Source organism: Photobacterium sp. SP02 (assembly GCF_038519165.1).
Taxonomy (GTDB): Bacteria; Pseudomonadota; Gammaproteobacteria; order Enterobacterales; family Vibrionaceae; genus Photobacterium; species Photobacterium halotolerans.
In genome coordinates, this window is the sequence record NZ_JASJOJ010000027.1 from 1 (window position 1) to 57671 (window position 57671).

Below are 57671 nucleotides of genomic sequence, written 5' to 3' on the forward strand. Positions count from 1 at the left end.
TTTGGTTGTCATATTCACCTCGATAAGTCATTTTACTCACTTAACGCGGTGTCCAAAAGTATTGGATCAGATCAGTTAGCCTATTATTACTATTATGTTTAACGCTAAGTAGCAGCTATGCAGTCCAGTTAGTAGAAGACCCAATCGCAGCTAAACACACCGCCACAAAATCGGAGAGTTCGTATATGTGGATAACCATTGGAGAGCATCGTTTCAAAGCCAGCTTAATCAACGCACCGGCAGCGCGTGAATTTTCCGACATGTTGCCATTTACCCTCATCATGGGCGACCTTAATAATAATGAAAAGCACGCTCTACTGCCTAAATCAATATCGACTGATGAACACTATCCAAAACGTATTCATAATGGCGATCTCATGTTGTGGGGTAATCAAACTATAGTTGTCTTCTACAAGGATTTTGACACCCCATATCCATACACTCGTATTGGCTACATCGAGGATCCTAGTCAGTTACAACAAGTACTTGAACAAAATAATGTAAGCGTAATATTTTCTAAAAACTAAAGATCGTAAGAAGAAAGTCGTTAACCCGAGTAATTTAAACTTTAGGCAAGCTACAACGGAAATCGGTAGCAGGGCGAGAGCACGAGTTAATAAATTGTAAAATCACTACTTAAATGTCATGTGAGGAGCTATAAAAAGAGTGATTTTTAGCCATCTACCACAGGTTCTAAACATGTGAGTTGTTCAATAGTTGTTCGGATGTTTCGAGAGAATTTATTAGTGAGCAAAAAGCGAGCATACGTGCTCTCACCCTGAAATCGGTAGTGTTCAAAGTTTTGTGTCTTTTCCTACACTTCCTAAAAAAGGGAGAGACACATCATGACTGATAAATACGACATTGATATCCAGGTACTTGCCAAAGCGTTGCAGTCCGGACAAAAACTCAATGGCAAGGATGGGCTGCTCACACCGCTGATTCAATCTGCCCCTGATATTCTCCTCCTCTACTCCTATTAGATTAGAAAAACAAACTGAACTACTGTGAATAAGAAGAGTATCAACGTACTATTCGCGCCGCAGCGCCGCATATTTTGCACGCTACCGCCCTCACGATTCGAAGTCACGATCAGAAAGCATGATTCATGCATATCTGTTCAACTAGCTATACACCGAGCGCTGTCTCACAGAAAGTCGTCGCATTAGGTAACTTAGGAGAAAAATCGTGGCCTCGACGCATGAGAAGATGTGACTCAAATCGATTTCGGGACATTACTAATGTTTCAAACTTAACCATTCCCTCATCCCGAGGGAAAAATTCAGGACGAATTTTCAGGTTGTCGGCGCCGGGAGCGCCTACAACCGACCCGGACAACACCAAAGAATCAAAAGGCATTTCTGGGCACTCTTTGGGCCAGCAAAGAGTGTCTGGCGCGCATTATCAAATGGTGAGATTGCCGCTGAACCCAAGCGCGACATACCCGCACAATCTTTAGAAATGCACTCGCTGTCTGGATTTCCGCCTGCGCGGAAATGACGGCTTTTTGCATTCACGGCATCATAAGGAATCACTCCCCCAGGGAAAAATTCAGGACGAATTTTTAGGTTGTCGGCGCCGGGAGCGCCTACAACCGCCCCGGACAACACCAACGAACAAACAGGCATTTCTGGGCACTCTTTGGGCCAGCAAAGAGTGTCTGGCGCGCATCCGTAAATGCTGAGATTGCCACCGAACCCAAGCGCGACATACCAGACAGACTCTAAATAGAATACAGCTTCAGGGTTTGCCCGCTTCGCTGGGCAAATAAAAAATGCCCGGACAGGCACTGCACTGTCCGGGCAAAACGGGCGGTCAGCCAGTCCACCTCCCCAAAGTAAAGCGCTAGTTCGCGTACCTCAACCGCGCATCAGCCCAATCCGCATGGTCATAGCCATCGCCATCACCCGCAGTCCCCACAACAAGTTTCAGCTCAGTAACGTTAGACGGAATCGGCAGATTCACGGTCACCGGCCCCTGACTGCCGGTCAGCGTCACGCTCTGATAGGCCAGACTGCCGTTCAGCCAGACTTCAAACACCACGCTGCCGTTATTGCCCACTTCATCATCCACACCAATCACCGCCTGGAACTGGTCATACTCACCGGCCACCAGGGTATAGGTGACGCTGGAATCCGCATGCACCCCAAGTCCCTTGCTGTAGACCGCCCCACCAATGGTGATCGGGTTGCCGTCGTTGGCCAGTTCTTCGCCGTTGCTGGTGTCTTTTTCCAGTGGCCCCCAGCCGTTGATTACCGTGCCGGTTTCAGTCATGTCGCTGAGATAGCTGTACTGACTCTGGCCGGAAGACTGCAGCAGTTTGGCATCGCCCCAGCTGGCGTGGTCACTGCCGACACCGTTACCGGCACCGGTCACCACCAGTTTGAGCTCATAGTTATCCGGGCTCAGATTAATGGAGACATACTGGGCGGTGTCTGAACCGGTCAGCGTGCCGCTCTGATAACTCAGCACACCGTCGACCCAGACTTCAAACACCACGCTGCCGCTGTCACCGACTTCATCATCGACCCCGACGAAGGCGCGGAACTGGGTATAGTCGCCATTGCTGATGTCATACACCACTTCAGATTCGGCATGCACGCCCAGACCTTTCTGATACTGGGTGCCGCCAATCGAGATAGTGCCGCCGTCATCCGAAGCCGCCTCACCGTTGCTGGCGTCTTTTTCAAACGGCCCCCAGCCATTGCTGGATGACACTTCTGCCAGATCGCTCAGGTACACCACTGTGGCTTCTGCCGGTGGCTCAGGGACCACAATTTCCGGCCCTTCGTATTCAATCTGCTCCAGGTAAGCAACCAGGGCTGCCCGTTCGCTGGCACTGCTGACGCTGTGCTGAGAGCCGGTTTGCAACACATCATTGAGCGTTGCGGCCTGTCCGTTATGGAAATACGGCGGTGTTGACCAGACGCCAATCAGAGTGGGCGTATCAAAACCGACGCCGCCCAGCGAAGTACCGATTCCCTGACCGGATGAGGCCTGAATGGTGCCGACATCATGGCGTTGATTATCGGTATAGAAATCGCCGCTGTGGCAGCTGTCGCAGCCTTTTTGGGTGAACAGCGTCTTCCCGGTTGATGCGGCTGCGGTCAGGCTGCCGTTCTGATTGCGGTACGGACTGCGTGGATACTGATTCAGACTGCTGACGTAAAACGCCAGATTATCGAGATCGGCACTGTAGCCTGCTTTGTTCGCGCCCAGTGGATCCGAGGTCAGCGCAAAGATGGCATCATCAAGAAAACCTACGCCCTGAAACGCCAGACGAATATCGTTTTCAAAATCATGGATTTCATCGAAGTTGGCTGTCCAGTGAACCCGGCCATTCCCCATGCCGACACGGCCGAGCAGAGAAATGGTATTTCGCAGCCCTTCACCGCGATCGGTAAAGTCCCAGACACGGTTATCACTGTCACCGTCGGTATGGCAACCGGCACACGAGATATAGCCATCACGGGTCATCCGTGCATCGCTGGCGTTGTAGAAAATCTGTTTACCGGCCAGCACGCGCGGATGCATGGTTTCATTCGATACCAGCGAAATATCCGCCAGTTTGGCAATGGCCTCGCCCTGATTTACAAACGGCGTTAAATCATGAACCGAAATGGTGCGCGACAGGAAGTTATGCACGAACAACAAGTTGCCGGCTTTCACCAAACCACGTGGCGCTTTACCTGAGTCGGCAATTTCACTGGCCCGCTCACGGGTATAGGCATCACGTACCTCGACGCTGTTTTGCCCTTCCAGCGCAATGTAGACATAATCGCCCAGCTCGCTGAACACCAGCGCTTTAGGTTGTGCCCTGTCGTCCATGTCCATTTGCAGGCTGGGGACTTCGGCCAGTGTGTTGAGATTGATCTGCGAAGTAATGGCACGCAGGGTGGTTTCAAAGGTCAGCGCCTGGTTTGGATCCCCCTCATTGTATTCACCGCGATCCACATTGGCTTTGATCGCCGGGATCCATGCCGACTGACCGTCCGGCGAGATAGTAACCGCATTGAGATAATTCGGGATCCCGCGGCTTCTGTCTTCGCCATCCACAGTGGTGGTGTCTTTCTGCAGATTGACCACAGAGTCCACTGACATCGAACCGATATGCACAGCCACAACTTCAGCGTGCGACTGAGGTGAGATAAACCGTGTCACCAGTGCGGTGGCCGAATCGCTGTCAACAGCGATCCCTCTGGCGCTCTGGCCCACACTGACTGTGCCGGTAATCGTTCGGTTCGACGGGTTGATTTTGACCACTTCGCCGGTTGCCTGCAAAGTGACCAGCGCCGCACTGCCGTCCGGCGTAAACACCACACCATGCGGCTGGCTGGCGCGCGGCAGATCTATGGTATGCAGTACGCTGCCGGTGGCAGACAAGACTTTGATGTTGTCGCTGTCCTGATTCGCGACCCAGAGGTTGCCGTCAGGGGCAATCGCCAGGGTGCGGGGTTTCTCGCCGACCTGGGTTTCCCACACTTTGCCGAACGGCGAGACCTGGCTGATCGCCGAGACGGTGCCGTTATCCTCATTGACCGCGTACACCCGGTTGGCATCTTTCACTAGGGTACTGGCGGTCGTCGGCGTGTTCAGCGTCAGCGGGTTGTACACAGTATGCTGCTGCGTTTTACTCGTGGTCAGTGAGCCCGATTCACGCACCGTCACAATGGCATTCCAGTGATTTGGCGAGCTGTAGGTGTGACTGACCGAGCCATTGCCGGAAAATGCGGTTGGCGGCGTGCCGTCACCAAAGTCCCAGGAATACTCCAGGTTGCCGCCCAGCAAAGGAGAAGCCGAGGCTGAGAAGGAAATGGGCGTACCCAGCGTCACCTGAGCCGCGCTGCCAAGTGTAATATCGTGACCAACGGCAGACCCGGTGGAGAAACGGTAGCTGGTCGCTGGCAGCGGGTTACCGGCAAAGTCTTCAATACCATCTACTTCAACCACATAAATGCTGTCGGCATCTAACTGGCTATCCGGTGTGAAGTTAGCAAACCCTAAATTCACACTGTAAGTCCCGCTGACCGGGGTACTGCTGCCCAGTTGGGTGACCGTAAAGGTATTGCTGTTGACCGACTCCATCAGCAGGCTGTCGGAAAAGACAATCCCGACCCGTGACGAACGGGGTTGCAGTGTTGAATCGATTGCCGGACTGCTGTGAACAATCGCCGGAGGCGTGTTGTCGGGCCCGGCCTGATGGGCAATTAAACCGCTGCCGGTGCCGTGGTCATTGCCGACCCAGACCATATTGCCGAACGGAAACACCTGGCCATGGTCGGTATCGCCGCCTGCGGCATTGAGCGAGCCGCTGCCTGATAGCTGTATGTTGCTGATATTGGTGATATCCAAGACCGAGATATCGTCCTGGTTCCCGAGAAACAGCTTATTATCCTGCACGTTACAGTACAGATTCTGGAACCCGGACAACTGATCGTGCACCAGTGTCATGGGCGTTGTTGTTGTATCGTAAATTCTCAGCTTGTCCGCGGTAGAGCGGGCGCCGAAGAAGGCATATTTACCGTCCCAGCACGAGGCATAATATTTCTCCGGCAGGGAGCTGAGGGTTTTCTCCAGTGTCGGGGTTTCCGGATCATCCAGGTTCAGAATAGAAAAACCCGCAGTGGTTTCCATGCTCGACAGGAACATCTTGTTGCCCACCACAAAGACCGGACCAACGTTGAAACCGCCCAGCTGCGAGGTAGGAATGGTTTTCACTATCGAAGGATTATTAACGTTGCTGGTATCCACTATGGTTAACCCGGCATTACCACGGGCCACATACAAATAAGGTGCCTGCCAGAACAGCTGCCAGGACACGTTATTGTAGTCACCAAAATTGACGCCCGAAATGGGCAGCTTAGAGACCTGAATCGGATTATTGACATCAGACCAATCCCAGATTTCAATCCCTTTCCCGGTCTGGATGGCAATCAGATTGTCTTCACTCAGACCAAAAGAATGCGGCTCGCGAAACTCCGCGGTACGCAGGCCGTTGCCGGTACGGTACTGATTACTGGTATCGGGTTCATAGACCATCTTGACCAAAGACAGGTTGGTCGGGTCTGAGGCATCCAGCGCAATCCAGCCACCGGGGCCGCCGCCGCTGTCCGGGGCGAAAATACCGACCATATACCCGTTGAGCATGGTCATGACATTCACGCCATAGTGTTTACTGCCGGGGTAATCCGGCGGCAGAAATCCGGTGGTGTCATCCACCAGCGGGTATGACACATGAGTGTAAGCTTCGCCTGAACTGTAGTTAAGGTTTCCCAGCCCGGGTCCCTGTGCCGCCGTGACTGACGCACTGAGTCCGAGCGAGGCGAGCAGTCCCAGCACAGGTCGTATGCCGGGGTAGCGGTTAAATCGCTTCCGTATTGCAGCCATGAATGATCTCCATGAATTATTGTATCACTAGCGCAGAATTGAACTGCATGGGGACTGTTCAGAGACCGCCCCTCAACCTCGGTTAGTGAGTAGGGTTGATTGATCGTGATTACTGCAAAACTTCGCCAACTGAGCCGCGGCTGAAAGCCGCTTATTATTGAGGCGGCTTCCTGCATTGGGAAGCCGCTCTTTTGAGGTGTTATTTCATGGTCGGCATGACAAAGTCAGCCTGTTGCTGCTGGTTTTTCGGCCAGCGGGTGGTGATGGTTTTCATGCGGGTGAAGAAACGCACTCCATCGCTGCCGTGCATGTGCAGCGGCCCGAACAGGGAACGCTTCCAGCCACCAAAAGAATGGAACGCCATGGGCACAGGAATCGGCACGTTCACCCCGACCATCCCCACTTCCACTTTGTCGCTGAACCGGCGTGCCGCTTCACCGTCGGCAGTGAAAATGGCAGTACCGTTACCGAATTCATGCGCATTGATCAACGTCAGGGCTTCCTCCAGCGACTGGGCGCGCAGCATTGACAGGACAGGCCCGAAGATTTCTTCGCGGTAAATGGTCATCTCAGGGGTGACGTGATCAAACAAGGTGCCGCCAACGTAATAACCGTTTTCAAAGCCGGGGACCTGATAATCACGGCCATCCACCAGTAAAGTGGCGCCTTCAGCTTCACCTTGGTCGATATAACTGCTGACGCGTTTCATGTGATCGTCGGTGATCAGCGGCCCCATTTCGTTCTCAACCGACTGGCCATAGCCCGGCCCGACCCGCAACTCACGAATCCGGGCCGTGAGTTTCTCTGCCAGCTTATCGGCCACTTCGTCACCTATGGCGACCGCGACGGAAATTGCCATGCAGCGTTCTCCGGCCGCGCCAAAGGCGGCGCCCATCAGGGCATTGACCGTCTGATCCAAATCCGCATCCGGCATCACCACCAGATGGTTTTTCGCACCGCCCAGTGCCTGCACCCGCTTGCCGTGTGCCGAGCCCTGTGAATAGATGTATTCCGCAATCGGTGTCGAGCCGACAAAACTGACCGCTTTGACTCTGGGATCACTCAGCAGCACATCCACCGACTCCTTATCGCCCTGCACGACATTAAACACCCCTGGCGGCAGTCCGGCCTGAGTCAGTAATTCCGCCAGTCTCAGCGCCGCGGACGGGTTTTTCTCTGACGGTTTCAGCACGAAGGTATTGCCGGTGGCCAGGGCAATCGGGAACATCCACATGGGCACCATGACCGGGAAATTAAACGGGGTGATCCCCGCACACACGCCCAAAGGCATCAGCATTGAATGCGAGTCCACATCTGTGCCCACATTGCGGCTGTGTTCGCCTTTTTGCAGATGGGGAATGCCGCAGGCAAATTCGACCACTTCCAGCCCGCGGGTTAATTCGCCTAACGCATCACTGTGTACTTTTCCGTGCTCGCGGCTGATCAGTGTTGCCAGCTCGTCCATGTTCTGTTCCAGCAAGGCTTTGAAGCGAAACAGAATGCGCGAGCGATTGAGCGGTGTCATTTGCGCCCAGGCCGGCCATGCCGCTTCCGCGCTGGCGATCGCCTGCTCGGTATCCGCCACGCTGGACAGGCCAACCTGATCGATCACTTTGCCGGTGGCCGGATCCGTGACCGGCAGATTGCGATCTGAGGTTACTGGCACTAACTCACTGTTGATGTAATTTCCAATCATCATTAACTCCATACCTTTTTATACAGTTCAATCACTTCATTCTTGCTCGGAATGCGCGGATTATTATTCGGTGAACCCGATGCCAGCGCCTGCTCCGCCATGATGTCCAGCAGCTCATGATACTGGTGCCGGTCAATCCCGAAATCCGACATCGCCGGCACCTGCAGATCGACGTTAAGCTGGGTCAGCTCAGACATCAGACGCTGCACGGCTTCTTCATCACTAACGATGTCATCAGCCAGCCCCATCGCGCGGGCGCAGTCGGCATAACGCGCCAGACTGGCCGGAATGGAAAACTCGGTAATCGCGGGCAATAACATGGCATTGCTCATGCCATGCGGAACATGGAAATGGGCGCCAATCGGACGGCTCATGCCGTGCACCAATGCGACAGACGCGTTGGAGAAGGCGATACCGGCCAGTGTGGCTCCCAGCATCAGTTTCTCTTTCGCCTCATGATTGCCAGGGGTATTCACCGCTTCGCGAAGATTCGGGGCTATCAAACGCATGGCTGACAGCGCCTGCTGATCGGAAAACACCCCGGCTTTGGCGCTGACATAAGCTTCAATGGCGTGTGTCAGGGCATCAATCCCGGTATCGGCAGCGATACGGGCCGGCACCGACAGGGTCAGCTCATAGTCGATGATCGCCGCCTGGGGGATCAGTCCCGGCCCCATGCACAGCATTTTCTCGTCTGTGTCCTGATCGGTGATGATGGTCACCCGGGTAACTTCCGATCCCGTGCCTGCTGTGGTCGGAATCGCAATCACGGGCAAGATGGCTTCTGTCACCACATGGGGCACTTTGTAGTCACGCATCTGACCGCCGTGCTGTGCCAGCAGACCAATGGCTTTTGCGCTGTCGATGGCGCTGCCGCCGCCCAGCGCAATCAGGCAGTCAAACTGACCTGTCACCACCTGATCAACCGCCGGCAGGATAGAGGCCTCAGTCGGCTCCGGCTCGGTATCCAGAAAGACACCGCACTCCAACCCTACCGCCGCCAGTGCGATTTCCACCCGGCGGACATAACCCAGCTCAGACATCACTCGGTCGCTGATAATCAATGGCTGACGGCAAGAGAGCAATGTCAGCATGTCTGCCACTTTATCCAGCGCGCCAGCCCCTATTTCCATCAGGCCGGGCATTACAATTCGTTGTGTCATCCCTTTCATCCTTTCCACCTTGTAGTCATCTACATAATATAGAGCACATACTGGTAAAAATGAGACAAAAAATATCAAAATAAATCAATTTTGAGAGGCTGAGCAAAGTCGTTAAACATCAGGATCGGCAAAGCCGTTCCGGTAGCACAGCCACCGAAACAGCGAAGTTAACCCATTGATATTCAATAAATTACCTGAGAGTCATGACATCAGCCCTTTCAAGGCGTTCGACACCGCCAGGTAACGCTGGTAGCGCTGATGAAGAATGGCTTGCTGCTGAGGCCTGGGCGTAAGAGGCGTATTGAGCTTGGCCATCGCGGCTACCGCCTGCTGCAGAGCCGGAAAACAGCCTGCACCGGTTGCGGCAGCCATCGCCGCCCCTCTGGCACCGGCTTCGGTGCAGTCGGAGGTCTGAATCGCAACATCCAGCACATCCGCAAACAGCTGGCTCCAGACCGGACTTTTGGCGGCCCCGCCGCTGAGAACCGCAGTGTCGATATGCTGACCCGCCAGCCTGAGCTGGCCGACATGTTCTAAGTGACCAAAGACAATGCCTTCATAGACGGCATAGAGTAAGTCCGATTTTTTATGCCATCCGGCCAGCCCGAAAAAATTCCCCTGCACCGGCTGATTGTCACAGCCGCCGTAGAGATAAGGGTGAAACAGCGGCAGATCGTCACTGATCACGGTGTCAGCCACCATGGCATTGAGTTGCTGAAAAAGATCGACATTGTGGGTTTTGGCTTGCTGTTTTTCTTGTTTGAAAAATTCACAGATGAACCATTCAAGGTTCGAGGCCGAGGTCGCACTCGACTCCACCGCCAGATAACGCTGGCCGGGAAAATGGCAGGCCATAAAGACATCCCTGCCCGGTAAGGTGTCCGTCACCACCTGATTAATGCTCCAGGAACCGGCAATCACAGAGGCGGCCTGGCTTTGCCAGACCCCTGAGCCGATAGCGCAGGCCACGATATCAAAACAGCCACTGACCACAGGCGTGCCTTCGCTCAGTCCGGTTAACGCCGCCGCTTCCCTGCTCACCCGGCCCATAACATCCTGACATTCCCTGATGTCGGGAATCGCCTGCTGCATCTCTGGGATAGCTAATGCAGTAAGCAAAGCGGCCGACGCCTCTCCTGCTGAAAAATCGTATAAACCCGACGCACTGAGATCCCCGTACTCGGTCGATATCTCGCCGGTCAGACAAAAATTCAGATAATCCTTACAGAACAGGACGCTGCCGATGCTCTGGTATGTCTCCGGGTGATACTGCCTGAGCCAGCAAAGCAGGGTGGCCGATTGTGCCGGCCAGACGCCCTGACGGTTCAGCTCCTGAATCAACTCATAGTCGGGCTGATTTTTTATCGTCTGCACCAGATCACTGGCGCGGCAATCGAGCGATTTGATCGCCAGCAGGGGCATAGTGTCGTGGTCCAGCAGGTACAGCCCGTTACCATGACCGCTGCACCCGACGGCCACCACCTGCCCGGACTGCACGGCCCACTCTTCCAGCAGGCGGCGTATCAGGGTTGCGCACTGCGTCCAGAGCGCTGCCATATCGCACTGAGCAAAACCCGGTGCAGGAAAATGCGTCGCCACTTTATCGCCCAGCGCACCGATTTCGCGGCCCTGTAAATCAAAGAGCGCCACTTTTATTCCCGTGTTTCCGCAGTCTATACCCAGTACGTATGGTGTCATTGCTTGCTTCCTTTTCTTGCTGACAGTGAATAATTACTGCTGATAAATGGCCAGTGCATCCGACACGCTGGCGTTGTTGTGGATCATCGCCATGAATGCCTGCACGATGCGGCTCGGGTTAGGGTGCTGGTAAATATTCCGGCCATACACCATGCCCAATGCGCCCTGATCCAGCAGTTGACGCGCCTTGCTGAAGACCACTTCGACATCTTCTTTGCCGCCGCCGCGGACCAGCACAGGACAACGCGCCGCTTCGACCACACGGTGGAACTCTGACGCATCAGCCGTTGGATCGGCTTTGATGATGTCTGCGCCCATTTCGCGGGCCAGACGCACCAGAGTCACTATCTTTTCCGCATCACCGTCGACCGCATAGGCTTTACCCGAACTGGCCGGCTGCATCACCAGCGGTTCAATCATCAGCGGCATGCCGTATTTGTCGCAGTCGTTTTTCACTTTGCTGATATTGACCACACACTGACGGAACAGATCCGGCTCATCGGGCAGCATAAACAGGTTGACCACTACGCAAGCCGCGTCCATCTGCAGCGCCTGCAGTACCGGCTCCTGATCATTTTGCATCACAGCCCACATATGACGGTGGCGAATGGTGTTATACGGATTGCCCATATCCAGCCGCATCACCAGAGCCGGTTTGTCTTTGCCGTCAACGTTTTGCAGCAGGTCGCTCTGACCATAGTTCATCTGAATCGCGTCGGGCCTGGCTTCCACCAGCTGGCTGACCACAGAGTCCATGTTTTCCAGACCATCGAGAAAAGACGGCTCGTTACACACACCGTGATCCAGTGCCACGTCCAGACAACGGCCGTTGTTAAACAGCCGGTTCATCCTTACTTTCTTACTGATATACATAGTTTCCTCCTGAAAAAGATGTGGTCCAGATTTGCTCAACCTGTTCAGTGCTGACGGCCAGACCATGATGTAGCTGTAACTGACGACAACTTTCTGCCAGATCCTGTTTTGTTTGCTGTTCATTCCAGCCCAGCGTCGCGGCCACCAGCTCGGTGACTTCAGCCAGTACCTGATTGTTTATCTGTCCTGCAATTGCCACCGAAGTGCGGCGCTGCAGCAGATCCAGCGTACGGCACACCGCCTCGTGTTCAATCAGGTACATCAGCTCGCGCCTTGTGTACGCCGGCAGGCTGGTCAGCACCGTATCCTCACCGGCGGCCAGGTATGCCATCACCGCCAGGCACTGAGTGCCGTAACGTTGCAGCAGCACCTCTGCTCTGGCTTCGCTCAGGCCGTATTGGGCATGGGCTGCTTTAGTAAAGGCTTTGCGTTCGATATCTGTCACAGGGAAATCCCTGCCGCCGCCGATGGGCCGGTCGGTTGTAGAAACCCGGCGGGGGAGCGCCATGTCCGATAAAATCTGATCGGCCACTTCTTCCCCGAAGGCGCGGAATGTCGTCCATTTGCCGCCGATCAGAGAATACAGACGCACCTGACCGTCTTCCGTCCTGTCCACCCGCAGTGCATGACTGCGCGGAATTTGCCCTGTGGTCGAGGTTTTCACCGACGGCAACGGGCGTACGCCGCTGAACTGATACACTATGTCTTCCCGCTCAATCACCAGTGCCGGAAACACGGCTTTCAGTGAGTCGAGCATGTAGTCAATTTCGTCATCGGTACAGGTCACGGCATCCAGATCTGCCACCGGAATATCTGTCGAGCCGATCAGTACGTTGCCGTAGTAGGGAAACAGAATGCACACCCGCCCTTCCGGGTTCTCGTAAAACACCATGTGCCCGTCCAGCTCGGCCAGTAACTCAGGGTGGCGGACAATAATGTGCGAGCCTTTGGTGCCCTGCAGATAACCCGACGCCAGTCCCAGCCGATCATTGGTCTGATCGACCCAGGCCCCGGTGGCATTGACCAGTTTGTCTGCGCTGATCGTGCTGGTTTCCCCTGTTAAGGTGTCACGCAGGGTAAAACGCTGACCGTCACGGCCCAGCAACTCGGTATAGTTACAGGCCAGACTGTCGCTTTGCTCGCCCGTGTCGCTCAGCACCTCCATTGCCAGACGCTCAGGGGCACTGATCCAGGCATCGTAGTAATCGGCGCTGCAGGCCACAGCGGGATCGAACTGTGGCCAGCGCACTGCCGTTTCAGACTGCGAGAAGAAACGGTGTTTGGCCAGGCGCTGATCACGCCGGGTGAAAAAGTCGTAGAACCACAGCCCCAGTTTAATCACCAGTGCCCCGCGGCGACTGGGTTTGTCCATCAGTCCGGTGAAGTTAAACAGCGCATAAAACAGCCCGGACCAGCGAGAAAAGATCGGAATCGTGGTAACCAGCGGCTGCACATAATGCGGCGCATTGACCAGCAGGCGGTTCCGCTCTGCCAGCGATTCCCTGACCAGGGCAAACTCGCCGTTTTCCAGATACCGCAGGCCACCGTGAATCATCCGTGACAGCGCGGCGCTGGCTTTACTGCAGAAATCCTCTTTCTCCACCAGCAAGACTTTCGCCCCCTGCAAAGACAACTCCCGGTACACACTGATCCCGTTGATACCGCCACCGACTATCAGCACATCGAAATGCGCATCCTGGGGTAATCGTTCCCGCCTTTGTTTTCCATCGCCTGCCATACTGCTCCCCTTATCGATTCTTATTGTGGGTGGGAATCACATCAGTCCGTCTGTAACTGGCTGAGCGACTGGGTCACCAGCGTGCTGATGGTATCCACATCCGTCGCTGCCAGATTCACCTCTCCGGCCCGCGCATTCTCAGCCGCCTGGGTTGGATTGCGGGCGCCGCACAAGGCATAGGTAATGCCCGGCTGCGACAAGGTCCAGGCAATCACCAGCTGGGCGACCGAGATGCCGTAGTCTTTAGCCAGCGGCGTGACCGACTGGCAGAACTGCTGCACTATCTGGCGGTTGGGCTGGGAAAACAAAGGATTCGACAACCGCTGATCATCGCCGTCAAACGTACGGTCGGCGGAGATTTTTCCGCTCAGCAGCCCCAGTGCCAGCGAGGAATAACTCAGGCAGGACACCCCGGTGGCGCGGGTATGCGGCAACAGGCTCTGCTCAAGCTCACGCTCAATCATGTTGTACTTTTCCTGCACCGCATCGACAGTGCCGAAGCGCTGATACTGCTTCAGATCGTCCAGGCTGATATTGCTGACGCCAATCGCACGGATCTTGCCCTGCTGTTTCAGATCCATCAGGGTGTTCATGGTTTCTTCAATCGGTGTGGTCGGGTCCTGCCAGTGGGTGATGTAGAGATCGATATAATCTGTCCCCAGACGACGCAGACTTTGCTCCAGTTCATACTGAATGGCATCGCGGCCAAGATATCGGTGCACCGGCTTGCCTTCCTCATCGAAGAAATGGTTGCCTTGCTGGGTGTGCCAGACCAGGCCACATTTGGTGGCCAGCACCACTTTATCGCGCTGGCCCTTGATGGCTTTGCCCACCAGCTCTTCCGAGCGGCCCAGTCCGTATGCCGGGGCGGTGTCAATCAGCGAAACGCCGCAAGTGATCGATTCCTGAATCGCGGCAACGGCATCCTTTTCATTGGTGCCGCCCCACATCCAGCCACCCATGGCCCAGGTGCCCAGGCCAATCACGGAGGCATCAATACCTGAAAAACCTAACTGTCTTTTGTTCATGGTCATCCCTCTCAAGTTAACAATTCTTCTGTGTTTCAATATGCATCGAGCACACCCTGTGCGGTCGATTCATCAGTGATCAAGGTGTTGAGAAAACCGCCGCGCAGCGCAGCAGCAATCGGCATCACTTTTTCAGCCCCGGCTGCAACGCCGATACTGACCGGGATCTGGCGCATTTCCGCCAGCGACAGGCCGACCAGCTTGTCGTTCAGCGCCGGAATGCAGGCCGAGCCGGACTGGTCATACAGATGCGCAAAAACTTCCCCTTTGCACTGGCTCTCTGCCACCAGGGCTTTTTCGCCGTTGATCCAGTGACGCAGGTCGAAGTAGCTTTCATCGCCTTTCGCCACCGCGCCGATACCCGCCAGCGCGATGTCGGCATGCCGGGCCATCTCCAGCACTTCCTTGGTGGCCCGCATGTTGATCAGCATGTCACGGTCCGACTGCGTATCTGCAAACAAGGGCGCATGAAGCTGCATCGAGCGGCCCCCCAGCTTTTCCGCCAGTGCCGAGGCCAGATAGTTCACATCGGTAAAATGCGTGCCCTGCACCCCGCCGGTGGCCGGCACCACAGTCACGTTCATGCCTTTCACCGGCTTCATCACGTCGACGATGGTGGCCAGTGCCTTGCCGCCACTGATGCAGATGACATCATTCTTACGCAGGGTGTCCTGTAAAAATTCCGCCGCCACTTCCGCAATCTGCGTAAACCCAACGACAGGATCATCGGCATAGGACGGACAAAGTACCGCTTTAGGCAGACCCGTACGTGCCATCAGCTGCTTTTCCAGCTCCATGACCCCCATGTGCGGAATGTTGAGGATAATTTCGACCAGCCCCTCTTCCCGCGCCTGGCGGATAATGCGGTTCACCTTGGCCGGCGACAGATCCAGGCTTTTCGAGATCTCCGCCTGGCTGCGATTCTCCTTGTAATGCGAGAACAGCACCTTGCTCACCAGGCGGGAGACATCCAGGCTTTTCGTTGTGGTTTGCATAGGTTCAGCCCTCTCAGGATTTGGCTTTCGACTTCTGGTGCAAATGGTGGTCCGCCGCCACAGCCGCCAGCAGGATCAGCCCTTTAATGAACTCCTGCCAGTACACAGACACATCGAGCAGAATCAGTGAGCTGGACACCACACTCAGCAGCGCTATCCCCAGAATCGCCCCGAAGATGGTGCCTTCGCCGCCTTTGAGGCTCGCGCCGCCGATCACCGCTGCAGCAATAATGTTCAGCTCCAGCCCGACCCCGAAGTTGGGCGTTGCCGCACCGAATTTCGACATATAGATGATCCCGGCCAGACCGCAGAGCGCGGAGGACAAGACGGTGACGTACAGCTTCACCTTGTTGGTGTTGTCGCCCGAGTACTGCGCGGCTTTCTCGTTACTGCCGGTGTAGAAAATCTTGCGGAAAGCTTTGGCATTTCGCAGCAGGAAGTCGCTGATAATGATCACCACAAAGAAAATGATGATAGAGAACGGCACCCCGAACAGGGTTCCCTGACCGACAAACTTAAATTCAGGCGGCAGAGTGAACAGCGAAATGGGCGTGCCCTGAGTGATGATCATGCTGGCCCCCCGCGCCAGTCCCATAAAGGCCAGGGTGACAATGAAATGGTGCAAGCCCAGCCGCGTGACGCACAGCCCCATCAGCCAGCCGATGAAACCGCTGAAACCGATAGAGGCCAGGCTGGCCAGCCAGGGGTTCATGCCCAGCATGAAGAGCTTGGCGGCAAACACCATGGCCAGACACATCACTGCGCCGACCGACAGGTCAATCCCGCCGACAATCAACAGCATGGTCATGCCGACCACCACAATGCCTTCGGTGGAAAACGACAGCAGCATGGCTTTCATATTGGCCCAGGTCAGAAAATACGGTGAGGCAAAGCTCATGCCGATAAACATCGCCACTATGATGAGGATCAGCGTGAATTCCCGCATCTGACTGACGCGCACCAGCGCATCACGGAAGGAACGTTTTTTACCGGTAACCGAAGTGCCGGGTGTAGATACATGTTCAATAGTCATTATTATGTTCTCCTGCATTACGCCTGTACGGCTGCCTGCGTCAGTTCCGCGGAACCGGACGCAAGGTGCATGATGTTCTGCTCAGTAATATGATCCCCGGTCAGCAGCCCCATCTGACGCGACTCGCGCATCACCATGACTCTGTCACTCAGGCCGATGACTTCCGGTAATTCTGAAGAGATGACAATGATGCCGACACCTGTGTTTGCCAGATCGCGGATCAGTTTGTGAATTTCAGATTTTGCCCCCACGTCGATGCCCCGGGTCGGCTCATCGAGAATGATGAGCTTAGGGTTCACCGACAGGATTTTGGCCAGAGCGACTTTCTGCTGGTTGCCCCCGCTGAGCGACGACACCTTATGATGCAGGCTGCCGCTTTTCAGGTTCAGTCTGTCGGTCAGGGTCTGGGTTTGATCAAATTCCTTGTCTTTGCTAATCAGACCGTGCTCAGACACCAGTTCCAGCTTGAGCGCAGAGACATTAACGGCAATGGATAAATCCAGAAACAGACCTTCTTCTTTACGGTCTTCCGAGAGATAGACAATGCCTTTGTCTATCGCATCGCGATAACAGTTAATGGTGATCGGCTGGCCGTTGAATCTCAGCTGGCCGCGCTGTTTGGTGTGCAGGCCGCACAGGCCCTTGACCATTTCTGAACGCCCGGCGCCAATCAGACCGGCGACGCCAAAGATTTCACCCTGATACACCTTAAAATCAATGTCGTTAAATCTCTGCCCGTCTGACAGGCCTTCAACGTCGAGGATCACCGGATTATTCTCGACCTGACCCTGGCATTTCGGCGGATACAGGTTGGCAATTTCACGCCCGACCAGGCTCTGAACAATCGCCTGTGGTGTGGTGTCCTCTATCCGTTTGGTATGGATGTAATGGCCGTCACGGAATACGCTGACCCGGTCGCACTGCTCAAAAATCTCCGCCATGCGGTGACTGATGTAAATGATGCTGATCCCCCGTGCTTTCAGTGTCTGCATAATGGCAAAGAGGATGTCGGTTTCCTGATCGGTCAGCGCCGCTGTCGGCTCATCCAGGATCAGAATTTTGCAGTCCAGCACCAGGGCTTTGGCAATTTCCACCAGTTGCTGATTAGAGATAGTCAGATCAGACACTTTCTGTCGCGGGTCGATATCGGCCAGCTGACTGACGACCTCATAGGCTTCGCGATATAAGGTTTTGTAATCCACCAGCCAGCCATCCGAGCTGTTGATTTTCGCCATCATGATGTTTTCAGCCACTGACACATCAGAGCAGAGTGCGATTTCCTGATGGACAAATCCGATGCCCAGCTTCTGTGCTTCTAACGGACTGCTGACCACCACTTTTTCGCCATTAATAAACATTTCCCCGCTGTCCGGCTGGTGTATGCCGTCGATGATTTTCATCAGCGTAGACTTGCCGGCACCGTTTTCACCGGCAATGGCATGCACTTCACCGGGCAGTAAATCGAAGCGGATATTATTCAGCGCGGTTGTCGAACCAAAGGTTTTGGTCACATTTCGGATCTCAAGCACTGGCGTTGTGTTGGACGTTTCCACCGTCTCTCCTCCATGAGTATGCTGAGGGAAGAGGCCCGGATACCGGGCCTCAGCAGGGTAGGACTTACTCGTTGATACCTTTAGTGCCGCGTTTCGACAGGTACTTATCCCAGTAGAAATCATCAGCATTGGCTTTGGTGACAATGGAGAAACCGTTATCGACGAACGGCACGCTCATTGGGTTATACCCGGCACGGTCATGGTCGTTCATCGGATCAATCAGGCCAGGGTGCGCCGCCATATACAGCAGCATCATGCCCATATAGCCCTGCATGCCCTGGTTCGGGTTCACCGCACCGAAGATCTCACCTTGCTTGATCATGTCGAGGATCTTGGCGTTCACGTCGGCATTGAACACGCGGATTTTGCCGCCCAGTTCTTTGGCTGCCTGCGCTGCGCCCATGGCAGAGGTTGCTTCAGGCATAAAGACAGCGCCCAGATTCGGGTGCGCCTGCGCCATGGTCATCAGAGAGTTATAGGCTTTGGTGGCATCGGTATTACTGGCCGCGCGGGACACCAGCTTCATGTCAGGCCACTTCGACTTCATGCGCGCAATAAAGGCGCTCACGCGTCTGTCGTGGTTGTCCTGGCCCGGGTTCTCCAGCACCGCGTACTCACCTTTACCGCCCATGTCTTCCGCCACGGCATCGGCGGCGAACTTACCTTCCTGATAGTTATCCGAGGTAATAAAGGACACCCGCTTACTGTTAGGTGAATCCGCTGCAAAGGTCACCACAGGAATCCCCATTTCTGCCGCCCGGTTAATCGGTTCAATAAAGGGATCCGGGTTCATGGGGTGCAGCAAGATACCGGCCGGTTTCTTCGCCAGAATCTGCTCAAATGACGCAAGCTGTTTATTCACATCGTATTCCGGCGTGCCGGTATAGACAGTTTTACAACCCATTGAGCGTGCGGCTTCCTTCATCATTTCATAGACAGGGAACCAGTACTCCACACCGGATACCATCACGTTCATGTAATAGGTTTCACCCGGCTTACACTTAAACGGCGTTGCCGCTTTGGTTTCAGCCATGGCTGGTGAGGTAGCGGACAGAATGGACAGTGCCACAGTGGCGGTAGCCATCTGAAGCGTTTTCTTCATGACACGTAACTTGCTCATCCCACTCTCCTTTGTTTGGGGGATTACGAACTTTCAACCTACTGCCACCAGCTTGTGATACCGCGACCAAGCTTCAGATTGAGAAATAAACCAGTGAATGAAATATTTTTGCTCTCAGTGAAAGATGTTTACGAGATGTTAAAGATATTTCATTTGAGTTAAATTTATGCACAAACTTCGACCGCGTCAAATCAAATTGATATCGAAAGTCTCATTTTGATATAAAAATATCGATTTATGTCCAGTTCTTCTACGGCAAAAGAGATTCGGGATAACGAGCATTGAATCGCTAACACCCTGATAACCTGTCACTTTATTAACAAGGATCACAATAAAATCAGTCCAATCTGTGCTGATTCAGGGCAAAAAAGTGAGAGTAGTAAAGCGTGAAGCGCCTCACTGTTTATTTTCATTCCGCCGGGTGTTCAGACCAAAGTCATGTCACAAAACACTACCATCGCCTCAGCGAACTGATTACACTGACAATCGTTTTTGTTAACACATATGTCAGGATGTATATGTTGGATTTCACCCTACTAAGCGCATTTATCCCTACTTTTTTCTTTGTTTCGATTACGCCTGGTATGTGTATGACACTCGCCATGACACTGGGGATGAGCATTGGTGTTAAACGCGCACTCTGGATGATGATGGGTGAACTGCTCGGGGTGGCGCTGGTTGCCATTGCGGCTGTGATGGGCGTTGCCACCGTCATGCTGAACTATCCTCAGCTTTTCAGTGCCCTTAAATGGGTGGGCGGTGCTTACCTGTTCTGGCTGGGCATCAATATGTGGCGTAACCGGGGTAAAATGTCGCTGAACCTGGAAACCCCCACAGTGACACAGCGCGGACAGCTCATTTCTCAGGGATTCATCACGGCCATCGCCAACCCTAAAGGGTGGGCCTTTATGATCTCCCTGCTGCCCCCCTTCATTAACATTGACTTGCCGATGGCACCTCAAATGGCAGGTTTGCTGACTATCATTCTGATGACAGAGTTTGTTGCCTTACTGGTTTACGCCAACGGCGGCAAGAGCCTGCGGCTGTTTCTGACCAAAGGGGACAACCTGCGTTATCTCAACCGCATTGCCGGCACCTTGATGATGGGTGTGGGTGTCTGGCTGGCGCTGGGCTGAACCGGATAACCAACGGAAATAGTCAAGAGCATGCCGGCATTTGTTCGGCATTTTTTATACCTGCGCCTCGTCAATAATTCGTCTCACGCCGCTAACCCTCTGAATCCCAGCGTCAAAAATCAGTCCGTTTGGCGCCATTATTATGCCCACCCGCTGATTTTTGCGAGAAATATCACTTTCCACTGAGCAACGATGTGCATTACACTCTGCTTGCTGTCAAAAAAACACACGAAGAAAGGAAAAAAAATGTGTTGTGATTCCCCCAATTTAATGCGGGTTAAACGCGCCATCTGGCAACGATTAACCTGTAAAGCCATCTACCTGTGTAAAAGCTGCAACAAAAAAACGAAAGTCTAGCGTTGCATCAGTCAGATTCTGGCCTTCTCGTTTCCCCCCTCCTTTTGAGCTTTACAATTCATTTTAATGGGAGCCAAGCTCCCGTTAACGCCTGACGAACGCCTGTCCGCTTCTCTCTAACCCTGCTTACACACTCAAGACTTTATGTGTAATTCCTTGTTTCAAAAGTCTAAAAAGCAAAAAACCGCTACGCTAAGTCAATGCTACGTCACGCGTGCGTCAGCTTTATGTCACCAATAAAACCGATGTGATATCTGTCACACTGTTAAGCCAGGGTACGGCTTACACTGCCCGGCATCCGTCACTGTTGAACGATCTGAGAGAAAGATGTGTTGCGATAATCCAATGCTATACCGAGTGAAACGAACGCTATGGGAAAAGTTTACCTGCCGGGCAATCTACCGCTGCAAGACATGCAATACGAAAATGAAAGTGTGAGAAAAAGGACAGCTGACTTCACCTGCGACTTGTCGCGCTGAACATCATCAACCGCAGCAGCAGATGCTATGTTTGAAACATGGTGGTAAAACACTGCTGAGGCCAATATGCGCTTCCTGCTTGCTTGCTTACTGGCGCTGACATTAACAAGTTGTTCGTTAACAGACGAATTTAGCCCCAATACGGTCAATGGCGTGCCCAATGTCAGTGTCACCGAATCAAAAAATGCACGTCAGCACTTAGCCTCCGCGACCAGGTTGTTTACCGTGGTGAGGGAACTACCTTCGCTGGACTGCTGCGATGAATTACCCGTGCTTTTTACTCTATCCAGCGATGATGTGATCTTAGAACTCTCCTCCGGACGCAGTTTCGTCAAACTGATAAAACTCACCCCTCAGCTCAGACGGCAGGATCTGACCCTGACGAGTCTGGTCAGCCAGACCGTCTTTGCTCCCCAAGTGCAGTTTTATACCGAAGATTTCCTGCTGATTGACAGCCTGACAGCATACCGCTACCGCCCATTCTCTTATCAGGAACCGGACAGACTCGAAATCACCCTGCCGCTCAGTCAGTACAATACCCCGGTTCACTATGTACTGGTTTACACCAGCCAGAGCGAAATGGACACCTACACCCCCTTGCTGGACATTGAATCCAAATATGATCGCAACCTGGGCCTGGATATCATGCCCCGCCCCTGGTTCATTGCCCCACACGCACCCACCGGGACGCTGATTTTGAACCGTGCCAAATAATCGGCCTCAGATGACATCCATTATTATTGATCGTAACGCCAGCGCGGCGGAAATGCCTGGTTCATCACCAGTGAATCGCCTTTCAGTTCAAACTGAAGTTTCGCTTCGTTTGTAGAGATGTTTTCGACGATCAGACAAGCCTGAAAGACAGACCAGTTAAAATCCACGGTCACAGTGACCTTTGCCCCCTCGAGAGCAATGTCTTTTATCGTCATTGAATCCGGCACAATCGTCATGTGCGGATCGTCTGTCCAGGCCAGTTCATAAAACAGCGGCTGGAACTCACTTTCCGCTGCCTTTACCGCCGCGTTTATCTGCGCATCACGATCCGGCAACTCAGTATTGAGTACCAGTACCAGAGACAGAGCTTGCTCACTCATGATGTATCCTCGTTTCTTCACTGACAGATAGCATACCAGATACAAGATACCTGATACCTGCAAACAGCGAACGAGCACTCATTCTATATGGGCAGTGACGAGCGCCAGAGACTGGTGCCCGCCGGCAATCTAATCCCCCGGCATGCGCTTCTCCACAAACAGCGACTACACTCATGTCATCGGTTTTGTCGATTTGCAGGTACTTCTATGGATAGCAAAGAAAAAGAGGCGGGGATATTACAGGCACTGGCTGTGCGTCTGGAATCCCAGCGTTTACCCAGAGCATTAGCTATGAAAAAGCGGGTAGATAATGGCGAAACCCTGAATGAACTGGATATTCAATTTCTGAAAGATGTGTTCGACGATGCTCAGCGCATCATGCCTATTGTTGAGCGCCACCCCGAATGGCAAAGCCTGGTCGCGAACCTTATCGGCCTGTACCAGGAAATCACCAGTAAAGCGCTTGAAAATGAAGAGCATCAGAAAGGCAAGGCTTAGCCTTTGATGAACAATCGCACCGCCGTTCTCTGTATCTAACCGCGTAGAACAAACCGCAAAGAAAAAGCCCTCACCGAAGTGAGGGCTTACTGATTCCATCAGCCAATCATGCGTTCACAGCTTTGGTCATGCTCGTTGAGCAATACCGTTTGCGCACGTTTAAAGAAGTTAAAATCGGTCGCGGTCGCGCTGGTGTAAGCGCCCATCATGCGGCCGATGATCAAATCACCGTTGTCCAGTTTCGGCAGCATGATATTTTCAGCGATCACATCAATGCTGTCGCAGGTCGGGCCGGCCAGTACACTCGGCGCGTACTCACCATCCTGCTTCAGCGTCACCAGCGGATACTGGGCATCGTCAAACATCAAACCACTGAACGAGCCGTAAATGCCGTCATCCAGGTAATACCACATCTGACCGTCACGCTCAGCCTGCCCCATCACGGACGCCACACTGGTAACCGACTGCGCCACAATAAAACGGCCCGGCTCCGCCAGCACCTGAACCGTTTCAGGCAGTTCATTCAGCGCCTCGTTAATCGGCACACAGAACTGGTCAATCGGCATCACCTGCTGCGAGTAAGAAACCGGAAAACCACCGCCAATGTCCAGCGTGCTCAGCGCCGGTAAACCACGTTCCACCACCTGCTCCATCACTTGCTTACAAGTGCGGATCGCATCGACGTATTTCTGCGGATGCATGGTTTGTGATCCCACATGGAACGACAGGCCTTTGATGCGGATATTCCAGGCTTGAGCCGTTTCAATAATCGTCAGCGCCTGCTCCGGTGAACAACCGAACTTCTTCGACAAATCGGCAAAGGCTTCAGCGTTGCGGAAACTCAGACGAACCAGCAGTTCTACCTCGTTGTGATAGGCTTTGAACTTCGCCAGCTCATTGAGGTTATCCACCACAAACACAGTGCAGCCGTACGCCAGCGCGTCGCGAATGTCAGCATCACGTTTAATCGGGTGGGTGTGAATAGTGCGCTCGGCAGGGACACCTTCCTGCGCCACCAGATCCACTTCACCACTGGTCGCCAGATCAAAACTGGCCCCTTCTTCGAGCAAGGTTCTCACCACAGCCGGGTGCGGCAGCGGCTTGAGCGCGAAGTGAAGGGTCACATTCGGCAGTGCATTGTTGAGTGCACGATACTGCTGGCGGATCACATCACAATCCAGCAGTAATAACGGCGCACCGAACTGGGCCACGGAAGATTCAATTAACTGAACCTCGTCAGCCGCCAGTGTCTGAGCAGAAAAAGAATGAAAATCGAGTACAGAATGAGCGTGAGCCATCGCAGGCCTCCAACAATCGATAGCACTTTTCATCCGCGATGATGAAAAGTGGAGCGTCAAAAAAAGCGCACAAGCGCAGTCAAAGTCACTCTTGGATAGTTGCTCTATCGCCTTGCCACAATATCAGCTGTGATGTACTCGGATTGGCTATCATCAAGAAGCGGCGCGATAGTAAAGTCATCATGTTTTCCGCGCAATAAAAAATTGGGCACACAACACAAAAAATTTTTGTGGTGACGATAGCATTTTATTATGGTGGATTTAGGTGATGTGTCTTGGTTTGTCGAGCCTAGATTCAGCGCCCCATTCAGTATTTTCTGATGCGTGCCAGGTACGCTTTTCAGGCCAAAAGCGTACCTGGAAATGCCTTGGATTCTCTGGTGTTTTCCGGGCCGGTTGTAGGCGCTCCCGGCGCCGACAACCTGAAAATTCATCCATGAATTTTTCCCTGGTGTGGAGATTGCTTGGGCTGATGTAAATGGTAACGCAGGGATATGTAGTGGTATGTCGCGCGTATCCTCTGAGTACACCTCAGCATTTTCTTGTGCGCGCCAGGTACTCTTTTTAGGCAAAAAGAGTACCCAGAAATGCCTTTTGGTTCTCTGGTGTTGTCCGGGCCGGTTGTAGGCGCTCCCGGCGCCGACAACCTGAAAATTCATCCATGAATTTTCCCCTGGTGTGGGGGATTACTTGGGCTGTAGTAAACGCGGTACTTCTCGCTCTGCTATCAAATGTGATAACAATCACGAGTTGAACAGTGACGACGAAGTACTCTTAACACCACAGGATGAGTGGAAGGGTACACCCGCCACAATGGCCTGAATGTGGACTAAATTTAGCTTTGCGCTAGTCTTCGGGTATGTTTGCAAAGGCAGGAAATAACCATGAAAGTGGAAACCATCAGCTATCTCAAAAAGCACGCAGCGAATCTACCGCTTGATGAACCTATGACGATCACACAGAATGGGAAACCAGCCTATGTGATTGAGTCCTATGAAGAGCGGAAGAAACGCGATGAAGCGGTCGCCTTAATGAAACTGTTGTCCTTCTCGGTTGATGACGCGAACAATGACCGTGTGATGTCCAGTTCAGACTTCAAACAAAGACTGGCTAAGCGTCGCGCCAATTCAGAGAAAAGTGATAATAATCGATCCAGTACAGATTAATTATACCGACACTTTCGCGAACACCTTTGAAGATGTCATCGACTACTTAGCACCGCATACCAGTGAGTCGCAAGTATTGAGAAGGCTTTAATCAACTATTGCCTGTTGCATAAATAACATAAGAGAGCATGATTGGGTGTCTCAGGAACAACTCAGTAGATTATTTACCCTCATTTTTGTGCTTATCAGCTTTACCGGTTGTGCACAATCTTCTGTCGATAGCACTGAGGCCGCTAAAAGATGGGATGCTCAATATGAGCATTGCACTGATATCGCTCGTGCGAATACGACCGATTTTCCTGACAATGCATGGTTTGATTCACTCACCGTGGAAAGCAAAAAATCAGTCATTGGTTATTTGTATAATTACAACCAAAGAATTTGCACCGCTGAACAAACCGAACAGCTTCGCTCTGCAATTGAATATGATAACAATAGCGAGTTGAACAGTGACTACGAAGAAATTTTAACCCCGCTGGATGTGACATTTGCCGACCGACTACAAGGGATCGAAAAGTCTGAAATCTTAAAAATTCAGGCCCAGTATTCGAAACCCTTCAGCATCAGGCATGTGCTTACTCAGCTAGATCTTTATCCAAAGCGTTAAGCTTAACTCTCCACTTTCCCCCTGTGCTCTCATCTGATAACACAGGGGGAAATTTGCATATCGCGGTATGTCACGCTTCAAACTCAGCGCCTCACTCAGCATATTCTTATGCGTGCCAGGTACTCTTTTTAGGCAAAAAGCGTACCCAGAAATGCCTTTTTTTCTCTGGTGTTGTCCGGGCCGGTTGTAGGCGCTCCCGGCGCCGAAAACCTAAAAATTCATCCATGAATTTTTCCCTGGGGAGTGCAATGTTTTGGTTTGAAACTCGTTTTTGCCCCAAAGTTTGTTAGAGCCGCAACTCTACAGCGCTCAAACCACTTCGTTTTCCCATAATTCTGTTAATGCGCGCACATCTATGTGGTTGCACTGTGTGTACAGTTCTGCATGCAGCTATGCTGGGTAGGTGAGGGGCACGTAACTTTGCGAACGTGAGTGCGGTAGCGTGCCTGAATGGGTTGCTGAGCTAAATAGCACGCTGATGCCCCTTTTCAATTTAGAATCGTTATTCATAACGTTTCTAAGCCTCCCCATTTGACCCAATTTTCCTAATGTTGCAATATGAATTTTGTTGATTAAATGTGCAAGAGAATTATGTCTACTGTTTCATTTGATAAGGGCGGTAGAAGTAAGTAATTGGTTCATGACTAGGCTATAAAAATGAGTACAGTAAAACTGCTGTCAACGTTCGTAAAAAGAACGGATGGCGCTAAAATTCCTGTCGAGATCGATATTGATTCTTCAGACAAAAAAGAGCACGAAGACTATCTGGCATTGCTAACAAGTATTAATAGCCTTTTAGATTTTGACAATCTAATTGTCCTTGCTGGTTCTGGGACATCGTTAACCTTTAAAGGTATAGCACCAAGCATGGGACGATTGTGGGATAAGTGTAAAGAGCAGAACCCTACTTTGTTTGAGGCCGTTCTTGAAACAGTTAGGTACGACAAAAATCAGCCTAATAGAGATGAGGAAAAAAAAGAGCCATGGAATGATATTGAACTACTATTATCCTTGTGCGATCAATACATCGCCTTGTTTCCTGATGAAGGCAGAACTGGTCAGCTTAAGTCGTTCTTGGAGCAGTCCAAAAAAACCATTTTAGATGAAACAAATTTTACAGATTCAATCGACACTAATGATTGGGCTTCACACAATAAATTTATCAGAACGCTAGGACGAAGAAGTCCCAAGCAGCAACGATTAAAGTTATTTACAACTAACTACGATCTTGCCTTTGAACACTCCGCAGCAAATACTGGCTTTGTCGTTGTAGACGGTTTTGAGTTCTCATCACCCAGTTACTTCAATCCTGCTTGGTATCGTTATGATATTGTTGACAGAGGTGGAGATAACACTAGCTCTAGTTCTTTCATTTCCAATGTTGTTCATCTCTACAAGATGCATGGCTCCGTGAATTGGACACGCGAACGGGGGCGAGTAAAAAAAGTTGACTATAAGGCTACTATTGATGAGCCTGTTTTCATTTATCCAAGTAGTTCGAAATATCAAACGTCGTATGACTCTCCGTACTTGGATATGATGTCATCGTTTTTGAATTGCCTTCAGAAACCTAAAACAGCATTAATCTGTTTAGGGTTTGGTTTCAATGATAAACACATAAACAATGCTGTTACCATGGCTCTCAGAACAAATGCTGAATTCAATGTCCTTGTTGCAACAAAAAATCCTTTTGATGAAAAAGGGTCTTTTAATAGAGAAGTTAGAGATTTGTTGACTTCTGCAATCACTCAAGGTGACCGAAGAATTTCAATTATTGACGCCACCTTCGAGCAATTTAGTAACTTACTACTTGAGCGAAGAAAGGAAACACCAGAAGAAAGGTTGTTCAAAACTTTCGAATCATTGGCTCAAAATATCTCGAATGGTAAAGGTGAAAGTTATGAATTCTAGTGATTGGTTTTCACCTTACGATCCTAGTCGGAGAATTGGTAGTGTTATCCATGTATCGCCATCCGAGGTTAAGGCCAATCTTTCTGATGCGGGTACAGGGGAAGCTAAATGGCATTTAGGTGACCGTGTTCCATCTGGGGAAGTAAACGAATTCATATTTATCGATTGCGGACAAACAGCTATTTTAGGTCGTTTAGTTCAAGTATGGTTAGATGGTGCTGAGAGACTTTCTGTTGATGCCATCTCAATGGGAAATAATTTAAATAACCCTATTGGAGTTATTCAGCTATTAACAAGTATCAATCCATCTACAGGTGAACTATTCCGAGGAATAAAAAATCACCCTAGGCTGGGTAGTCAAATCTACTCCGCCCACCCACAATTAATAGCCTTGTTAGTCTCAGGTGATTCTGACGATCATGAGGTCAAACTCGATATTGCAGAGCTACCTTACGATTTATCGGCAAGCATTTCAGTCACTCCTGATAAACTTTTTGCTAGGCATTGTGCTGTCCTTGGCGCCACTGGCGGTGGGAAAAGTTATTCTATTTCGAGATTGATACAGGAAGTCCAGCGACATGGGGGGAAAGCTCTAATATTAGATCCTACAGGTGAGTATGCTGATTTAGATTGTGAGACCTATTATGTAGGGAATCATGAGAATTCTAATCCTGATAACACGGTTACATTTCCTCATTGGAGACTGCCTGAGTCAGACATATTTGCTTTTTTGCGCCCGTCAGCGCAAACCCAAATGCCTAAGTTAAGTGCTGCAATTTTGAGTCAAAAAATTGTTGCCAAGTACTTTAAAGACCCTCAAGGCCTTTTCATCAATGAGCAATATTCGTTAGTTAAATCGGGACAACCAAAAGAGCCTTATAACAAAGCTCACGAAATGATTGATAAAAAAGGCAGTCAGTACTGGTGTTTTAAACATATTGGTGATCAGATTGTTCATGAGTGTGTTTGGCCTTCCAGTAAGGAAGGTTACGGTAAAGAACAAGTTATAAATGAATCTGTTTGGGGTGGAGCATCTGATGGTGATCTTGGTTACTGTATGAGCCTTATATCGAGGATAAAAGCTTATTCTGAAAACAAGCATTTGAAATGGATGATTGATGCGAAAGGCTATAAGGAGATTCCGACTTTACTTAGTGAATTTTCTTCAAATAAAACGATTAATCGCCTTCTTAGAATTGATTTATCAGCCGTATCATATGAATCAAACAGTCGGGAAATTTTAGTTAATGCTATCGGTAGAAAGCTAATGGATTTGGCGAGAAGCGGAAGTATTAATCATAGTGATCCTGTGTTGGTTTTTATTGATGAAGCACATCAATTTTTAAATAAAACAGTTGGGGATGAAACCACTTCTATTAAACTAGATTCATTTGGGAATATTGCTAAAGAAGGTCGTAAGTATGGTCTAAATGTGGTTATCGCTACCCAGCGACCACGTGATATACCTGAAGATGTATTAAGTCAAATAGGCTCTTTGGTAGTCCATAGATTGACTAACTTTCATGACCAAGAAGTGGTAAAAAGAGCTGTCGGTGCAATGGATCAACGTTCAGCGTCTTTTCTCCCAACACTTAGTCAAGGTGAGGCATTGCTACTTGGAATCGATTTTCCATTTCCAATGACTGTTAAAATGAAGAAACCACAGATAAAACCAACATCGAAAAGTGCAGAATACTCGATCGCGTGGCAACGAAAGCCAGAGGTAGTAACAAAGAGTCCAATTGCTGAGTACCTTAATATACCAGACGATTTAATTGTTGATTTCGAGAGCCTAGACATCGAGTATCACGGGGATGAAGGTTCTACTGGAGACATGACTTATAGCTATTATTTCGAAGTCCCAACTGATATTAGTGAAAAGCTAAAAGAAACAATGGGTTGGTCAATAGGTGAATTTGTTCGTGATATACCAGAACACGTATTAGACGACCAGAGTCCCGACTAACTCGGCAGAAATGATTTTTTGTTTATACTAGTTCAAACCAGATCTGACAGTTTTACTTACTTTTACTTATCATATTCTAGTGGACTGGGGTATGTGCTCTAGCTCATTTCTGTCCATAGACGTGCCAGCCGAATCATCGCTAGCACGTTTATGCCCCATTATGTATTTCGAACAGGTGTCATGCACATATAAGAGTCCGACTGTACTCAAATTTTAGCAATGATACGAAGTGGCTATTCAATTGGAAATCGCCAAACATCGATCGTAACAGCAAAGCCCGTCAGTAGAGGAACCAGTTAGTGGCATAAACCACTAAAATCACTAGGGCGACCAGAAAGACGAGTATCATTGCCATCTTCTTCATGTAGCTTGACCTATCAAATACAACGCCTTGTTCTTCCCTCGTCCTTGCTTCTTCATCAAAATGCCACTTAATAGCAAAGTAGCCTCCAATACCTAATACAATAAGCTTAAAAGCTCCAGCAAAGTACGGAAAGAAGTTACCCCAGCTCCCGCTCATTATCTATCCTCATCAAATTAAATATCGAATTTACGGTAGCATAGCCAAAGGTTCATGTTTATTCTTTTTTATCGTTATACATGGACATTTCATTGTTTATGCAGACCGCCTGAAGAGCTTTTCGGTTGGTATTCAAAAATGCGTCAATCCAGCTCGGGATCGTACATAGGGAGAAAAGCGCAGTCAAATATGTACCTGAAGGTAAGGAATCTCCTTCTAGCTGAACTTCTACTGGTGGTTTAGTTATTTGTTGTTTGCTTAATCAGCAAAAACACTGGCACATTTCTGCCTAAAACGAGTTTCGCCCCAAAGTCACCCCCTCCCCCAGTGGAAAATTCAGGACGAATTTTCAGGTTGTCGGCGCCGGGAGCGCCTGCAACCGCCCCGGACAACACTAACGAACAAGTCGGTTTTTCTGGGCACTCTTTGGGCCAGCAAAGCGTGTCTGGGGCGCATCACATAAGACTAAAGAAACCACAAAACTCAAGCGCGACATACCTTCATGCCCCACTCACAACACCAGCTACAATACCCCAAAAATAAAAAGAAACCCCCTCCCCTAGGGGAAAATTCAGGACGAATTTTCAGGTTGTTGGCGCCGGGAGCGCCTGCAACCGACCCGGACAACTCCAACGAACAAGTCGGCATTTCTGGGCACTCTTTGGGCCAGCAAAGCGTGTCTGGCGCGCATCACACAAAGCTAAAGAAAGCACCGAACTCAAACGCGACATACTCGCTGAACATATGAGATTTAATACATATATAAAGTCGCCTTTCAACATACCTTGAACGTCCGTTGAGCGTGGGTGGATACTCAGGCCGGACTACAAACTTTTGGGTTTTGAGTTGAGGCTAGATACTTTGCTTCAGGTAGAGCCCCATTCTGATTAAGAGTTCAATCGTGTTGTTCTCACAGATGTACGCCATGAACATTTTTTTATTACTGACGCTCAGCAGTTCGAAGGCACGCTTGAGGTGCGTCTGCACGGAGCTGTCTTTGATGTTCAATGTCGCCGCCACTTCTTTGACCGACAAACTCAGTGTCGATAATGCGAGGCACTCGACCTGACGTTGGGTTAAGAAAGGGGAGAGCACTTGTGGGATGACCGCATACAGTTCCTCTGAAGCGCTTCTTAGCTTGAGAGGTTCAGTACGAGTGGTATAACGACCCATCAGTTGGCTGAGTATGCTTTGGGTATTCACGACCGAAGCGTAATGGCTGACTTTATTATTAACAAATGTCAGTTGTGAGCTGCCTTGGTAGACCAGATCTTTCCCCGTCGCCGACACACCTAAGAACTCCCCCAAATGCTTTCCTTTCGCCGTCCACTCAATCACAATGTCGTTCTTACGGGTGATCACGCGGCTTTCTTTGTACTTTAATGTAGGAAAGGCGCGCTGCCATACTCTGAGCGTCTCGCAAAAGGAGTCAGAACCTACCGACAATTGAAGAGGACTTTCTATCACGGTGTGGGAGGTCATCACTTCCGTCACGGCCTCCGTCATCTTGTCATTCCAAACGCGATTCATGAGGTTACGTGCGGTCTGAACACACGGTTGACGATGAGTAAAAATGCGAACCTTCCTTTGTTGTACTCGTGGGATGACGGCTATCGAAGACGCTGTGCTAGCACGGTGAACTTGGCGGCAGGCACGCTACCAATCAACAAACCTAAAGCGATCAGGGCGCAGCTTACCACTTTTTGTGAAGAAATGACCTCATGAAACAGAGCGCTTGAACCCAACAGTGCAAAAAGGGGCACGAGCAACGTAAACGGGGCCACATGCGACAAATGGTAAGACACCACCAACTTGTTCCAGATCCAGTAGCCAAACAACGTGGTGGCATATGCCTGGTACACAATGGAAAACACACCGGGTAGGGTTATATTGTCCACCAAAGCCGTAAAGCCCTGGGTCCCAACCTGAAGGTAGGACAGGAGACACAGCGGGATCGGCGCAAAGAGCATCGACCACACACTGAACGAGAACACGTGTTGGGTGTTGGATTGCTTTAACAGCACCCCTGATATAGACCAACACAGTGCCGCCACCAAAATCAACCCCACTCCGGTCAGCGTGACAGAACCGTCGGACACCGTCAGGCTCAAGGCCAAACCACACAATGCGATCAATGCCCCGAGCGATCGAAGCGGGCTCACCGACTCTTTGAGTAACAGCCAGCCCAGTCCCAAACCGAACACTACGTTCGTTTGAATAAGCAAAGCCGCCATGCCGGGGGATAAACCCGCCCCGATCGCCCAGGTGGACAGTCCCCAAACCCCGACCGAAAACGTCAGGCCATAGGCTGCCAGGTATCCCCAATGTACGTCGGGTTTCTTAACAAAAAAGACCGCTGGAATGGCCGCCAGGGTAAACCTCAATGCGGTCAGCAGCATCGGATCCAGTGTGTCCAACCCCAGTTTGACGACTGAAAAATTCAGTCCCCAGATCGCCATGATGAACACGCACAGGGTGTAGTCTTTCAAGCCCATGCGTTACCCCTCGTTAACATTGTGTTTGGCGCCGCTTGGTGCCAGATCGCGAACTGTTTCGCAAAATAGGTGACGATGAGATCCGCCCCCGCCCGTTTAAAGCCGATCAGAGTTTCCAACACTGCTTCCTGTTCGTTTAAGGTGCCCATTTGCGCTGCGCATTTGATGGCCGCATACTCCCCGCTGACTTGATAGGCCGCCAATGGAAGCTGAGTTTGACGGCGCAATTGGGCCAAAATATCCAGGTAAGGGGTACCGGGTTTGACCATCAAAATGTCCGCGCCCTCTTGTTCATCCAACAAGGCTTCACTGAGCGCTTGTCTGGCATTGGCGTAGTCGAGCTGATACGTGCGTCTGTCGCCCTTGAGTTCGCACTCAACAGCCTGTCGAAATGGCCCATAAAACGCCGACGCAAATTTCGCGCTGTGTGCCAGTATCGCGACATGCTCAAATCCCGCTTCATCCAAGCCCTGGCGGATCGCCCTTACCTGGCCGTCCATCATGGAAGAGGGGGCGAGCATGTCCGCCCCGGCTTGCGCGGCATTGACACACTGCTTCACCAAATGAGCCACCGTCTGATCATTGTCAACGTCCTGATCGGCCAAGACACCGCAATGACCGTGCGTGGTGTACTCACAAAAGCAGATATCGGGGATCACCATCATGTGCGGACATGCCGACTTAATCGTGCTGATCATACGACTCAGCAGACCATCTCTGCGCCAGGTGTCACTCCCGATGTCGTCTTTGTGATGACTGATACCAAAGGGCATCACATAGCGGATCCCAAGCGCATCCAGTGCATGGATTTCATCGGCGAGTTGGGTTTCAGGGATCCGGGTTAATCCCGGCAGCCCGTTGATCGACACAGGCTCGGTGATAGTTTCTTCGATAAATATCGGATAAATCAGATCGCTTAATTGAACATCATGCTCACGAACGAGCGCTCTGATCATGGGGGTAGTCCGCAAACGGCGTAAGCGTTTGGTGATCCCCGGTTGGGTTAGGTGGTTGGATTGGAATTCCATGGGTGTTGCTCCCGAGAGTGGGCTGTTTAAAAGAGTGATGAGGGCCCTCGATCGAGACTATCGACTCAGAGCCTCTCTGGTGTGATAGCGCGTGTTACACGCGCTCAATGATCATTGCCATGCCTTGGCCTACTCCGATACACAAACTGCACAGCGCATAGCGTCCCCGTTGCTGGGTGAGTTGATTCATTGCCGTACCAATCACCCTCGCGCCACTCATGCCCAGTGGGTGGCCCAGCGCAATCGCGCCGCCATTGGGGTTGAGGCGCGGATCATCGCCGTCAATCCCCAGGTGGTTGACCACCGAGAGGACCTGTGAAGCGAAGGCTTCATTGATTTCAATCACGTCCATCTGATCCAGCGACAACTGAGCGAGTTCAAGGACCTTTTTGATCGCCGGCGCTGGGCCAAATCCCATAATGCTGGGCTCAACGCCAGCACACGCCGTGGCCACAATGCGCGCTTTAGGCACCAGTTGGTGATCGGTCAGTGACCGCTCCGACGCGACCAAGAGTGCCGCCGAACCATCGTTAATGCCCGATGCATTTCCCGCTGTTACGGAGCCCTGTGGGTGCACCACGGGTTTGAGTTTGGCCAAGGTCTCGAGACTGGAGAGTCTGGGGTGCTCATCGGTCTCGATAACCAACGTGCTCTGACGCTTGCGCGCGACTTCGACCGGGACAATTTCATGACGGAAGAACCCCCGTTCTTGAGCCGCGGCGTATTTGGTCTGACTCCACAAGGCAAACGCGTCCTGCTCATCTCGGCTAATGCCGAATTTGACCACCAGGTTTTCCGCGGTCTCTGGCATCGAGCAGGTGCCGTACATCTCATCCAACTTGGCATTCACAAAACGCCAGCCCATGGTGGTGTCATAGAATTCGGCGTTGCGGGCAAACGGCAAGTCGGTTTTCCCAAGCACGTACGGTGCGCGTGACATCGACTCCACCCCGCCGGCAATGATCAGGTGCGCTTCGCCCGATTTGATAGCCCGCGCGGCGTTAGACACTGCTTCCATCCCAGACGCACACAGTCGGTTGACAGTGGACCCCGGCACTTGGGTGTCCAATCCGGCCAGCAGCAAACTCATTCGGGCGATGTTGCGGTTGTCTTCACCCGCTTGGTTGGCACACCCCAAAATCACATCGTCGACGCGACGCCAGTCGACTGTTGGGTGACGTTCTGTGAGTGCCTTTAACGTGATGGCGGCCAGATCGTCCGTGCGGATCGACGACAATGCGCCGGCGTAGCGGCCAATCGGGGTTCTGACGAAATCACACAGGTACGCGTTAGACATTAGCCACCTCCTCGTGAGACGCCGCGAAGCTGGCGGTGATCAATCCTCTGGCCAGTTCGATTTCCGATCGAGCAATGCGGTGCTCTCGCTCTGCAAAGATTTCAAGGTGGACATTCGCCCCTAGCTGCTCAAAATAGTCGGCCGTTTGAGTGACACGTTCCGCGGAGACCCAAGTATCGGTATAACTGCCCGAGAGCAACATCGTCATGCCATCAAACACGGGCTTTTGAGCCGGTGCGATTGGGCACTGAAGACCAAACAATCCGCCCGTGAATAGAATGGCGCCTCCCATCGGCTGTTGAGATTGCCTGATGAACTCGGCCGCCATGCACGCACCCTGCGAAAAGCCCATGATCCAGATGCGCTCGCGGCTCACGCCTTGTGAGAGCAAGTTTTCAAGGACGTGATCGATCACCTCGAGTCCTTGGTTTAACTGTGGCTGGTTATCGTCAAGAGCGCGGGTGAACCCACGGGGATACCAGGTGGCGCCGGGTGCACTCGGCAGGCAATAGGTCACCTCAGCCAAGTCCAATTTTTTGATCAGTTTCGTCATATCGTCTGTGGTTTGGCGGCGTCCATGCAAAAGGATCACCACAGGGTTGCCGGCGCTCAATTCAGCGCCTTTCGTAACCACGGTGTACGGGCTAATGTCGGATTGGGATTTGAGGGTTAACACGTTATCCATTCCTTTTATTGAGGGCGATTACACAACTATCGCAGCGCTGGTGTCGTGCTTGGCAGGTTGTGTGCTTAGGCCTAAGAGTGTTCTGGCCTCATTGATAGTGGCCACGTCTCGGCCCAATTCATGAGACAGTCTGACGATGCGATCCACCAACTGGGCATTGCTGGTGGCGAGCTCACCTTTTCGGTAATAAATGTTGTCTTCGAGCCCCGTGCGTACATGGCCGCCCAGTAAAATCGAGTAGGTGTTCAGCGGCAACTGCGACTGCCCAATCCCGATAGCCGACCAGATGCTGTTGTCAGGCAGGCTATCCACCAGATGCAGCAAGTCTTTACAGGTCGGTCGGACCCCTCCATGAATGCCCATCGCAAACGCAAACACCAACTTCTCGCCTATATATCCTTGTTGCTGAAGAGTGATGGCCTCTTGGATGACCCCGGAATGGTAAATTTCTATCTCAGGGAGCACCTGATACTCTTTCAGCGCCAGTGCGAGTTTTCTTGCCAGAGCGGGACTGTTGATGAAGGGTTTATCGCCATGATTCACCGACCCACAGTTAAAGGAAGCGATGTCTGGCCCGTATTGAAGATGATTCCAGGCTTCCTCTTCTGGCATGCTGTGTGGCAGGTTGAGTCCCGAGGTACTCAGGTTGAGGATAATGTCGGAACGTTCACGGATACGTTCAATGATCTCGCGCCAAACATCTTTGTCGTAGCTTGGCTTACCCATTTCATCACGGGCGTGGATATGCGCGACACTGGCGCCTGCCTGACTGCACTGAACGACGGCATCGGCAATTTCTTTTGGCGTGTGTGGGACGGCGGGGTTTTTACTTCTTGGGGTGATCCCGCCATTAACGGCGGCAGTGATGATTAAATTGTCCATCTGTTTTAATTCTTCATTTTATGTAACCACCTTCATAATAAATGTATAAAACTGAAGTAATGTCCCCAAAAAATGGTGACCAAATAAAATTTGTTGCATAAAACCACATGGGGGGCCTTGTGATGCATGGAGTGATTAGAACACAGTCTATATACCTATACACTCAGTAATGCGACATGCCTTGCCTGTGGCTATTCGTGAATTGCTCATTTCGCAAAGTTGCTGGCAAACTTTTGTCTAATAATCAGTCATGAATTAGGGTCACCCCCTCCCCCAGGGGAAAATTCAGGACGAATTTTCAGGTTGTCGGCGCCGGGAGCGCCTGCAACCGCCCCGGACAACACCAGCGAACAAGTCAGCCTTTCTGGGCACTCTTTGGGCTAGCAAAACGTGTCTGGCGAGCATCACACAAAGCTAAAGAAAGCACCGAACTCAAGCGCGACATACTCGCTGAACATATGAGATTTAACACATACATAAAGCCACCTTTCAGCATACCTTGAACGTCCGTTGAGCGTGGGTGGATACTCAGGCCGGATTCCCCGAATTAGACATGAGCGCCCTCAAGGCGCCGGGGGATAACGGAATCAACCCCACTTTCAGCCCAAATGGCTTGAAGACTTTATTCAGAATGTCCGTGGTATAGCTGCCACGATCATTTTCTATTTCGGAGAGTGTTTTTCTCGACACATCAACCAAGCTTGCATACGCCTCCTGTTTTAGGCCTAACACACTGACACGGAGCGCTTTGAGTGCCTGCCCCTGTGTCAGCTCACCCGCCAGAAGCTGTTGTGTGATTTGACTGATCCTCTTTTGCCGCGCCTGCGCGCTGAGTGATGGCCCGTTTCTTGAGGCTCTTTTCGCAGTGGCCGGTTGTTTCGCTGTGCTCCTTTTTATCTCATCCAACGTTTTCCCGCTGGTCTCAGATTGCGTTGGCTGACGTTTGGCCCGCAGACGGGCAACGGCGTCTGCGACAGATTCTTTTGCGTTTTGGTGCTTGCTCATTCGCTAGCTCTCAATTGTTGTCTCATTGCAAACCCCACTTCGCGAGCTTTTGGGGGATGAAATCCAAGCCAATCGCAGGCATGGTCAGGATTTGTTCCGGGACTCCTCGCTGCGTAAGTCGCTTTTTCAGATCAAGACATTGGTTTGCAGTGGCTCTGAGCGCGTCAAGTAATACAGCGCTCGGCACAAGATCGGAGAGCGATTCAGCGATGCCAATAAAGTCGTAGGTGCCACCCACTTCCAAGGGGGCTCGCCATTTTGTGGTTCTCGCAACGCCTTCCGGATCTGCTTTCATCGGCGCAAAGTCGTAGATCGGCGCAAGTTTGATAAAGCCATTGCCTTTCACAAAAGACGTGTTTCTGCCATGGTTGTCACTATTACCAAATAATATATTCAGCAGGTCTCGCTTGACCCACTCAATCACAAAAGCCTGAGCGTTAAACGCATCCCCCTGAACCTTGACCATGTTGCTTTGGGAAATTTTGCGAATGAGGGATCTGATCGTCTCTTCATGGTCAAGGGTGACACCCGCCCCTTTGCCCAAGATTGAATACACAGATTCCATCCCAAAACGCTCTATCTGCTGCGCTTCATTGAACCGGATATCAAACCTTGGTAACCAAAGAGAAGGGTAGTTTAACCCTTCTTCCAGACGCATATTCTCAATCGGGATTGTCTCAAACCCCATCTCCGTCAGTTCATGGTAATAATGATACTCGGCACGCAGGATATTGCAGTCGACGGCTGTTCTGGCCCCTCTGGGGTATTTGACCAGATAGTGTCGATCCTGATTGGTCGTATCATCCTGAAAGGTATCAATCCATATCCTGTCTTCGCCTTTTGAACACCGTAAGAGTAATTTGGGCGCTTCACCACCGGCGCCCGTCGCGCCACCGGCAGCGGCGCCCCGTTGCTGGGCATAATCCAGAAAGTCGCCCGCACGATTGAGTACGTCCTCACGCGAGAAATACAGTGAATCCGATACCTCAGAGCGCTCTGGCAGCGAGTCCTTTACCCGTAAATTACCAACGGGCGACATAGTGCCAAATTTAAACAGAATATAATTTTGTTCCTGAAGGCTCAGATCTTCAATATCCAGATATTTGACCCAATACCTTCGGCTTGCCCCGCTCGGCATAATGTCATCAATGAAAGTTAGCCAGCCGGGTTGCCCCAGGTCATCGAAGAAAAATGAGACCGGGTGATTGATGGAGACCGCATGAACATCATCAGTCTCGTGGTACTGAAATGCATAATCACTCAGATAATTGAGCTCGGTGACGCGGAAATTGCCTTCACCACTGGCAGGAAAGGCGATGATTGCTGCATCAACCCATGCTTGATTGATAAACGCCTGTATCGTCAGTTCTTCCATTGAGCCACCCAGACCTACCCTTAATGAGTAAAATTTTATACATAAATGGCAAGAACCACAATTAACGAGTATAAATTTACACGTTAAAGAAGAGAAAAGCCTTTCATGTTACTTTTATTGCACATGATAAACGCCCCGTGGTTACGGGGAGCATGGTTTGTCCTTAGAGCAAGCCGCCTTTCATGGCAATTCATTGAACAGTGCGAAATGGCTCACTAAGAGGTGGCGATTTGGCTCATTCCACTGCTTTATCTCCACACAACTCCCGTAAATACCCCAACCGCGAGGCACTTTGCCGCAGGCCACCGGGGCGGTAGTGCTGAAGCCACAGATCGGCATAAGCTTCTTCAACCGGGGCGAGTTGCTCCAGAATGCGGGCTTTGTCTTGCGGCGGTAAAGCATTGATATCCCGGTGCCCGGCGTTGGCGTAGCTCAGTGCGATCTGGCTGGCGAGCAACATACAATCGACCGTCCAGAACAGCTCGGCTTGCAGTGCGGAAGCAGGCAGTCCGCCGATGTCGGCTTTGAGGCCGGATAAGTCGTCCATTGCCGCGGCAATCTGCCCGGCGCTGGCGATCCCGGCGCGGCTGATATGGCGGCCAGAGCGCTGGTCAAACACGAACGGGCCGTAAAACGCGCAGTTCGGTGTGCTCACACCGCTGGTGAGATAGGCATCCTGCAGGCGATCAATCAAAGGCATGGCCTGCACGTAGTCTTCCCCGAAGTGAGCACTGATGAACCCACTGGCGTTTATCTTTTGGTGGCGCTGCGGATCCCAGGCCATGGCGGCACCGAACATGTAACCGGGCAAGGCGGTAAAAAATTGCTGCGCGTGACCCATGTCGCCCCATTCGGAAATCTGATAACCGCAGGCGCCGTATTTCAGGGCCGATTCGGCAGCCCGCCGCATGTGAACTCTGGCAGCCTGCCCCCGGCCCGCTACCGAGGCAAAGGTGTTGGTCGAGACCACCACCTGAAACGGATAGCCAAACTCAGCCAGTTGCCGGTGCTCGTCATCATAGGGGTGATCTGCTTCATAGCCCCAGTTCAGCAATTCCAGATCGTCAGGCAGATGCGGCAAAATGTCCGGGTACTGAAACAGCATGTCACTGAAAATCTGGCAGGATTTACCCCGCGCATGGGCAAGATCCAACACTTTCTTGAGGTAATTGAGGTACACCTGCCCTTTGCCCTGCTGTTCGCAGACCTGCTGGCTGGCCCCTGCGCCGAGATCCATGGTTTCATCAAAATTCAGGTTCAGGGTACCGGATGTGAAATTCGGCAGCAGGGTATCGAGCAGGTCGGCAACAAACTCAGTGACACTGTCACTCACAGGATTCAGACCAAACGACTCCGGCCGGAAGTCGCCCCGGTGATCATAAAAACCGGTTGTCTGCTCGGCGAGGTGCTGATAGTGCGGATGACACAGCCACTTTTCCATGTGCCCGAACGTTGCCTGATTGGGGATCAGCTCAATGCCCCGCGCCTTGCAGTAGCGATCCAGCGTCCGGATCTCTTCGGCTGTCATCGGCGAATAATCCTGCCAGACGCTCGGGTGCTGCGGATAGGCAAACGTATGCTCGGTGTACAGCTGTAACTGGTTGATCCGCAATGCTGACCAGAAATCCACCAGCTGAAACAAGGTCGCCATAGTCGGCACTTTGTCGCGGCTGATATCGAGAATGATCCCGCGTTTGGCAAACGCCGGCTGATCGCCAATGGTCAGTGACGGCACCTGGCCATGGCAGAGTTTGATGATCTGAGCCAGGCACTGGTGCGCATACAAACGGCCGGGTTCGTCTGCCATGCTGATTTCAATGCTGCTGGCGGATATCCGGAGCACAAAGCCCTGCCCGGGCAGACTGTCATCTTGCCGGTAACTCACTCTGGGCGAGGCAATCACCTGCGCGAGCTTGACCGGGATCAAGGGCAGCAAGGCGCGATAGTTGGTTGGCGCGGCAGAGCAATCCAGCTCGAGGGTTGCTGGCTGCGGAAAGAGCAGGCTGAAATCCGGGGTCATGTTGCGTCCTTACTGTGAAATAGGCTGGGCGTCTAAGACGTCGAACAACACCAGATCTGCCGAGGTGATTTTACTCCACGCCAGCGCGGCAGCACCCGCGGACACGGCTTGTGTGCCCAGTGTCGAAATCTCTGTGACCGGTTGCCAGGTCTGATGGCCTTGATAGGCCGCAAGGTTGGCGTGAATCAGGCGTTCAATGTCCCGGACATAAGGCTCCACTTCGCCACCAAAGACGATCTGATGCACATTGAGCAGCCGGCCAAGCGTGGCTAACTTATCAACAAACTGCGCCAGTATCTCAGGCTCGCTCACCGGGTTCTGATGCGGTCCGGGTTCGACATCAAACTGGCCGGACAGGCAGTCGTCACCGTAGAACAGCTGGCCGTTCAGGACGAACCCCAGCCCGATACCCAGATGCCGGCTATCGTCATGGCGGTGGTGAGAGGTGAACAGCACGTACAACAGGTTGCCGCTGCCCTGTGGCCGGGACAACATCACCTGGCCCCAGGCCGCGCAGTTGGCATCGTTATCGCAATATACCGGGTAGCCCAGCTGTGCCGAGAGCTGCGCTGCCAGTGCGACAGGCTCAGAGATCTCAAAGGCACTGGACACAGAGACGACGCCGGTATCCGGCCTGACCAGACCCGGCATCCCCAGGCCGATTGCCAGGACTTTACCCCAGCGGCTTTCTACCTCGCGAAGCACAGGTGCCAGCACATCCCCGAGTTGCTCAAGCGGTTGCGTGCCGGGGTGGTAGCTCACTATCTTGCGGTACAGGATCTGACAGGCCAGATCGAGCACCGACAGGTTGATCTGGCTGTCGGTTAACTCGATGCCCACCAGAACGCCGAGTTGCTTATTGAGCTGCAAAGACACCTTCGGCCGTCCGCTCTGAGGCGTGCCGTTCCGGTTAGACACTTCTGTAATCAGTTGCTTCTCTGCCAGCGAACTGACGATTTTGGTAATGGTCGACTTATCCAGCCCCAGCCGGTCTGCAATATCAATGCGGGAAATATTCTGGCATCGCCACAGCACGTCGATCACGCGAGCGGTGTTCACCTGTTTGATGTTTGGTGCTTTTCTAATCATTTAGTTTCCACTAGAAACTTAATCTCTTGGATTTATTGTTAATCAATCCTTCCGCTGAATTCAAGGCTTAAATTTCCTGATTTCTAACTCTGTTAAGCTGACCATGGATTCTCAGCACCAGCCTAAAATTGTGAACTGCTTGTAAACATAATTGTGATTTTGATCCTTGCATCCGTGGCGAATATCTCTACATTTTTAGTTAGTTTCCAATCGAAACTAAATAGCATAAGGAAGGCGATATGAAACGTAAGTCTGGAATTACCGCTGTCTCTGCCCTGCTGGGCTTGTTAGTGGCCACCCCCATCTCTGCATTTGCGGAAGAAACGCTCACGCTCTGGACCTGGCGCAAACAGGAGCGTCCGCTGTGGGAAGCGGTCTCGAAAGCCATGGATGATGTCAACATCAAAGTGGAAGTGTTCAAGGGTGTTGATTACAACTCCCGTTTACGTCTGGGCTTGCAGAGCGACAACGGGCCTGACCTGTTCCAGGGACGTCCCGGCGCTTCATTTATCGATCAGTACGCCAACGCAGGTGTGATCACACCATTGCCCGCCACGGTTGATCTCAGCGGTATTTCGCCGGCCACTCTGGTCGCAGCCACCGGCTCTGACGGTAAAGTGTATGGCGTGCCCTTTGCGGTCCAGACGGTTCAGATCATCTACAACAAAGCCATTTTCGAAAAACTGAACCTCGACGAACCTGAAACCCCTGAGCAGTTCGTGGCTGTGATGAAAACCCTGAAAGACAACCAGGTGATCCCGCTGGAAGTCCCGGGCCGCGCTGGCTGGGCACTGGCCATGATGAGCGCCGGACTGGAGGCCGGGCTGTCTGGTGAAGACATGAAACAGGTCGCCAGCCGTCAGTCACCTTTCACTGCTGAAGCTTACCAGCAGGTTGCGGATACGTTTGCCAGCTGGAAACCCTATATCAACCCGTCTGCGGCGGCACAGGACTACAACGGAATGCGGGCCAATGTTGCGCTGGGTGATTCTGCCATGATCATTGATGGCTTGTGGTCCACCTCGCCGCTCTCGACCATTGCGCAGACCGATCCCAGCGTCGAGCTTGGCCTGATGCCGATTCCGGGACACGGCGGCAAAGTGTATGCCTTTGCCGACGGTGCTTATCTGGTCAATGCAAAAGGAAGCAAGCGCGCAGCCGCTGACAAACTGCTGGCCTTTACCGCCACCCAAGCATTCGCCCAGCTATTTGCCGATCATGTCGGCGAGCTGTCGACCTATGCCGAGGGCATCCGCTATCAGGGGAAATATCAGGCCGAAGCCGCCAGTTTCGTGTCACAGCATGCGCAACCCTACCTGACCTGGAAAGGGCCTTTTAACGTGCAGTATGAGGAGATCGTCGGCCCGGCTTACCAGAAATTTCTGGCAGGCAAAGTCGATGCCAAGGGTCTGACGCAGGAAATCGAAAACGGTTTTCAAGCGAAGAATCTGTAACCCTTTTCTGCCGGCCTGCTCTGGCAGGCCATTTCCCCCGAACGGAGTCGTTATGCCACACGCCCCTAGCCCTGATGACTATTCAGACGATCTGACCGCTGAGCTGCTGCGCAGCGATGTGAAAAAAGCACAAGGTTTGAGTTTCCGGCAAAAAGAGAAACTTCAGTACGCCCTGCTGCTGATCCCCGGCTGTCTGTTATACGGGATCTTCAACCTGCTCCCTTTAATCGGCACGCTGGTGCTGTCTTTCTTCGACTGGCCGGGCATCGGACCGGCAACCTTTGTCGGCTTCGATAACTTCACTAAGTTGCTCACCGATGCGTACATGAGCGATCAGCTCTGGAATGCGTTTCAGCAGACCTTTGTGTTTTTTGCCATTTGTATCAGCCTTTTTCTGGGATTAGGCACCACCTTCGCGCTGTTGCTGAGCTGGAACACTGCCGGAAAATCGGCGTATAAACTGCTGTTTTTCATGCCTTATCCGCTGGCTGCTGTGGCCGTTGCTTTCCTGGGTCAGTTAATCGTTGACGTGCGCGGCCCGCTCAATCAGCTGATGATGCACTGGGATCTGATCAGCGCGCCGCTGATGTTTCTGGGTGAGGCCGATACTGCGCTGCCGACGATTGCGCTGTTTCAGTCCTGGCAGAAGCTTGGCTTCTCCATCATGCTGATTCTGTCGGCTATTCTGGGCGTGCGGGCGGATTTGCTGGAAGCGGCGGTACTGGACGGTGCCAGTCGCTGGCAATGTATCCGTCATGTGGTCTTTCCTGTGCTGGCGCCCGCCTTTGTGCTGATCACCATTCTGACCCTGGTCGATGTCTTCAATAATGCCGAGTACGTGCTGATTCTGATGGGCCCGGATGCCGGCCCTTATTATTCCACCGATATTTTAGGCACCTTTCAGTACCGCACCGCATTTGGCACCAGCGGCGGCTCAGGCACTGCTGATCTGGGCATGGCAGCCGCGATCGGCATGGTGATCTCGGTGCTGATCTTGCCAGCCACCATTTACCTCGCGCTTCGTAATATGCGCAACCGATAGGACGCGTTATGGAAAGGATTTTTAAACTTCGCCCCATGGAACAGGTGCTGGTGCAGTTTCTGTTGCTGGCCTGGGCACTGGTCGTTGCCATTCCCTTTGGCCTGGCGTTTATCAACTCGATGAAAGGCAGCCTGGGTCAGGTGATCCGCGATCCCTTTGCGCTGCCGGACAGCTGGCAGTTTGATAACTATGCGAAAGCGTGGGAAATGGCCAATTTCAGCGGTTATTTTATGAACTCGCTGATCATCAGCGCTGGCACCGTGGCGGTTGCCGTTCTGTTCAGTACCATGGCCGCCTTTGTGCTGTCCCGGGTTGAGTTCCGGGGCAACCGCACCCTTTTCATTCTCTTTATGATCGGGGTGATCGTGCCGCTGCGTCTGGCGATGGCGCCGCTGTTTGTGGTGGTGCAAAGCCTGGATCTGCTCAACTCTCTGCTGGGAATTATTCTGGTGCAGGCCGCCAGCATGATGCCTGTGGCGGTGTTTATTCTCAGTACCTTCTTTAAACACCTGTCGCCGGAAATTGAGCAGGCGGCACGGGTCGACGGCGCACTGCCCTTTCAGATTTACTGGAAAATCGTGCTTCCCCTGGTCAAACCGGCCATCGCCACGGTTGCCCTGTTGTCGTTTGTCAGTGCCTGGAATGAATACCTCTTCCCGCTGCTGTTTTTGCAGGATCGCAGTTTATATCCGCTGACGCTGGGACTGCAGGAATTTCAGAACGAATTTGCCATCCAGTGGCACATGATGTTTGCCGGCCTGATCATCATGATGGCGCCGACACTGATCGCATTTTTACTCGCGTCAAAAGCCTTTATTCAAGGTCTGACCCAAGGTGGTATTAAGGAGTAACCATGGCTCACATCCAACTGAAAAACATCACCAAACACTACGGCCAGACCGAGGTACTGAAAGGTATCGATCTGGAGATCAACGACCGGGAGTTTGTCACCTTTGTCGGCCCGTCCGGTTGCGGTAAATCCACGTTGCTGCGAATGATTTCAGGCCTGGAAGAACCGTCTTCCGGCACCATTTCTATTGATGGCGAAGACGTCACCCGGGAAGCGCCAGCCGACAGAGGCATCGCCATGGTGTTTCAGTCTTATGCCCTGTACCCGCAAATGACCGTATGGGAAAACATGGCCTTTGCGCTGACGATCGACAAGCAACCCAAAGCACTCATCAAAGAAAAAGTCGATCGGGCCGGTAAGATGCTCAAGCTCGACCACTTGTTCGACCGGCTGCCCAAAGCGCTGTCGGGCGGCCAACGACAGCGTGTCGCCATCGGCCGGGCCATCGTGCGTAACCCCAAACTCTTCCTGTTTGATGAGCCGCTGTCTAACCTGGATGCTGAGCTGCGGGTCGATATGCGCATCCAGATCGCCGAGTTGCATCGCTCACTGTCTGCCAGCATGGTATATGTCACCCATGATCAGGTGGAAGCCATGACGCTGGCCGACAAAATTGTGGTGCTGCGGGACGGGCGCATTGAACAGGTGGGCGCCCCGCTGGAGCTGTACTATCACCCGGCCAACCAGTTTGTGGCAGGCTTTATCGGCTCGCCCAAAATGAATTTTATTCCGGTCACCGTGATCCGTGCCGATGCTGACAGCACCACGGTATCCATTGCTGATCAGCATGCCATCACCATTCAACGCAACGGCAGCACGCTGAATCCGGGCGATCACATCACGCTGGGTATACGCCCAGAGCATTTGCTGGTTGCAACCCCTGATTCCATGGATGATGGCAGCACAGTGTTAAATATGCAGATCAACGTGGCGGAATACCTGGGTGCTCTGTCGTATATTCACTGCTATTCCAGCAGCATAGAAAAACTTAGCCTGATGATGGACGGCGAAAAAGCATTGCAGCATGACCTGAAAAACGGCGCCAGGATGGCCGTTTCGCTGCGCGCTGAGTATTGTCATTTGTTTGATCAGCATACGCACTCATTACCCCCCGCATGCTAAACACCCGGCCCCTTGCAGTCAGGGGGCTGACCAAAAACCGTCTTTGTGCGGCATTCAGCCATTTCTGAATGGGCGCTCCTGTCTGAACGAGACACCTTCACCCGCTTTTGGTCGAGTTCGCCGCCAAAGATGTTATTTCCAGCCCAACTTTATTTATTCACAAAGATAATTAACCAGATTGACATTGATGTAATCAATAAATACGCGATCATGTGAAATGGCGCCACTGCCGTGACTGTGGTCAAACAATTGACGGTAAGAAAAACACTACGCGCCATTCACATCGGGTTACTAAGGCAGGCTGACACCGGCATCCCCCCACGTCTCAGTGTTACTCCGCCCCTATACATTTTATGGATATGTTAATAAGAGATAACAATGCTAATAAATACACTGACCCTAAGAACAAAGCTGATACTCGCGGTGTTGCTTCCGTGCATCATGTTATTACTTGTCGGCATTATCAGTTATTCGACCATGTCGCAATTAGGACAAAAGTCGGATCGACTCTATAAGAATACCGCAACGCCCATGCGTGCCATGGCTGAAGTCGCCTCACGTATACCGCGCATGCGTGTCGGTATCGACATGATGCTGTTTCAGGAAATCGACGGTTTAAAAGACGCCAAAGGCGTTCAGACCCGGATCAATGAAACGCGCACCGAAGACATTCCGGAAATGCGCGCTGCCATAGAGCAGTCCGTCGCCGCTCAGATTAACCCTGAACTACGCCGGGAAGCGCAGAAATTACAGCAGCGTTTCGAAGCAACAATTGCCTCGGATCTCAACCCTATGCTGGCGGCGTTAGAAAAAGGCAATTTGGCTGATGCCTACCGTTATTACACCCAGTACGGGGTTAACTACGGCATCATGCGAAAAGACACCAATACCCTGCTCGATACCCTGCTCACCCAGGCCGAAACATTCAACAATGAAGCCCACAGCAGCTTCATTGATGGGCAGCGCAATCTGGTGATGATTATCATCGCTGCGCTGATCGTCTCTTTCATTGTGTCTTTCATCATTATTCAGAACCTGCGCGCCAGAGTATCAACACTTCAGCGAACCATTAAAACGGCTGAACAGGACATGGCGCTCAATACCAGAATTGAACTGGACGGGAACGATGAGCTGAATGCGATCAGCCAGACGCTGAATAATTTCTTCGCCAAGATTCACCGCTCTGTGGAAGAAGTGGCACAAAGCTCAAGAAACTTAGCCAAAACCGCGCAGGCCGTAGCTTCGACCGCTCAGACAACACAAAGCAACTGCTTAACCCAGCGGGACAGAACCATTCAGGTGGCGACGGCCATTAATGAGCTTGGGGCGACCGTCAATGAAATCGCCAATAATGCAGCCCAGGCGGCACATATCGCAAAAGAAGCCACCACACAGGCTCAGGATGGCAGCCAGGTGGTTGAGCAATCCAGAGAACAAATGAGCGAGCTGAGCAGTGACTTGGGCGAGATTACCGGCGTGATTGAAGCACTTGCCCATCAGGTGACTGACATCAGCGCCATTCTCGACACTATCCGCAGCATTTCAGAGCAGACCAATTTGCTGGCGCTGAATGCCGCCATCGAAGCGGCCCGTGCCGGTGAACAAGGTCGCGGCTTTGCGGTCGTCGCCGATGAGGTCAGAACCCTGGCTTCACGCTCAGCAGGCTCTACCGAAGAAATACAGGAAGTGATCAACAGACTGCAGAATGAATCGACCAGAGCCGTGAACGCTATCTCTCAGGGACGCCAGCAAGGCTCTCATGTCGCAGAGCAAGCGAACATGGCTACCGGCTCTCTTGCCCAGATCGCGACCTATATCGATCAAATCAGCGAGCAAAACATTCAGGTGGCCACCGCAACAGAAGAGCAATCCTCCGTGGTGCATGAAATCAACCGAAATATTGAAGACATCAACCATTTAACTTCAGAAACTGCCGACATCGCCAACGAGCTGAATGCATCCAGTGGCGAACTTCAGGCCTTGTCGAAGCAACTTGATCAGCTGGTTGGCCGCTTCAAGCTGTAATAAAGGCCATTCCTACAGGTGTCTCGTCATGACTTTTAACACAGACGAGACGCCTCACCCGTCAATATGCAGTGTAAACGCCGCAATTGTCCGACCAGAGGTTCATGTCAGCGAACTGCCATTTCCTTTCCCTTTACTGACATTTCTATTATCACATGCGCCGTTTTCGGATAGTCGTGTCATTGGCGTTCAGGCATCAACCAAAATAACCTCGATACCGGCTTTGCGTAAACCATCCAGATAACGCTCTGGGATCGCTTTATCTGTGATCACTTTGTGCACCTTGCCCGGCTCAAGAATTTTATGCAGGCTGATACGGCCAAATTTGCTGGAATCCGTGACGACAATAATTTCGTCAGCGACGTCACACATACGACGATTCAAACGGGCTTCATTTTCACTGTGCGTAGTAATACCTTTTGCAAGTTCGAAGCCATCCACCGCAAGAAACAGCTTATTAAAATGGTAGTTATCCAGCGCTTGCTCAGCCTGCCCGCCATAGAAAGACAGTGACTTACGTCGTAAATGACCACCCAGCACAATAACTTCTACGCCTTCTGCCGCCACCAGCGTATTCGCAACATTCAGGCCGTTTGTTAACGCAATCACATTGTCATGATGGATCAGGTGTTCAGCAATACTATGTGTTGTGGTTCCTGAATCTAGAATAATAGTGTCACCGTCGTTCACCATTTTCGCCGCTGCCTGACCAATCAGATCTTTCACGCTGCGGTTCAACCGGCTTTTATCTTCAATAGAATGCTCCGGCACTGGCGCATCGCTTTCATTCAAAAAAGCGCCACCGTAAGCACGTGTCGCGATCCCTTGCTTTTCAAAAAAAGCCAGATCGTTTCGAATCGTTACTGTAGAGACATTGTACATCGCGGCCAGTTCAGCAACCTGCACACTGCCTTGCTTTCTCAGCATACTCAAAGTCTGTTCACGTCGTTCGCTGGTGCTTTTCATGGCTATTTTCTTCTCAATCAATAAAGCATGGGAAAGATTATACGGGGTAACAGGCCTAATAGAAAGCATTCAGCTTTTGGTTTCTTTCGTTTCATTGCGGGTAAGAATAACCATCTGTCTAATGTGATCTGTTACCCCTGATGATACAGCTTGCTTTGCAATCATGATTTGAAAGCTCAGTCCTCGTGCCTTTTTCTTTTGATTGAGATCATGCTTTTGGTTATCTTTTATTTCCTTTCACTTTGTTTGACTATAGCCTTCAACTCGAAACGAATCGAAATTACCTGTCAGGTAAAGCCAAACTTCACTAACCTCGTGATGGAGAGGGTTCATGGACATTTTACTGGATCTGATAAAGAACCATAAAAACGGAGAAGCAATCGGAATTTACTCTGTCTGCTCAGCACACCCTTTTGTGATCGAAGCTGCAATACGTCAGGCAGTAAAAGACAACTCAGTGCTACTGATTGAAGCAACGTCAAATCAGGTTGATCAGCTGGGGGGTTACACCGGAATGACACCGGAAGACTTCAAGCAGTTTGTTTTCACCATCAGCCAAAGGCTCAATTTCCCTGCCAACAAACTTGTACTAGGTGGCGATCATTTAGGACCAAACCGCTGGCAAAATGAGGCCGCCGACATTGCCATGGCCAAAGCCGAAGCGCAGATTGCCGCTTACGTGGCTGCCGGATTTAAGAAAATTCACCTCGATTGCAGCATGTCTTGTGCCGATGATCCTGTCCCTCTGACAGATCACATCGTTGCAGCCAGAGCAGCACGTTTGGCTCTCATCGCGGAAAAGACCTGCATCCACACTTTCGGTCACAGTGATCTGGTTTATGTGATAGGCACAGAGGTACCTGTGCCCGGCGGCGCACACGAACCCCTTAATGACCTGGCTGTAACCACACCGGAAGCCGCTCAGAAAACAATTGAAGCACATTGGGATGCGTTTAAACATGTTGGTCTGGGGCATTTACCGTCCAGAGTCATTGGCCTGGTGGTACAGCCTGGCGTTGAATTCGACCATGACGGTGTCATCGACTATCAATCGGACAAAGCAGTACCACTCACCCGGCTGGTTGAACAATATGACCATTTACTCTTCGAAGCCCACTCCACGGATTACCAAACCGAACAAGCCTATCATCAGTTAGTCCGCGATCATTTCGCCATTCTCAAAGTGGGCCCGGCACTGACATTTGCCTTACGTGAAGCCCTGTTTGCATTGGCATGCATTGAAGAAGAACTGATCTCTGCCCGATCATGTTCAGGCTTACGTCAGATCCTTGAACAGGCCATGCAGACGCAGCCTGAACATTGGCAAAGCTACTACCATGGCGACGCATCGGTGAAACGACTGGCACGCAGTTTTAGTTATTCGGATCGAATTCGCTACTACTGGCCGGATGAAAAAGTGGGGGAAGGCCTGGATCGCCTGCTCACCAATCTCAATGAAATGCCACTCCCACTTCCATTGCTCAGCCAGTATTTGCCGGTTCAGTACCAGCGTATCCGCGAAGGCCGTCTGGCAAATCATGCTCGCGAATTAATCCTCGACAAAATCATGCAGGTCACAGAAGTGTATGCCGCAGCCTGCTTTCCTCGAACGAATGCAGCTTAAAAGAGAGATGATGATGTATCTAGGTTATTCAATACAAGCTTTACAGGCAGCCGGTGGCGAAGCGACGGCCAGAGAAATCAGCCAGCAGCCTCAAAGCTGGAAAAAAACGCTGGCGATATTAAGTGAACAACATTCACAGATTAGCGCTTTTCTGGCTCCCTTAATGAACCAGCCCGAACTGCGCATAGTACTGACAGGCGCGGGTACCTCTGCCTTTGCTGGCCGTGCTTTGGCGCCTTATTTATCCGGCCAGACCCGGCGTCGCTTCGACGCCATTGCAACAACAGATATTGTCACAGATCCCAGCGAATATTTTGCTGAATCTTGCCCGACATTACTGGTGTCATTCGCCCGATCCGGTTGCAGCCCGGAAAGTGTTGCCGCCGTTGAGCTGGCCAGCCAGTTACTGCCGACCTGCTATCACCTGGTGATTACGTGTAACCCGGACGGTGATTTATATCAACGCAGCCTGACCGACGAACACACCCTGGCTCTGCTGATGCCTGATGAAACCAATGATCGCAGTTTTGCGATGACCAGTAGCCTGACCAGCATGATGCTGGCCTGCCTGGCTGTCTTTCTGCCGGCAGAGATGACCACTGAATCGTTCGCACCGGTTGCCGACGTCTGTGAACGCATTCTGAGTGAACAGCTTGCCGTCATCACCGCGCTCGCCAAAGAAGATTGTCAACGGGTGATTTATCTTGGCAGCGGCAGTTTACAAGGTATTGCGCAGGAAGCGGCGCTGAAATTATTAGAACTGACTGCCGGTAGACTGCTAGTCGGCTTTGATTCACCAGTGGGCTTTCGTCACGGCCCCAAATCAGTCATCGACAACAGTAGCCTGGTGATCATTTTTGTCTCCAATGATCCTTATACCCGTCAGTACGATCTGGATCTCCTGACTGAACTGCGCAATGACGGCCAGGCTCGGCGCATTATTGCGATCGCCGACACACCGGACCCAGTCATCAGCCAGGGCGATCATCTGTTACTGCCAACCCCGCTCAATGTCAGCGATGCTCAGCTTTGCTTTCCATATCTGCTGGTGGCTCAAATCTATGCTTTCAGCCGGGCGGTCAGTTTAGCAATCAGCCCTGACAATCCATGTCCCGGTGGGGAAGTCAACAGAGTTGTCCGAGGGGTCAAAATATATCCATTCCATAACAAGAACAGAGGGAATAAACCATGCCAAACATTGTATTGAGCAGAATCGATGAACGTCTGGTGCACGGGCAGGTAGGGGTGCAATGGGTAGGTTTTGCCGGTGCGAACCTCATCATTGTCGCAAACGACGAAGTGGCAAACGATGACATTCAGCAAAACCTGATGGAAATGGTGGTTGCGGATGGGATAGACATTCGATTTTGGCCACTTCAGAAAGTCATCGACACCATACACAAAGCGGCGGACAGGCAAAAGATTTTGATCGTGGCTAAAAACCCTGCTGACTTTGTCATCCTGGCGCAAGGTGGTGTGCCTATCAAGCGGATCAATGTTGGCAACATGCACTATGTCGAAGGCAAAAATCAGATACACAAAACCGTGTCTGTCGACGAAAAAGACATCGTGAGTTTTCAGGTGCTCAGGGATCTGGGTGTCGAATGCTCGGTGCAGGGGGTCCCTACAGAGCCTGCAACCGACATATTCAATCTGCTGTAACCCAACACTATCCAATAACAACAAAGGAACTGAAATATGGAAATAGGGCTGATACAAGCGTTAATGCTGGGAATACTGGCATTCTTCGCAGGACTGGACCTCTTTAACGGGCTCACCCACTTTCACCGGCCTGTGGTTCTCGGGCCTCTGGTCGGTTTGATCCTGGGGGATTTACACACCGGGATTTTGGTCGGCGGGACACTGGAACTGGTCTGGATGGGCCTGGCCCCGTTGGCTGGCGCTCAGCCACCCAATGTCATCATAGGTACCATTGTCGGCGCGACCTTTGCGATCTCTTCCGGCGTTGAGGCTGATGTCGCAGTCGGTGTGGCAGTGCCTTTTGCCGTCGCAGTGCAAATGGGTATCACCTTCCTGTTTTCGGCAATGGCTCCCATGATGTCCAAATGCGATCAGATGGCAGACAACGCCGATACCAGAGGCATTGAAAAGGTCAATTATTTTGCCCTTGCAGTGCTGGGTACTTTCTACTTCCTGTGGGCTTTTCTGCCTATTTATCTGGGGGCAGAACACGCCAGAGTCGCCGTTGAAGCCTTACCGGAAACGCTGATTGACGGTCTGGGCGTCGCAGGCGGCATCATGCCTGCCATCGGTTTTGCCGTACTGATGAAAATTATGATGAAGAATGCCTACATCCCTTTCTTTATTCTGGGTTTTGTTGGCGCCGCATGGCTGGAACTGCCGGTTTTAGCTATCGCCGCTGCCGCACTGGCAATGGCACTGATTGATTTCATGCGTAAAGACGGACCTGCGCAAGGACAACAAAAGGAGCTGGAAGATGGGATCTAACAAAAATATTGACCTGGAGAATTTGCAGGAAGTGGGGCCCGATGACTACCAGGACAAGTCCATCGGGGCAGAGCTGACCAAGGCAGACATCAACAAAATGGCCTGGCGCTCATTACTGTTGCAGGCATCGTTTAACTTTGAACGGATGCAGGCCTCAGGCTGGCTGTATGGCATATTGCCGGGACTGAAAAAAATCCATACCAATAACGCTGATCTGGCCAAATCAATGAAAGGCCACATGGGATTCTTTAATACCCATCCATTTCTGGTGACCTTCGTCATGGGGATTGTACTGGCTATGGAGCGTTCCAAACAGAATGTCAGCAGTATTCAGAACACCAAGATTGCGGTCGGTGCACCGCTGGGCGGCATTGGTGATGCTATGTTCTGGCTGACCTTATTGCCTATTTGTGGCGGCATTGGCGCCGACTTGGCTTTACAGGGCTCGATCCTCGGTGCCGTCGTTTTCTTCTTACTGTTCAATGTGGTCCACTTCGGCCTGCGTTTCGGCCTGGCGCATTATGCCTATCGTATGGGGGTGGCCGCTATCCCGCTGATTAAGGCCAATACCAGGAAAGTCAGTCATGCGGCATCGATCGTCGGTATCACTGTGATCGGTGCTCTGGTCGCCACTTATGTCCGTCTGGCGACAACCCTGGAAATTACAGCCGGTGACGCTGTAGTGAAAGTTCAGGACGGGGTAATCGACAAGCTCATGCCAGCGTTCCTCCCTCTGATGTATACCCTGCTTATGTACGCGCTGGTCAAACGTGGCTGGAGTCCGATTCGACTGATTGTCATCACTGTTGTTCTGGGTGTGGCCGGTAAGTTCGCCGGTTTCCTGTAAACCGTTAGTCGCACGGCCGCTTCGGCGGCCATTCACACAGATTAATAAGGACGATGCAATGTTAGGTGTAGTGATTAGTGGCCATGGTGGCTTCGCCAGCGGCATGGAACAAGCAATGTTACAGGTATTGGGTGAGCAGGAGCAGGTGGTCGCTATTGATTTTCCTCCCGAATCCACCACGCAATTGCTGGAGCAGCAATTTAAAGCGGCTCTGGAACAAGTGGATAGCGGCGACGGTATAGTATTTATCACCGATCTGCTGGGAGGCAGTCCATTCCGAGTGGCTTCTACTCTGGTCTTAGCACGTAACGATGCTGAAGTCGTAACAGGTGCCAATTTACAGCTGATCCTGGAAATGATGATGGAACGAGAGGCACTTAACTCAGCCGAATTCAGGGTTCAGGCACTGGCATGCGGCCACCGTGGCATGACCAGTCTGGCAGATGAAATAGCCAGACAGTCACCCAGCAAAAGTGACGACGAGGGTATTTAGGATGGGTATTGGAATGCCAATTCGGGCACGGCGCTTGCTGACAGAATCAGGTTGGCGGGATCAAATAGCCGTATACATAGAAAACGGTCAAATCCTTGCCTTAGAGCACATTGAATCTGACCAGTGGGATGCCGACATACTTATCCCCGCATTGATCGATACCCATGTTCATGGCGGTGCAGGTGTTGACGTGATGGATGGGAATCACCATGCATTAGAGAAACTGTCGCAGTATCTGGCCAGACAGGGCGTCGGGGCATTTCTCGCAACCACTGTTACAGCGCCTATGGACGATATTGAAACCGCACTGCGGCAAGTTGCTCATTCAATGCAGCAAGGGCTCAGTGGTGCCGAATTACTCGGCAGTTATCTTGAAGGCCCATACTTTACCCCACAGAACAAAGGCGCTCATCCGGCGTCCCTGTTCCGGACAGCCAACCCAGAAGAGCTTGATCACTTAATTACCGTTAGTGAAAACAGTCTGAAAGTGGTTGCCCTGGCACCGGAACAACCCTTCGCTTTAGAGACGATCCAGTACCTGAAAACCAGGGGCATCAATGTGATGCTTGGTCATACCGCGGCAGATTACAGCACAACACTCGCCGCACTGGATGCCGGTGCCGATGGCCTGGTGCATTGCTTTAACGGCATGAAAGGGATTCACCATCGTGAACCCGGCACTGTAGGGGCAGGATTAAGCCATGACAGTGCCGTCATAGAACTTATTGCAGACGGCCATCATGTACATCCTGCAGTCATGAAGATGTGCTGTCGCTGCGCACCGGATCGTCTGGTGCTGATCAGTGACGCCATGCGGGCTGCCGGCATGCCGGACGGTGAATACCAACTGGGTGAAACGCAAGTCACCATGAAAGACGGCATCGTTCGCACCTCCAGTGGCGGACTGGCAGGCAGTACCCTGTCGCTGAGTTGCGCCATTCAGAACATGGTGGCCCAAGCTGGACAGCCCCTGGAAAAGGCAGTGGAAATGGCATCACTCATCCCTGCTCGTCTGCTGGGGATTGACGATAGGCTCGGCAGTATTGTCCCCGGCAAAACGGCCAGTCTGGTCGCACTCAATCACGACTTACAAGTGGTTTCAACCTGGGTACAGGGAAAGCAGGTCTGGACTGCACCGGTATAAAACGACCAATACGCAAACAGGTCGTTTCAATAAATATTTCGATTTTTCGCTAACGCGATGGCAGCTCATCGCAAGGAGTTTCTTTTATGTACCTGATCTCTTCTCATGAAATACTGAAAGATGCCCAACGTCAGGGCTATGCGGTTCCAGCTTTTAACATTCATAACCTGGAAACCGTTCAAGTGGTGGTTGAAACCGCGGCCAAGCTACGCTCCCCGGTCATTCTCGCCGGCACGCCCGGTACTTATAAGCATGCGGGTGTGGAGTACCTGATCTCCATTTGTCAGTCAGCCGCAAAAAAACATCGCCTGCCACTGGTGATGCATTTGGATCACCACGAGGATCTGGAAGATATCCAAATGAAAGTCGAGGCCGGAATCCGATCGGCAATGATTGATGCGTCACACTATCCGTTCGAAGAAAACATCGCTCGGGTAAAATCTGCAGTAACACTCTGCCACAAATTAGGTGTGAGCGTAGAAGCCGAGCTTGGCCTGCTAGGCGGCCAGGAAGATGATTTGATCATTGATGAAGCGGATGCGCAGTTAACCGATCCGGCCTCAGCGAGAGAATTTGCTGAACGTACGGGCATCGATTCACTCGCGGTAGCCATAGGGACAGCTCATGGCCTGTATAAATCGGAACCTAAGCTGGATTTCAGTCGCCTGGCAGCTATCCGGGAGTGTGTGGATATTCCTCTGGTCCTGCACGGCGCATCCGGTATTGCCGATGCAGATATCCGCAAATGCATAGAGCTGGGGGTATGCAAAGTGAATGTCGCAACAGAGCTGAAAATAGCGTTTTCTGATGCCATGAAACGCTATCTCAGCCAGCACCCTGATGCGAACGATCCGCGACAGTATCTTGTTCCGGGTATGGACGCGATGCGTGCCATCGTCGAAGACAAAATTCGGGTCTGCGGCAGCGCAAACCGAATTTAACGGCCTGTATTGAACAATAGTCACTGGCCGGTTTCAAACGGCGGCTGTCTCACAGGCCCATGACTGCTGCCCCCCGTAAACTTACCGTGCTATCGCTGTTACCAGACTCTGCTTGCCGCCACTTTTGGCGGCTTTCTTTTTTGCTCCCACCCCAACCAATGTTTCATTTAATTTCGACTTATGAGTTTCAATTTATTTCTTTTGTGACCTAAGAAGCAGAAAATATGTGTTTTCATGCCAATACTTTCACTTCACAAGCGATCAAGCGAAACCAAAAAGAAAGGAAACGATAATGACAGGCAAAAATATAAAGCGGCTGGTCTTCGCCGTTACACTTGGTGCATCGTTGTCAGCACAGACAACAGCCGCACCGCTGGGCAACCTCAATGCGCCATCTCTGGTGCAAAACGGCCAGACCATCCATTTCCAGACGGAGGATGGCGTGAAGGCCCGCGTTCATTTCATCAACGAAAGTACATTCAGGATTCAGCTCAGCCAGGAC

General features: G+C 51.8%; 49 protein-coding genes (1 of these 49 running past the window's edge). 23 read left to right on the forward strand and 26 right to left on the reverse strand.

What is annotated here, in order from left to right:
* The first annotated feature begins 185 nt into the window (after positions 1–185).
* Positions 186–527, forward strand: a complete 342-nt coding sequence (locus P0Y67_RS12875) for a cyclophilin-like fold protein (RefSeq protein WP_342392178.1) — start codon at positions 186–188, stop codon at positions 525–527.
* A gap of 318 nt (positions 528–845) precedes the next feature.
* Positions 846–983, forward strand: coding sequence for a hypothetical protein (locus P0Y67_RS12880; RefSeq protein ID WP_342392179.1), 138 nt, complete (start codon positions 846–848; stop codon positions 981–983).
* Positions 984–1845: 862 nt separating this feature from the next.
* Here the strand turns inward: P0Y67_RS12880 and P0Y67_RS12885 are convergent.
* The 11 genes from P0Y67_RS12885 to P0Y67_RS12935 form a co-directional block, all read right to left on the reverse strand.
* The gene (locus P0Y67_RS12885) at positions 1846–6387 is read right to left on the reverse strand and encodes an NPCBM/NEW2 domain-containing protein (RefSeq protein WP_342392180.1); all 4542 of its coding nucleotides are present in this window, start codon (positions 6385–6387) and stop codon (positions 1846–1848) included.
* Positions 6388–6586: 199 nt separating this feature from the next.
* Positions 6587–8083: a CoA-acylating methylmalonate-semialdehyde dehydrogenase gene (locus P0Y67_RS12890; protein WP_342392181.1), complete on the reverse strand. Its 1497-nt coding sequence runs from the start codon at positions 8081–8083 to the stop codon at positions 6587–6589.
* 2 nt (positions 8084–8085) lie between these two features.
* Positions 8086–9246 carry an iron-containing alcohol dehydrogenase gene (locus P0Y67_RS12895; RefSeq protein WP_342392183.1) on the reverse strand — a complete coding sequence of 387 codons (1161 nt, stop codon included), beginning with the start codon at positions 9244–9246 and terminating at the stop codon, positions 8086–8088.
* 201 nt (positions 9247–9447) lie between these two features.
* Complete coding sequence (locus tag P0Y67_RS12900; protein WP_342392184.1) at positions 9448–10944, reverse strand: FGGY-family carbohydrate kinase; 1497 nt, start codon at positions 10942–10944, stop codon at positions 9448–9450.
* Between the two features lie 33 nt (positions 10945–10977).
* Positions 10978–11817, reverse strand: coding sequence for a class I fructose-bisphosphate aldolase (locus P0Y67_RS12905; RefSeq protein WP_027251177.1), 840 nt, complete (start codon positions 11815–11817; stop codon positions 10978–10980).
* Positions 11804–13555: a glycerol-3-phosphate dehydrogenase/oxidase gene (locus P0Y67_RS12910; RefSeq protein WP_342392185.1), complete on the reverse strand. Its 1752-nt coding sequence runs from the start codon at positions 13553–13555 to the stop codon at positions 11804–11806. Before P0Y67_RS12910 ends, P0Y67_RS12905 begins: the two co-directional genes overlap by 14 nt.
* Positions 13556–13596: 41 nt before the next feature.
* Positions 13597–14583, reverse strand: a complete 987-nt coding sequence (locus P0Y67_RS12915; RefSeq protein WP_342392186.1) for an aldo/keto reductase — start codon at positions 14581–14583, stop codon at positions 13597–13599.
* Between the two features lie 35 nt (positions 14584–14618).
* Positions 14619–15578 carry a sugar-binding transcriptional regulator gene (locus P0Y67_RS12920; protein WP_342392187.1) on the reverse strand — a complete coding sequence of 320 codons (960 nt, stop codon included), beginning with the start codon at positions 15576–15578 and terminating at the stop codon, positions 14619–14621.
* A gap of 13 nt (positions 15579–15591) precedes the next feature.
* Positions 15592–16611 (reverse strand): ABC transporter permease, encoded by a 1020-nt coding sequence (locus P0Y67_RS12925; protein WP_342392188.1) that lies wholly within the window; start codon positions 16609–16611, stop codon positions 15592–15594.
* 17 nt (positions 16612–16628) lie between these two features.
* Positions 16629–18164, reverse strand: coding sequence for a sugar ABC transporter ATP-binding protein (locus tag P0Y67_RS12930; protein WP_342392189.1), 1536 nt, complete (start codon positions 18162–18164; stop codon positions 16629–16631).
* Between the two features lie 64 nt (positions 18165–18228).
* Entirely contained in the window at positions 18229–19284 is a 1056-nt protein-coding gene (locus P0Y67_RS12935; protein ID WP_342392190.1) for a substrate-binding domain-containing protein, read from the reverse strand.
* 521 nt (positions 19285–19805) lie between these two features.
* On the opposite strand from P0Y67_RS12935, the gene P0Y67_RS12940 reads away from it, so the two are divergent.
* Together P0Y67_RS12940 and P0Y67_RS12945 are read left to right on the forward strand one after the other, a co-directional pair.
* Positions 19806–20420: a LysE family translocator gene (locus tag P0Y67_RS12940; protein WP_342392220.1), complete on the forward strand. Its 615-nt coding sequence runs from the start codon at positions 19806–19808 to the stop codon at positions 20418–20420.
* A gap of 902 nt (positions 20421–21322) precedes the next feature.
* Positions 21323–21970: a MalM family protein gene (locus tag P0Y67_RS12945; protein WP_342392191.1), complete on the forward strand. Its 648-nt coding sequence runs from the start codon at positions 21323–21325 to the stop codon at positions 21968–21970.
* A 23-nt stretch (positions 21971–21993) separates the two neighbouring features.
* On the opposite strand, the gene P0Y67_RS12950 is transcribed toward P0Y67_RS12945, so the two are convergent.
* A complete protein-coding gene (locus tag P0Y67_RS12950; RefSeq protein WP_342392192.1) occupies positions 21994–22350 on the reverse strand; it encodes a hypothetical protein in 357 nt (118 codons plus the stop codon).
* Between the two features lie 207 nt (positions 22351–22557).
* Here P0Y67_RS12950 and P0Y67_RS12955 point away from each other — a divergent pair, with 207 nt between their 5' ends.
* On the forward strand, positions 22558–22848 hold the full coding sequence (locus tag P0Y67_RS12955) for a hypothetical protein (protein ID WP_342392193.1): 291 nt from the start codon (positions 22558–22560) through the stop codon (positions 22846–22848).
* Between the two features lie 98 nt (positions 22849–22946).
* Here the strand turns inward: P0Y67_RS12955 and P0Y67_RS12960 are convergent, their stop codons facing one another.
* Positions 22947–24146 (reverse strand): type III PLP-dependent enzyme, encoded by a 1200-nt coding sequence (locus tag P0Y67_RS12960; RefSeq protein WP_342392194.1) that lies wholly within the window; start codon positions 24144–24146, stop codon positions 22947–22949.
* A gap of 104 nt (positions 24147–24250) precedes the next feature.
* Positions 24251–24805, reverse strand: a complete 555-nt coding sequence (locus tag P0Y67_RS12965; RefSeq protein ID WP_342392195.1) for a hypothetical protein — start codon at positions 24803–24805, stop codon at positions 24251–24253.
* A gap of 225 nt (positions 24806–25030) precedes the next feature.
* Here P0Y67_RS12965 and P0Y67_RS12970 point away from each other — a divergent pair, with 225 nt between their 5' ends.
* From P0Y67_RS12970 to P0Y67_RS12985, 4 genes are all read left to right on the forward strand, one after another.
* A complete protein-coding gene (locus tag P0Y67_RS12970) occupies positions 25031–25312 on the forward strand; it encodes a type II toxin-antitoxin system Phd/YefM family antitoxin (RefSeq protein WP_342392196.1) in 282 nt (93 codons plus the stop codon).
* A 136-nt stretch (positions 25313–25448) separates the two neighbouring features.
* Positions 25449–25919, forward strand: a complete 471-nt coding sequence (locus P0Y67_RS12975; protein ID WP_342392197.1) for a hypothetical protein — start codon at positions 25449–25451, stop codon at positions 25917–25919.
* A gap of 657 nt (positions 25920–26576) precedes the next feature.
* Positions 26577–27830 carry an SIR2 family protein gene (locus P0Y67_RS12980; RefSeq protein ID WP_342392198.1) on the forward strand — a complete coding sequence of 418 codons (1254 nt, stop codon included), beginning with the start codon at positions 26577–26579 and terminating at the stop codon, positions 27828–27830.
* The gene (locus P0Y67_RS12985) at positions 27820–29796 is read left to right on the forward strand and encodes an ATP-binding protein (RefSeq protein WP_342392199.1); all 1977 of its coding nucleotides are present in this window, start codon (positions 27820–27822) and stop codon (positions 29794–29796) included. Before P0Y67_RS12980 ends, P0Y67_RS12985 begins: the two co-directional genes overlap by 11 nt.
* Before the next feature lie 280 nt (positions 29797–30076).
* Here the strand turns inward: P0Y67_RS12985 and P0Y67_RS12990 are convergent, their stop codons facing one another.
* The 11 genes from P0Y67_RS12990 to P0Y67_RS13040 all read right to left on the reverse strand — a co-directional run bounded on the left by P0Y67_RS12990 (position 30077) and on the right by P0Y67_RS13040 (position 42192).
* Entirely contained in the window at positions 30077–30316 is a 240-nt protein-coding gene (locus P0Y67_RS12990) for a hypothetical protein (RefSeq protein ID WP_342392200.1), read from the reverse strand.
* Between the two features lie 852 nt (positions 30317–31168).
* Positions 31169–31846 (reverse strand): ester cyclase, encoded by a 678-nt coding sequence (locus P0Y67_RS12995; RefSeq protein WP_342392201.1) that lies wholly within the window; start codon positions 31844–31846, stop codon positions 31169–31171.
* An 80-nt stretch (positions 31847–31926) separates the two neighbouring features.
* On the reverse strand, positions 31927–32811 hold the full coding sequence (locus P0Y67_RS13000; protein WP_342392202.1) for an EamA family transporter: 885 nt from the start codon (positions 32809–32811) through the stop codon (positions 31927–31929).
* Positions 32802–33839: a porphobilinogen synthase gene (gene hemB, locus P0Y67_RS13005; RefSeq protein WP_342392203.1), complete on the reverse strand. Its 1038-nt coding sequence runs from the start codon at positions 33837–33839 to the stop codon at positions 32802–32804. The genes P0Y67_RS13000 and hemB overlap by 10 nt, the downstream gene beginning before the upstream one ends.
* A gap of 94 nt (positions 33840–33933) precedes the next feature.
* Complete coding sequence (pcaF, locus tag P0Y67_RS13010) at positions 33934–35136, reverse strand: 3-oxoadipyl-CoA thiolase (protein WP_342392204.1); 1203 nt, start codon at positions 35134–35136, stop codon at positions 33934–33936.
* Positions 35129–35812 (reverse strand): alpha/beta hydrolase, encoded by a 684-nt coding sequence (locus P0Y67_RS13015; RefSeq protein WP_342392205.1) that lies wholly within the window; start codon positions 35810–35812, stop codon positions 35129–35131. The genes pcaF and P0Y67_RS13015 overlap by 8 nt, the downstream gene beginning before the upstream one ends.
* A 27-nt stretch (positions 35813–35839) precedes the next feature.
* Positions 35840–36703, reverse strand: coding sequence for a 3-keto-5-aminohexanoate cleavage protein (locus tag P0Y67_RS13020; protein WP_342392206.1), 864 nt, complete (start codon positions 36701–36703; stop codon positions 35840–35842).
* A gap of 528 nt (positions 36704–37231) precedes the next feature.
* Positions 37232–37708: a helix-turn-helix transcriptional regulator gene (locus P0Y67_RS13025; RefSeq protein ID WP_342392208.1), complete on the reverse strand. Its 477-nt coding sequence runs from the start codon at positions 37706–37708 to the stop codon at positions 37232–37234.
* 22 nt (positions 37709–37730) lie between these two features.
* On the reverse strand, positions 37731–39083 hold the full coding sequence (locus P0Y67_RS13030; protein ID WP_342392209.1) for a type II toxin-antitoxin system HipA family toxin: 1353 nt from the start codon (positions 39081–39083) through the stop codon (positions 37731–37733).
* 235 nt (positions 39084–39318) lie between these two features.
* A complete protein-coding gene (locus tag P0Y67_RS13035) occupies positions 39319–41103 on the reverse strand; it encodes a family 20 glycosylhydrolase (protein ID WP_342392210.1) in 1785 nt (594 codons plus the stop codon).
* 9 nt (positions 41104–41112) lie between these two features.
* Positions 41113–42192: an ROK family transcriptional regulator gene (locus P0Y67_RS13040; RefSeq protein WP_342392211.1), complete on the reverse strand. Its 1080-nt coding sequence runs from the start codon at positions 42190–42192 to the stop codon at positions 41113–41115.
* 239 nt (positions 42193–42431) lie between these two features.
* Between P0Y67_RS13040 and P0Y67_RS13045 the strand changes: the two genes are divergently transcribed.
* The 5 genes from P0Y67_RS13045 to P0Y67_RS13065 all read left to right on the forward strand — a co-directional run bounded on the left by P0Y67_RS13045 (position 42432) and on the right by P0Y67_RS13065 (position 48685).
* Positions 42432–43646, forward strand: a complete 1215-nt coding sequence (locus tag P0Y67_RS13045) for an ABC transporter substrate-binding protein (RefSeq protein WP_342392212.1) — start codon at positions 42432–42434, stop codon at positions 43644–43646.
* Positions 43647–43698: 52 nt separating this feature from the next.
* Positions 43699–44688: a carbohydrate ABC transporter permease gene (locus P0Y67_RS13050; RefSeq protein ID WP_342392213.1), complete on the forward strand. Its 990-nt coding sequence runs from the start codon at positions 43699–43701 to the stop codon at positions 44686–44688.
* An 8-nt stretch (positions 44689–44696) separates the two neighbouring features.
* Positions 44697–45539, forward strand: a complete 843-nt coding sequence (locus P0Y67_RS13055; RefSeq protein ID WP_337111508.1) for a carbohydrate ABC transporter permease — start codon at positions 44697–44699, stop codon at positions 45537–45539.
* Between the two features lie 2 nt (positions 45540–45541).
* Complete coding sequence (locus tag P0Y67_RS13060; protein ID WP_342392214.1) at positions 45542–46660, forward strand: ABC transporter ATP-binding protein; 1119 nt, start codon at positions 45542–45544, stop codon at positions 46658–46660.
* Between the two features lie 378 nt (positions 46661–47038).
* Positions 47039–48685 (forward strand): methyl-accepting chemotaxis protein, encoded by a 1647-nt coding sequence (locus P0Y67_RS13065; protein ID WP_342392215.1) that lies wholly within the window; start codon positions 47039–47041, stop codon positions 48683–48685.
* Positions 48686–48874: 189 nt separating this feature from the next.
* Here the strand turns inward: P0Y67_RS13065 and agaR are convergent, their stop codons facing one another.
* A complete protein-coding gene (gene agaR, locus P0Y67_RS13070) occupies positions 48875–49651 on the reverse strand; it encodes a transcriptional repressor AgaR (RefSeq protein WP_161445870.1) in 777 nt (258 codons plus the stop codon).
* 331 nt (positions 49652–49982) lie between these two features.
* On the opposite strand from agaR, the gene kbaZ reads away from it, so the two are divergent.
* The 9 genes from kbaZ to P0Y67_RS13115 all read left to right on the forward strand — a co-directional run.
* Positions 49983–51275, forward strand: coding sequence for a tagatose-bisphosphate aldolase subunit KbaZ (kbaZ, locus tag P0Y67_RS13075; protein WP_342392216.1), 1293 nt, complete (start codon positions 49983–49985; stop codon positions 51273–51275).
* 10 nt (positions 51276–51285) lie between these two features.
* Positions 51286–52482, forward strand: a complete 1197-nt coding sequence (locus P0Y67_RS13080; protein ID WP_342392217.1) for an SIS domain-containing protein — start codon at positions 51286–51288, stop codon at positions 52480–52482.
* On the forward strand, positions 52464–52937 hold the full coding sequence (gene agaV / locus P0Y67_RS13085; protein WP_161445864.1) for a PTS N-acetylgalactosamine transporter subunit IIB: 474 nt from the start codon (positions 52464–52466) through the stop codon (positions 52935–52937). Before P0Y67_RS13080 ends, agaV begins: the two co-directional genes overlap by 19 nt.
* A gap of 36 nt (positions 52938–52973) precedes the next feature.
* On the forward strand, positions 52974–53744 hold the full coding sequence (gene agaW, locus P0Y67_RS13090) for a PTS N-acetylgalactosamine transporter subunit IIC (RefSeq protein ID WP_161445862.1): 771 nt from the start codon (positions 52974–52976) through the stop codon (positions 53742–53744).
* Positions 53734–54591: a PTS N-acetylgalactosamine transporter subunit IID gene (agaE, locus tag P0Y67_RS13095; protein ID WP_161445860.1), complete on the forward strand. Its 858-nt coding sequence runs from the start codon at positions 53734–53736 to the stop codon at positions 54589–54591. The genes agaW and agaE overlap by 11 nt, the downstream gene beginning before the upstream one ends.
* Before the next feature lie 58 nt (positions 54592–54649).
* The gene (agaF, locus tag P0Y67_RS13100; protein WP_161445858.1) at positions 54650–55084 is read left to right on the forward strand and encodes a PTS galactosamine/N-acetylgalactosamine transporter subunit IIA; all 435 of its coding nucleotides are present in this window, start codon (positions 54650–54652) and stop codon (positions 55082–55084) included.
* A gap of 13 nt (positions 55085–55097) precedes the next feature.
* Positions 55098–56228 carry an N-acetylglucosamine-6-phosphate deacetylase gene (gene nagA, locus P0Y67_RS13105; protein ID WP_342392218.1) on the forward strand — a complete coding sequence of 377 codons (1131 nt, stop codon included), beginning with the start codon at positions 55098–55100 and terminating at the stop codon, positions 56226–56228.
* Positions 56229–56314: 86 nt separating this feature from the next.
* Positions 56315–57169: a tagatose bisphosphate family class II aldolase gene (locus tag P0Y67_RS13110; protein ID WP_161445856.1), complete on the forward strand. Its 855-nt coding sequence runs from the start codon at positions 56315–56317 to the stop codon at positions 57167–57169.
* Positions 57170–57461: 292 nt separating this feature from the next.
* Positions 57462–57671 carry the start of a discoidin domain-containing protein gene (locus tag P0Y67_RS13115; protein WP_342392219.1) on the forward strand. Its footprint extends 3552 nt past the window's final position, so only the first 210 of its 3762 coding nucleotides appear in the window; it begins with the start codon at positions 57462–57464; the stop codon falls past the right edge of the window.

Bases quoted from the DNA above. Each gene is read 5' to 3' on its own strand.
- P0Y67_RS12875 (WP_342392178.1), top strand. From the start codon at position 186: ATGTGGATAACCATTGGAGAGCATCGTTTCAAAGCCAGCTTAATCAAC.
- P0Y67_RS12880 (WP_342392179.1), top strand. From the start codon at position 846: ATGACTGATAAATACGACATTGATATCCAGGTACTTGCCAAAGCGTTG.
- P0Y67_RS12885 (WP_342392180.1), bottom strand. From the start codon at position 6,387: ATGGCTGCAATACGGAAGCGATTTAACCGCTACCCCGGCATACGACCT.
- P0Y67_RS12890 (WP_342392181.1), bottom strand. From the start codon at position 8,083: ATGATTGGAAATTACATCAACAGTGAGTTAGTGCCAGTAACCTCAGAT.
- P0Y67_RS12895 (WP_342392183.1), bottom strand. From the start codon at position 9,246: ATGACACAACGAATTGTAATGCCCGGCCTGATGGAAATAGGGGCTGGC.
- P0Y67_RS12900 (WP_342392184.1), bottom strand. From the start codon at position 10,944: ATGACACCATACGTACTGGGTATAGACTGCGGAAACACGGGAATAAAA.
- P0Y67_RS12905 (WP_027251177.1), bottom strand. From the start codon at position 11,817: ATGTATATCAGTAAGAAAGTAAGGATGAACCGGCTGTTTAACAACGGC.
- P0Y67_RS12910 (WP_342392185.1), bottom strand. From the start codon at position 13,555: ATGGCAGGCGATGGAAAACAAAGGCGGGAACGATTACCCCAGGATGCG.
- P0Y67_RS12915 (WP_342392186.1), bottom strand. From the start codon at position 14,583: ATGAACAAAAGACAGTTAGGTTTTTCAGGTATTGATGCCTCCGTGATT.
- P0Y67_RS12920 (WP_342392187.1), bottom strand. From the start codon at position 15,578: ATGCAAACCACAACGAAAAGCCTGGATGTCTCCCGCCTGGTGAGCAAG.
- P0Y67_RS12925 (WP_342392188.1), bottom strand. From the start codon at position 16,611: ATGACTATTGAACATGTATCTACACCCGGCACTTCGGTTACCGGTAAA.
- P0Y67_RS12935 (WP_342392190.1), bottom strand. From the start codon at position 19,284: ATGAGCAAGTTACGTGTCATGAAGAAAACGCTTCAGATGGCTACCGCC.
- P0Y67_RS12945 (WP_342392191.1), top strand. From the start codon at position 21,323: ATGCGCTTCCTGCTTGCTTGCTTACTGGCGCTGACATTAACAAGTTGT.
- P0Y67_RS12950 (WP_342392192.1), bottom strand. From the start codon at position 22,350: ATGAGTGAGCAAGCTCTGTCTCTGGTACTGGTACTCAATACTGAGTTG.
- P0Y67_RS12955 (WP_342392193.1), top strand. From the start codon at position 22,558: ATGGATAGCAAAGAAAAAGAGGCGGGGATATTACAGGCACTGGCTGTG.
- P0Y67_RS12960 (WP_342392194.1), bottom strand. From the start codon at position 24,146: ATGGCTCACGCTCATTCTGTACTCGATTTTCATTCTTTTTCTGCTCAG.
- P0Y67_RS12965 (WP_342392195.1), bottom strand. From the start codon at position 24,805: ATGAATTTTCAGGTTGTCGGCGCCGGGAGCGCCTACAACCGGCCCGGA.
- P0Y67_RS12970 (WP_342392196.1), top strand. From the start codon at position 25,031: ATGAAAGTGGAAACCATCAGCTATCTCAAAAAGCACGCAGCGAATCTA.
- P0Y67_RS12980 (WP_342392198.1), top strand. From the start codon at position 26,577: ATGAGTACAGTAAAACTGCTGTCAACGTTCGTAAAAAGAACGGATGGC.
- P0Y67_RS12985 (WP_342392199.1), top strand. From the start codon at position 27,820: ATGAATTCTAGTGATTGGTTTTCACCTTACGATCCTAGTCGGAGAATT.
- P0Y67_RS12990 (WP_342392200.1), bottom strand. From the start codon at position 30,316: ATGAGCGGGAGCTGGGGTAACTTCTTTCCGTACTTTGCTGGAGCTTTT.
- P0Y67_RS12995 (WP_342392201.1), bottom strand. From the start codon at position 31,846: ATGAATCGCGTTTGGAATGACAAGATGACGGAGGCCGTGACGGAAGTG.
- P0Y67_RS13000 (WP_342392202.1), bottom strand. From the start codon at position 32,811: ATGGGCTTGAAAGACTACACCCTGTGCGTGTTCATCATGGCGATCTGG.
- hemB (WP_342392203.1), bottom strand. From the start codon at position 33,839: ATGGAATTCCAATCCAACCACCTAACCCAACCGGGGATCACCAAACGC.
- pcaF (WP_342392204.1), bottom strand. From the start codon at position 35,136: ATGTCTAACGCGTACCTGTGTGATTTCGTCAGAACCCCGATTGGCCGC.
- P0Y67_RS13020 (WP_342392206.1), bottom strand. From the start codon at position 36,703: ATGGACAATTTAATCATCACTGCCGCCGTTAATGGCGGGATCACCCCA.
- P0Y67_RS13025 (WP_342392208.1), bottom strand. From the start codon at position 37,708: ATGAGCAAGCACCAAAACGCAAAAGAATCTGTCGCAGACGCCGTTGCC.
- P0Y67_RS13030 (WP_342392209.1), bottom strand. From the start codon at position 39,083: ATGGAAGAACTGACGATACAGGCGTTTATCAATCAAGCATGGGTTGAT.
- P0Y67_RS13035 (WP_342392210.1), bottom strand. From the start codon at position 41,103: ATGACCCCGGATTTCAGCCTGCTCTTTCCGCAGCCAGCAACCCTCGAG.
- P0Y67_RS13040 (WP_342392211.1), bottom strand. From the start codon at position 42,192: ATGATTAGAAAAGCACCAAACATCAAACAGGTGAACACCGCTCGCGTG.
- P0Y67_RS13045 (WP_342392212.1), top strand. From the start codon at position 42,432: ATGAAACGTAAGTCTGGAATTACCGCTGTCTCTGCCCTGCTGGGCTTG.
- P0Y67_RS13050 (WP_342392213.1), top strand. From the start codon at position 43,699: ATGCCACACGCCCCTAGCCCTGATGACTATTCAGACGATCTGACCGCT.
- P0Y67_RS13055 (WP_337111508.1), top strand. From the start codon at position 44,697: ATGGAAAGGATTTTTAAACTTCGCCCCATGGAACAGGTGCTGGTGCAG.
- P0Y67_RS13060 (WP_342392214.1), top strand. From the start codon at position 45,542: ATGGCTCACATCCAACTGAAAAACATCACCAAACACTACGGCCAGACC.
- P0Y67_RS13065 (WP_342392215.1), top strand. From the start codon at position 47,039: ATGCTAATAAATACACTGACCCTAAGAACAAAGCTGATACTCGCGGTG.
- agaR (WP_161445870.1), bottom strand. From the start codon at position 49,651: ATGAAAAGCACCAGCGAACGACGTGAACAGACTTTGAGTATGCTGAGA.
- kbaZ (WP_342392216.1), top strand. From the start codon at position 49,983: ATGGACATTTTACTGGATCTGATAAAGAACCATAAAAACGGAGAAGCA.
- P0Y67_RS13080 (WP_342392217.1), top strand. From the start codon at position 51,286: ATGATGTATCTAGGTTATTCAATACAAGCTTTACAGGCAGCCGGTGGC.
- agaV (WP_161445864.1), top strand. From the start codon at position 52,464: ATGCCAAACATTGTATTGAGCAGAATCGATGAACGTCTGGTGCACGGG.
- agaW (WP_161445862.1), top strand. From the start codon at position 52,974: ATGGAAATAGGGCTGATACAAGCGTTAATGCTGGGAATACTGGCATTC.
- agaE (WP_161445860.1), top strand. From the start codon at position 53,734: ATGGGATCTAACAAAAATATTGACCTGGAGAATTTGCAGGAAGTGGGG.
- agaF (WP_161445858.1), top strand. From the start codon at position 54,650: ATGTTAGGTGTAGTGATTAGTGGCCATGGTGGCTTCGCCAGCGGCATG.
- nagA (WP_342392218.1), top strand. From the start codon at position 55,098: ATGCCAATTCGGGCACGGCGCTTGCTGACAGAATCAGGTTGGCGGGAT.
- P0Y67_RS13110 (WP_161445856.1), top strand. From the start codon at position 56,315: ATGTACCTGATCTCTTCTCATGAAATACTGAAAGATGCCCAACGTCAG.